Raw genomic sequence first — 57,519 nt, 5'->3', positions numbered from 1 at the left:
TACGTGTAGGCAGGATCTCCCGGGATATCCGCCGCAGCCATCACGACGCCACCCTGCTCATAGACCATTCCACGGAACACACTGGCCAGATCGGCAAGTACGCGGTACGCGTCGGCGCGCTCCTGGATGTAGACGTTGCAGGTAAAACGTGGCTCCTGCCCACCGAACCCATCGGGCACTAGCTCGTCGCAGTACTGTGCAACGGGATAGAGCGCCCATTTGAGCATCGACAGTTTGCTGGCCGGCACGAACGCACCAAGGCCGTAGCGGTCGTTGCTCACCAGGTCGTAGAAAATCCACGGCGGGCAATTGCTCCACGCCTGCTTGAATGTCCCGTCCCAGGTGCCGGTATAGACGCGCGTGGCCGGGTCATAGTTGCTCGGCACGGAGATGATCCGACCGCGAAAATGAAACGCACGCTGAGGGACGGACTGAAACTGTTTCGCGTCGATCTGAACGCCGACGAGCGCCGACATCGGCATGCGCAGCTTGGCGTCGATGATCTCGGATACGGCCTGGATGAACGTGCGATCAGCAATGGTGCTGCTGTTGGCATTGGCGGTCAGCCGCGTCACGCGCACGTTCCAGCCTGACGTTGAGGGCGGCAGGTCGATGCGATGGGACCGAGCGTAGGTCTGGGTCGTCTTCCCGTCGAAAGCGCTGCGCAGAACATCCTGCCACGCGCCGCCACCGGTCTGCACCTCGATGATGTATTCGACGCGATAGCCGTTAATGTCGGCGTTCGTGGTGTTGGTCTGAGACAGCCCACGCACCTCTAGCGTCACACGCACAGCGGACAGATTGGGGTTTGTGAACTGCCGCAAAAACGACTGGTCGCTGCGCAGCTCAATGCCGATTCCAATCGCTGACTCGGCCGCGGGAAACCCGGCGATGTAGTCCTGGTCTTGCGTCCCGGCACGAAAGTCGGCCCGCACACCCTCGAAGTTCAGCGTACCGTCATCGTTCTGGATCGGCGTGCCGTCCAGATAAATGTCGCGCAGCAGACCACCTATGCCATGCACCGGACCGACGACGGGCCCCTCGCTAACCAGGTCCAATACCTTGGCATATGAGGTGCTATGTAGCGAGTCGGGAGCCTCTATGGGCGCTCTCACGTCGCTGCCGCCGCCCTTACCGCCCTTCGCCCCGACGATGGTTATGCCGCCTCGCCGCGATATCTCGCTGTATGGGCCAGAAATGCAAAAAGCGCCCGCAGGCGCCTCTTCTCGTTCCATCACTGTTGCAATCATGCCTGATCTTCCGCGAAGATGCCGGCCGACACGACCGAGCTGCCCACGAACATCTCGCCATACAGCAGTGGCACAGCGTTACCCTGGGCCGTCGTATTCACCGGACCGTTGAAGTTGTAGGAGGCGCCATTCTCGGGGTTGTCCTGCGTAGACAGGCCCCGCTGCTGCGGTGACAGCATTTGCACGATACCGGCGAACATCATGGCCGCACCAAACTTAATGAGCGGAGTGCCAGCGCCGCCGTACGCAGAGACGACCGCGCCGACCACGATCAACGCCGCGCCGAGGATAGTCTGGAACACGCCGCCGCGCTTCGCGCCTTGCAAAATGGGCGCGATGCGTATGTCCTCACCTTTGGCTGGCTTGGCGACATCCTCTTCCCCGATATTGCGCTTCCCCAGGAAGCAGGCATAGCGCACGTCCGTCGCAAGAAATGCCCGTTCAAATCCGGGGACCGTTGCGCAGAGTGCCTGCACCGCTTCAGCGGTACTCATCACGGCCAGCCGATGCACCCGGCCGAACTGCGCCCCCAGGCGCCCATATAACCGAACCGTCTTCAGGCTCTCGCTCATGGTTCCTCCATAAAAAAACCCGCCGAAGCGGGTTCCATGTGATTTCTTATTACGTCAGACGCACGACTGAGCTGTGACAACCAAGTCACTATATCCGTACGGTAAACGAGAACGCAGATTGATATCGCCCCCCTCGCCCTGACGGTCCATCGCCCGCAGGGAAATAACGGGATATAGATCGGCTAAGTAGATCTCCTGCCATCAGGAATGGCGCTGTTGTTAGGATTTCTGACGTAATCGCGCCAACCCTGCATCACGCAGGCAGTGTAATCCGCCGATGTTTTCTGCGAAGTGCCAAACCACACAGGCGGCGAGGCTCGCAGTTCCGAAGCCGACATTGCCATGCAGCCGCTTAACATCGGTATCAATACCGCCCAAGTATTTTCTTTCATCCCCGTCCCTCCGAGTTTTCATCGCGGCCAATATACCGCAGCCTCGCCCGGGTGCATTCAAGCCAGTATCCGCCGTACACCACCCGCTCCGACAGCCGGCCGTATAGGTGATGCAGCATGCCACCGGCGAGCGGATGCAGATCCCGGCGCTCAGCCAGCGGCCTGGGCCCGAGGTAGACGCCGGCGTGGTTCGTACGCTTGCTGAGCACCTGCATCAGGATCACATCGCCAGGTTGCAACGGCTCGGCATCGCTCAGCCGCCGGAAGCCTGCCTCGGCGAAATGGTCGAGGTAGAGTTCCTGCTCGGTTTCCCACCAGCCGTCGGCACGTTCGAATTCGGGCAGCTCAATCCCTCGTTCCCTCGCATACCAGTCCTGGATGATGGTGTAGCAGTCGAGAATGCCGTGGTGAAACGCGCGGCCCAACAGGGGCGCCTGGTAGCCCTCCGGCGCCCACGAATACACCTGGCGCGCCTCCACCACGCCGCCCTCGGCGCGGACCTCCACGATGTACCAGGGCAGACCAGAGGCCTCGCACGCTACGCGGTCGGCATCGCTCGGCAGCGGATCGGCGTCCGGATGGCTGTGCACAACGGCGAGCACCTGGCCTGCGTCGTCGGCCGTGGCGTAGTCCTCCGCGGCAATCCTGAACTGGTCGCCGTCGCTGGCCGCATTACGGCACGCGATGTACCGTTCGGTCGCGCCACCGTGCGCCAGGCGGTCGGGCGCAGACACTATCAGCCCACAGCACTCGCGCGGGTACTCCGCGACCGCGTGTGCGCGGATCGCTGCCAGAATGGATTTGCGCATGGTATTTACCTCAAGCGGTCCGCAGCCGGGAACCCGCCGAAATTGATGACGGCATACTCACCGAACCGCCTCTTGCACGAGGTCACGCGACCGCCGCACTTGTCCAGCGCGGGGTCGGTGACCATGTTGTCCATGGCATCGAAGTACTTGTTGTCCGTGTACTGGCAGTACGGGCCTCGATAGCCGCCGATCCAGAGCCACGGACACATGTTCGCGACGATTTGCCGGCCGGGCAGTTGTCGCCCGTCGAAACTCAGAGAGTTGGCCAGCTCGAATTCGACCAGCTCGGCCGATTCGCTGGTCTTCTGCTCGACGATCCAAACCTCCGTCGGAAGCTCCTGCACCGGGTCCGCCGACGAATTCCCGTCGGGGAAGTTGGCAGCATCTAGGTATTGCCCCAGCGTCTCGCGCACGGTGAGTACTGCGCCCACCATGTCATCCAACGCCAGGCACAACGCCGAGATTACGCCAGGCACGGGATTTCCCTGGCCATCCTGCCCGATGTTGCCGACAGCCAGCGTTGGCGACGGCTGCTGGGCCTCCCCCGTGCGCTGGAAATCCCTCGCCTCGATCGCCCACGGGTCGTACTGCTGCCCTTGCCACCAGATTGGGCCGGATTGCGCATGTCCGTGAAACCGCAGCACGTCGCCGCCGATGCCGGTCGCGTCCAGTTCGAACAGGCGTACCAGCGCTCCAGGCTCCAGTCGCTGTACATCTGCGGTGATCGGCATTACGACGCCTCTTCCACCGCCACCTGCTCGGGCGTAGCTCTCAGCGCGTCCAGTTCGGCCTGCAGCTGGGCGATGTTGCTGTCTCGGCTGGCCACCTGCTGGCGCAGCGTGTCCGCCTCGGCCTGCGCGGCGGCCAAGTCGGACTGGGCAAATTCGAGCGACACCTTGGCCGTGGTCAAGTCGGCCTGGAGCGTGCTGTTCTCGGCCAGCGCCACCGTCGTCGCTTCGCCTAGGACCGACTGCAGCGTCGGGCTGTCGAAGATGGGCCGCGCCGGGCCCAGCACTTGGGTCTGCGTACCGGGATTAAACGGATCGGTGGCAATAGCAGCGGGGCGGACGTGCGCGCCTTGGATGCCGCCGAACGACGATACAACGATAAGGATTTCACCTGCTTTGAAGCTTTCCATGTGCATTGCTCCTATAGATGATTAGTTTTTCCAGCGGCCAACAGCGGTGAGGTAGCCTTTTCCATCAATAGCGCCGGTATTACCGTTGCTAATGTTTTTTAGGTAGCACAGACCGGTGCTAGCGGTTGACGGTCCTGAATTTCCGCAAGAAAGATCGACATACCCAGCCCACCCACCACTGAATGAAGGGTGAAGAGTGTCTATAGACGTAAAGGCTGCAGGCCAACTCATAGGAGTAGCTGCCAGGTTGACTCCTGTATCAGCGGTCAGGCCCCCGCCAAGAACGAGAATGAAACGCAAAGTGCATACCATAGTGCCGTCCGCGTACCTACGAACGAACCAGTTCCCATACTCTCCACTGACCCCAATAGGGCCGGTTTCATATGGGGCCATGCTTACCGGCAACCCGGTTTTGTGCGAAATCCAGTCCGTGCCGTCGCTGGTGCATTCGCTGGCTCCGCCCTGCGCGTTGGAGCAATAGAATGTAGCCCCGGTATTGCTTGATGCGGCGGGGAGAGTAGTGCTGGTTCGTACGGCCGCGAACAGGCCACCGTCGATCTGGGTATCGCCGTAGACTCGTAGGGTTCTCCCGGCGGAGGACGCTCCACCGATGCCAGCGCGCGCCTCTGCCCCGCTGACCGCCAACTCGTGCCGAGCAGCGGACGAACTGCCGGAGCCGTTCAGAATCTGAAACGCCTTCAGCCCATTGCCAGCGGCACCTTGAAATACGCGCAACAGCGCATCCGACGTTCCATCGCCCGCTGCGGGGTTCATGTCGATAACGCCAGCCGCGCTCCCCACCTTGGAAATGCGTGCTTGGTTGGACCCCGCCTCCAGGATCAGATTGTTCCCGACATTGACCGAGCCGGTGAAAGACGTAACCGCCGAAGCACCAACCACCAAGGCGTTGGCACCAGTGCGCGTGAGCGTCACATCCGGCGCAACCGTAATCGCTGATGAAAAGCCTAGGGGGACGGAGAGTCGCAGTGCCGAACCGAGGAAACTTGCAACGCCAGTCCCACCAGACGAAACTTGTACGCCTTGGCTGGACGAACCAGAGAACGACAAACCCGTATCGGTGCGGCCGCCCAGGCCCAGCGCAACCGCGGTAGGCAAGCCGGACGCAAGAATTAGGGGTCCGGTCAGCGCCCCGCCGGTAAGCGGCAGCGGCCCCGTGTCAGCGAGTGGAAGCGGTGCCGTCGTAAAAGAGGTCAGATCCGGAATGACCGCCGTTGACCAGGTAGACATCCACCTGAATCCGACGTCTGCTCCGACGTGACCGATACGAGCCGCCATCAAGGAAATCAAGAAGAATCCCGCAGTACCCGTTCCAGTGGTGTCGAAAACGATGCACAGCTCGCCCGTGCTATTGACGCCGGCAAGCACCGCAGGCCGCCAATCACCGCGATGATTCACCCAGCAGTTGCCCACGCTTAGCGCCGTGGTGATATAGAGCTGCACAGTGCAGTTCAAAGTAGCTACGGCGCCAAGGCGCTGGCCGGCGAACTCCAGCGACAGCATAGTGCCGCCGGTGCTCGGCCGCGCGGTCTTGAACTGCCCGAGAATCGTCGTGGCCTCGTTGGCGTTGTGCTTGAGGCTAGCGAGGTCACCCGACGTGGCGTAGCGGTAGCCCGTACTGCCGGAAGCCTGTGTGGCGACCCTATAGCTGGGTAACGCCACGCCCTCCTGGCGATACGTCAGATTGCCATTGGCGTTGAGCGCGGCCACGCCACCAGCGATGCCTTTCTGTGCCAGCGGGATAACCCCGCCGCCGATCGCCGCGTACAACTCATCGAAATTGGCGTTAGTCTTCGTGAACGACACACGTGCGTTGTCTCCGGTGCCGTCGTTCGGAGCGGTGCCGGTGTTGATTACCTGCTTGGTCATGGTTTGAATACCTGCTGAAAGGTGGCCGAGACCGTGTAGACGGCGCCGCCTACCGGCGAGGGGCTATACGAGGTGACCTCGTACCACCCCTCTTCGCCCAATGGCGGCGTCCAGCGAAACGAGCGATAGCCGGCATGGCGGTCGAAGAACGCCAGGATGGGTTCCAGGTAATCGGCCGTGCCGATGAACTGCAGCGGCCAGGACTGCACCTTGTTATTGATGCCGTCGCCGGCCGCCTGCCGATAGCCGTCTCCGAACTGTGCGACCAAGCGCCGGTACGTCACAGTGCCCTGCGGTTCGTTGACCGAAGGCCAGGTAAAGGTTTCGGTGGTTGCCATCACATGCGCCCGTTCTGTTGTTGCCAGGCCATGCCGCCCTGGCGGTACGACCGGGCCTGGAGTTGCTGGAATCGCGCATCGATCATGGTTCCGACCTCCTGGGCAAATTGCTCATAGTCCTCGGGCGCGCTGGATTGCACGTCGCCGCCGCCGTTGATGGTGACGCCGACGTTGATGACGCTGCCGCCCGTCGGCGAAATTGTCCCTGCCTGTGCTGGCGTCCCGGTCGGCAGCGAAGAGCCATCGCCCCCCATCCAATTACGGCTTCCCGAGTTCATCGCATCCAGGGTGCCGCGCCCGATGCGCGCGGTGGCATCAGCATTCAACACATACTCCTGGCCATGAACTACGCCCGCCACTTGATCGCGCGGCCGATCCCCGGTGTAACCACCGCCCCCCAGGAACATCAACCCCTCTCCCGCAGCCGCGACGTCTGCGGCGGTGGCGCTGCCAATGCCGCCGCCGGCGAACATCCCGGACAAGGCACCAAAACCTTGCGACAGCGCGCCAGCCAGGGGCTCGATCAGCGCCTTGCGTGCCGCAATACGCGCCAGGTCGATCAAGATGCTGTCGGCCAGATCCTTGAAATTCGCCTTGCCGGTGAAGACGAGCGTTTCCAACTGCTCGCCGAATCCCGTTATCCACCGCTGACCGGCTTCCTTCGCGATGTCGAAGGTATCGCCGGCAGCTGCGCCGAAATCCCGCAGAGCACGCTGGGCATCGGATGCCCAACGAATCCCGGGCTGACGGGCCCTGCGCGACTCATCGGGTTGCGGGTCCTGACCGGCTTGCGTAGCCGCAGCCGCTTCTCCCGCTTCCTGCGAAATTCCCGGAGCGATGGGCTGTGCGGCTACCTTGGTCTTGCCGCCCTCTCGTTTTTTGTCTTCTGCTGGAGCTCGACCGAAAACATCGCCCAGCAAGTCGGCAAACAGGCCTGCCCCGGGTTTGGTCACAAGCTCCCGTAGCGAAACCTTGCCAAAATCCGTCAGGAAGGTTTTCGATATATCGGAGAAGTTGGCCTTCCCGGTACGCACCAGTTGCTCGATCTGCTTGTCGAAACCCGTTAGGAATTCAGACGACGATTTCTTCAGCGTGTCGTAGGTCTTGCTCGATTCGCTGGCATAAGTCACCAGACCGCGCCGCAACCCCAGCAACCACTGGGACTGCAACTCATTGCGGCCGCGGTAGTACTCCTCTTCCTTTGCCAACGCTCCTGACAAGGAGTCAGGATCTCCGTCCTCCTTGCCGGTTCCTACTTTTCCACCCTTGTCCTTCGACTTCGCCGCCTCGGCCTCTTGGGCCCGCATCTTGCCTAGTCCGTCCGTGGACTTGGACACGCTCGCTGTCTGCTGGTCCAGCAGGCGCAGGGCCTTCTGCGTTGCCGACTCGATCTTGCTTCCAGCATCGGCGGCGGCCTGGCCGATACTGCCGAACGTCTTGCTGGCCTGTTGGCCTGCCTTTGTCAGGGAGGTGATGGCGGCCTGCATCTCCCGCGTGAAATCCTTCAGCGCGTTCTTGGCCTGGGTGCTATCGACCTTCACCTGCATCGTGGCATTGATTGTTTGAGTAGCCATATCAACCTCGGTGCATTTCCTTCAGCGCGGCGTGTTCGAGGACCTGCAGGTCTTCGAACAGCTGGCGCTGGTCCTCGCGGGGGATGCCATACAGGCGCAGGAGGAAAGGCAAAGCTTGGTAGTTCAAGCCCGTGGGGCCGCTCATCCCCATTACCCATTGCGTGCTCAATGCATCAAACACGTTGATGATTGGCACATGCTCTTCCCACACCTCGATGCCCGCCGGACGCACGTCGTCCGGCGTCAGCCCGAACCCGGCGAGCTGCCGGGCATCGGGCCGACGCCAGTACATCGCGCGGCCGACGGCGCCTAGTTTTTTCGGCGCACCACACCCAGTTCGGTGAGATAGGATTCCAGGATCGCCTCGGGCGCACCGGGGAAGTTGCCGCACAGCACCGTCATGTTCTCGGGGGTATACGGCTCTTCCACGTTGCGCCAGTCGGCCACGATCTCGTCCAGCACCGAGCCGTCCGTGTCGCCGTCCTGCGGCGGACGTGACAGATAGGCCTTGGCGGCATCGCGCGTCTTGTGCTTGAAGACGAGTTCCAGCGGCTGTACGCCGCCACCCGGCACCGGCACGTTCACCACCGCGGTGAACGTGGGCGACGCCACGATCTTGAACATCGCCGGCTTAGCTTGCATAGCGGGTCGGCTCCGAGGCCAGCGACAGGTTCACGGCCAGGACCATGATCTCGTCCTGGTTCATGGTGGGCACCTTGTTGAACGAGATGTACGCGGCGTAGTAGATGACGGCGCCGTTGGGCAGCGACAGGCGGATGACGCGCGGCAGGCGATCGCTGTCCGCCGCGTCCAGGATGGCGTAGTGCGGCTGAGCGGCGTCATCGGCCACCTGCAGCGTGATCTGGCGCGGCGTGCGCTTGGTCGGCAGTTGGCGCTGGTCGCCGGTGTCGGCCAGGAACGAGTAGGTGGCGAACTGCTGCTCGCCGCCCGATGCGCTGCTTTCGGTGATCTGCGTGATCTCGGTCCAGCTGGTGGGGGTCACCAGGCGAGCGCCGCCCGCGCCGCCGCCAGCCGGATAGCGGCGCACATTGGTGGTGTCGATGCCGTCGAGAGAGAATTTGTCCGCTTCGGACGCAGCCACGCGGGCCACGCGGCTGTCCAGCGACGTCCAGCCAGAGCGCACCAGCACGATGCCGCCGTTGACGAAGCCGTGACCGGTCGACGACGCCACGCCGGGACTGGCGTTCGTGACGGCCGTGACGATCTTCTCGGCGCCCAGGGTGCCAGCGATCGAGATGGTAGAGCCGTTGGAAAGGAAAACACTCATTGTCGAACTCCAATAGAAAAAGCCGCCCGAAGGCGGCTGTTGCGGCGCCCTCTTGGACGGCCATATGAACGTGGAACGTGCGGTTGCCGCGCTGCGCAGCGAAGGAGGCATATGCGTGCCGGCCGGCATCGCGAGGCAAAAGAAAAAGCCCGCGGCACAGGGCTCGCGGGCTTGCTGGCGGACTTTTGACGAAATCCGATGAAAAGGATTCTGACGCGCTTTTCTGTCTTGCACAACGAATTTCTTGCGGCGGCGGCGATTATTTATCGGTGCCGTGCCGCAGGCCCGTATACAGGCAGAAAAGCAAAAGCCCGCGGCGGCGGCGAGCGGGCTTCGTGGTTTTTCCGGACGGATTTATGAGGAAATCCGATGAAAGAGATTTTGATGTTTTTTCTAGTCTACGTCAATAATTTTTATGTACTGCATGCATTGCCCTGCTTTACTGCATTCGCCGTGCCACACTCGCCGTGGCTGACTGGAACCGCATCCGTTACGACAACGACCTGCTACTGGACGAAACCACCATGGCGCAGGATCTCTTCGGCATGCGCATACGCAGCTTGATCGATTCCCTGCATCGGCGCGGTGCCCTTCCTGCCATGCTTCGCGCCCTTCAGGAAAGGCGATACCAGAGAGTTGATGCGACTGACGGTCGACAGGCTGACGCCATGTTCGTGGGCCAGGGTCTCGAGCCGCGTGCCGCTGTCTTCGTAATGCCGCCGTACCAATGCCAGGCGCAGTTCCGTGTTGCCGGCATGTCCCACCGCCTCGCCCGCAGCAACGGAGATTTCACGCAGCGCGGCCAGCCAGTCCAGGCGCGGCCGTTGGCCATTGCATTCGCAGCATCGTGCTTGGCGAGGCGCGTATCGGGCGCGCAGCGCGGCCAGATGCAGACGGTTCAGTTCTTTCGACAGGATGCGTTCGGCCATGGCCTTTTCGGCGTCGAGATCAGCACCGACGAACGGCGGAGGATCCGCCAGGCGCGCATCGGCCAGCCGGGATGCGGCAGGACGCGGGCTGCCGCTGCGACGCTCGTCGTTGAGGGCATGAACGATGGCCTGCGTCACGGTCATGAACGGGTAGTCCATGGTCAAGCCTCCTGCGGATAGAACGGTTCCGCTTCGGCGCAGCCCTGCGCGATGCGCACCCAGGCCTGCAGAGTGCCGCGTGCCTTCAATCCGTGCCGCGGATTGGCAGCCCAATCGGACAGGAACCGTTCGCGTTCGTCGTCCGACATGCGCGCGAGATGCGCCCCCAGGATGCGATCCAGGGTGCGGCGATCCCCCTCGGCCACGCCGCCAGTGCCGGGAAAGCAGCGCCAGCAGCGACACCCCGAGAAGACGCGGCGCTCGGCACGGTCATCGTCGGCGATCCGATGTTGGCGGGTGGACAGCTCGGGCAGTCCGAGCAGGAGGCCCCACGCGCCTTCCAGCTCCTGCCATTGTTCATTGATGGTGTTCATAGGACTTCCTTTGGTCTGACATAGAACACCACGAAAGATATCAATAGATATCCAACACTTCAATCAAAAGATTGTGTATCATTAGATATTCATTGAGCCAACCAGGAAGACGCGATGAGCCTCTCCGTAACCGCCCACCGTAACGCCCGCGAACTTGTGCAGGAGGCGGGTTCCCTGGCGCGCTTTGCCGAAATCGTCGGCATCTCTCCCGCCCAGGCATGGCAGATTGCCGGCGACGACCCCCGCCGCGGCATCGGCGCCAAGATGGCTGACCGCATCGAGCGCGCCTTCAACAAGCCGACGGGATGGCTGTATTCCGCGGGCGGGCCGTCTGGCGAAGATCTCGGCGCGCTGGGCAATGTCCGCCGCATTCCGGTGCTGAACTACGTGCAGGCGGGCAACCTGACGGACGTGGGCGTGGGCTTTGCCGGTGAGACGCTGGAGTATCTGGTTTCCGACCTGGGATTGTCGGATCGCGCCTTTGCGCTCATCGTGCGGGGCCTGTCGATGGCGCCCATGTTCCAGCCGGGCGACAAGATCATCGTGGACCAGGACCTCAGCCCCAGCCCCGGATCGTTCGTCATCGCCATGAATGGCGGCGAAGAAGCCACCTTCAAAAAGTACCGACCACGCGGCGTCGACCCGAACGGCAACGAAATCTTCGAACTCGTGCCACTGAACGAAGACTTCGCCAGCCTGTACAGCGACCGCCAACCACTGTCCATCGTCGGCACGGTGGTCGAGCACCGGCGCTATTTGAAATAGCGGTTGCGGCTCGCAGCGACACGGCCCTGGTGCTCTTACATCGGGGACACTGGACCTTCGATGCTTGCGTTCCTGAAACGTCGAGCTTGCGCATCGCCATCATAAAATATCTTACGCTTGACCTGATAAATATCTATTGATATCTTTGTTGGCCCACCTGTCCGATAACAACAGCCCTGGTCTACGCCCCAGATCAGAGCGCAACCCTTATCGCGGCGCATGCCGTGCACCCATAACCTGGACTACGGAGGCCACCCATGTCCACCCCCTGCATGTCCCGCGCACCTGCCGCGGGGAGCCGTATGCCGCCCGATGTCGCCACGCGGCTGGACACGGGCGCGAGCACGGCAGGCAGCTATTCGCTGCCTACCACGCAAGAAGAACGCTGCGCCGTGCCGCTGCGCATCGCGTCCTCCACGCTGTCGCAACTGGGCGCGTTGTTCCGCCAGTTCGTCATCGAGCTCGAGTCGCGTGACCTCACTACCGCCGACCGGCACCGCCTGAAGCTGTTGGCCGACCTCGGCGCGCATGTTGCGGACGATGCGGCAAATCTTGCCGACTATCCGCGCGACGCGTCCACTCGCCATCGCGCGCAGGTGCCGATGACGGCTACCGGAGACGTCCGATGAACACCGCTCCATCCCTATCCTCGCGATTGCGCGTGCTGTTGGTACAGGCGCTCGAGCGGCACAGTCCCGGCTGCGGCGCATATACCAAGTTCGACCAGGCCAGCGGTGCTCCGGTCACACGCTGGCGCGAGCACCTGCCCCAAGACGTGGAACGCGAAATACGCGCCTTCAGCGCGGGTTGGGCAGCGGCCTCGGCGGCGTGGGCCTCCGAGATGAGACGCCGCGGAGCGCCTGATGAACACGACGCCCGGCCTTTGCCGCCGCGATTCGGCGGACCACGCAACGCACAAGCCAAACAACGTGCTCGAGGACAATTGGAAGCCTTGTTCCAGCGCGACGACACGCCGTGATCAGCCATACGTCCTGATCGGCCACGCCCGCTACCGCAACTCCAGCGTCGCCCCGATCACCTTGAACGTCTGCAGCAACTGCCGCCAGCCTTCCTTGGCCATGGCGGGCGGGCGCTTCAGCTCGGCCGCCGCCGGGTCTTCCAGCAGGTCCCCCTTGCAGGCGAACACCACGCTGTTGGTCATGTCGTCGTCCACCACCTCGAACATGGCGTGGCCGAAGGCCTCGCGCAGGCGATCCAGGTAGCGGTGGTAGTCGGCATGGTTGAAGTGGAAGTTGTTCACCAGCAGGCCGTCTTCCCGCAACGCACGATGGCAATCTGCATAGAACGCCGCCGTGCACAACGGCGCCGGAATGCCGCCTGCCACGTAGCCGTCCAGCAGCACCACGTCGGCCTCGCCCTGCAACCCGCGCAGGTACTGCGCCGCATCGGCCTCCACCACCTGGAAGCGCTCGCCATCGGGCGGCACCATGAACGCCTCGCGCAACGCGATCACGGCGGGATCGATCTCCACCACCGTGATGCGCGATCGCGGCAGGTAGCGATGGCAGAACTTCGGCAGCGAGCCGCCGCCCAGGCCCACCATCAGGATGTGCGCAGGCGCGGGATTGAACAGCAGGAAACCCATCATCATCCGCGTGTATTCGATCTCCAGCGCGTCCGGATTCAGCAGGGACATGCTGCTCTGGATTTCCTGCGGCGTGAAATGCAGCGAACGGCGCGTGCCGGCGTCTTGCACGAAAGGAGCGGCGGGCGGGGTGGGGCGGGACATGAACGTGGGAATGAGCCTGGAACCGGTCCGCCGCCTTGCGGCCGGCGAACCGTACGAACGCCGATAGTACCGAATCGCCCGGCCGCGCCATGCTGCGCCGCGTCTGCGGGTTTTTCCCCACATTGACTTGTCCGCATCTTGTTCCCATAATTTTCCAATATAGAAACGTGATTCCAATAATGGAACATAAGGAGCGAGACAACATGCAGGACCAGACGTATGACGTCGTCGTGGTGGGCTGCGGCGTGGCCGGACTGTCGGCGGCGGTATCGGCGGCCGAGAGCGGCGCGCGGGTCGTGGTGCTGGAGCGCGCGCCGTTCGACGAGCGCGGCGGCCAGAGCCGCTACACCGAGGCCTATCTGCGCATGAAGAGCGAGACCGAGGTCACGGACGATTTCGAGGTCCACCTGGCCGAGAACGGCTCGGGCGCCATCAGTCCGCTGCTGATCGAGGAGGCCGCGCGGCCGGTCGCGGACCGCACGCCGCTGGTCAACACGCTCAGCATCGCGGACCCCGACGTGGTCGAGACGCTGGCCGCCCATGCCGGCCCCACGGTGGCCTGGATGAAGGGCCTGGGCGTGCGCTTCGACTTCCTGCCCACGCAGTTCCTGACGAAGACGCAGCCGCGCCTCTTGCCGGTGGGCGGCGGGCAGGCGTTGATCGACGCCCTGGCGGCGCGCGCCGAGGCCTTGGGCGCGCAGTTCCTGTACGAGACTAGCGGCCTGGACCTGCTGCGCGACGAGGCCGGCACGGTGATCGGGCTGACGGCGCGCACCCGCAAGGGACCTGTGTTCCGCGTGCACGGCAAGGTGGTGCTGGCCTGCGGGGGATTCGAGGGCAACACCGAAATGCAGACGCGCTACATCGGTCCGCGCGCCGTGTACCTGCGCCCCATCTGCCGTGGCGGCTACTACAACCGCGGCGACGGCATCCGCATGGGACTGGACGCAGGCGCGGCGCCCAGCGGCGATTTCGGCAGCTACCACGCCGAGCCGGTCGATCCGCGCTCGGGCATCGCCGAGCCCTCGCTGTTCATCTTTCCGTACGGCATCCTGGTCAATCGCCAGGGCCGGCGCTTCACCGACGAGGCTCCCGGCACCGTGGACGCGTACTACGAAAGCGTCACCCGGCGCATCTACGAACAAGAGGGCGGCATGGCTTACATCGTGCTGGACGCCCGCCACCGCGACATCCCGAACTATCGGCTGGGCATACGCACCGACCAGCCCGCCGTGCAGGCGGACAGCATCGAGGCCCTGGCCCAGGCGCTGTCCCTGCCCGCGGACACCCTGGCCGCCACCGTGGCCGACTTCAACGCGGCCTGCCCCGACGGCGACTACCGCCCGCTGGAACTGGATGGGCTGGCCACGCGCGGCCTCAGTCCGCGCAAGTCGAACTGGTCCGTGCGCCTGGACCGGGCGCCCTTCTACGCGTATCCCGTGATGTCGGCCAACGTGTTCACCTTCGGCGGCCTGAAGACCGACAGCCTGGGCCGGGTCGTGGACCACGACGGCGAGCCTATCCCCAACCTGTACGCGGCCGGCGAGATGACCGGCCTGTACTACGGCACCTACACCGGCTCCACCTCGGTGCTGCGCGGCATGGTGTTCGGGCGCCTGGCCGGCGCGCACGCCGCGGGCCGGCAGCAGGCACAGGCCGCCTGAGCGGAGCGCCGCGGGCGGTCGTCCGCGGCCAGGCCGCCGCGCCGTGCGGGCGCGGACGGCCATGCAGTCCATCGAACAAAGCAGGCACAAGGAGACAAGCATGGCACGGATCGATCGACGCATCTTCATGGCAGCATGCGCCGCCCTGGCGATGGGACTGGCGGGCGGCGCCCGCGCGCAGGACACGACGGGACTCACCAAGGACACGATCAAGATCGGCGTGTTCGGCCCCATGACGGGCTCGGCCGCGCTGTTCGGCAAGGCGGTGTTCGGCGTGGAGGCCGTCTTCAAGGAGGTCAACGACAAGGGCGGCATCCACGGCCGCAAGATCCAGCTGGTGCGCGAGGACACGGCCTGCGATCCCGCCCGCGGCCTGGCCGCGTACAAGAAGCTGGTGGCGCAGGAGAAGGTGTTCGCGGTGAACGGCGGCCTGTGCAGCAACGTGATGATGGCGGTGAAGGGCGAGATCGAGAAGTCCAAGGTGCCGTTCGTGGTCATCGGCGCGGCCTCGCCGGCCATCTCCAGGCCGCTGGTGCCGAACCTGTTCCAGCCGGTGGCCACCACGGACGACATCGGCCGCACGTTGATCGACTACGCCATGTCGCGCCCCAACACCAGCAAGATCGCCTTCGTCAGCCACTCCGACGACTGGGGCAAGTCCAACCGCGACCCCGCCGTGGCGTACCTGAAAGAGAAATACAAGCTGGATCCGGTGGCGGACCTGACGATGGAGCGCGCCTCCAGCGACGCCACCCCGCAGATCCTGCGGCTGCGCAACTCGGGCGCCGAGTTCGTGGTGTTGATGATGTATCCGGCCGAGGTCGCGGTGTTCATGCGCGATGCCTACAAATACGGCCTGAAGGTTCCGGTGCTGGGGCCGCAATCGATCTCGCTGGAGGACACGCGCGACCGCGTGGGCGGCGTCGCGGCGGTGCGCAACATGGCGGTGTACTACCCCTACGCCAGGCCCCTGCACTCGCCCGAGATGCGGCAGTGGACCCAGCTGATCAACAAGTACTACCCCAACGAACGGGTGGAGAGCTTCAGCTTTTTGGGCATGAGCGGCGCGTACGCGCTGGTGAAGGCGCTGCAGGACGCGGGCCCCGACCTGACGCGCGAAAAGCTGATCACGGCGCTGGACGGCATCAGGAACTTCGACTCGGGCATTTCCTCGGCGCCCATCAACTTCTCGCCGCAGGAACACGCCGGCATCCGCGGCGGCGCCATGGCGAAGTTCAAGGACGACCAGATCGTGGTCGTCAAGCAGTGGGAGCAATGACGCCATGTTCATGCAACTGCTGCTCAGCGGCATCTCCCAGGGCAGCATCTACGCGCTGGTGGCCCTGGGGATGACGGTGGTGTTCCGCGCCAACGGCGTCGTGAACTTCGCGCATGCGGAATTCTTCATGATGGGCGCGTTCGTGGTGTACGTGCTGGTGCAGATGGCGCACCTGCCGTTCGCCGCCGCGGTGCCGCTGGCGATCCTCATCCTGTTCCTGACGGGCCGGCTGATGGACCGCGCGCTGATGCGGCCCATCGCGCTGGCGCCGCACATCATCCTGGCGATGATGACGGTGGCGGTCTCGTACCTGCTGCGCGGCATCGCGCGGGTGTTCTGGGGCCGCGAGGTGCTGCCCATGCCGCCCATCTTCGCGCTGCCGCCCATCGAGATGGGCGAGACCATCATCACGGCGCAGGACCTCATCATCGTCGGCATGACCTGCGTGCTGGTGCTGCTGTTTTTCGTGCTGTTCCACGGCACGCGCTTCGGCAAGATCGCGCAGGCGGCCTCGTCCAATCCGCGCGGGGCGGCGCTGGTGGGCATCAACATCGATGCCCTCAGCGGCAACATGTGGGGCGTGGCGGCGGCCCTGGGCGCCGTGGCCGGCATCCTGGTCGCGCCGGTGACCCTGCTGTATCCGGACATGGGTGGGCAGGTGCTGATCCGCGCCTTCGCGGCGATGACGCTGGGCGGCTTCGGCAACCTGGGCGGCGCCATCGCGGGCGGCCTCATCATGGGCGTGCTGGAGCAGCTGGCGGGCGGCTATCTGTCGACCGCGCTGATCGACATCTTCGCCTTCATCGTCATCATCGCCGTGCTGATCGTGCGGCCCCATGGCCTGTTCGGCCGAGCGGAGGTGGTCCGTGTCTGAGGCCGTGCTTTCCGTGCATCGTGGCGGCCACCGCGCCGCGAAGCTGTCGCTGGGCGTCCTGGCCGGCATCGCGCTGCTGGGCCTGCCGTTCCTGACCAACGACTACGTCCAGTACGTCATCAACATGATCCTGGTGTACGGCCTGGCCGCGCTGGGGTTCAACATCGTGCTGGGCTACCTGGGCCAGCTGGCGTTCGCCAACACGGCGTTCTTCGGCATCGGCGCCTACGCCTTCGGCATCGTCATGGAACGCTATGGCCTGCCGTTCTGGGCCGCGCTGCCGGTGTCGGCCCTGTGCGGCGCGCTGGCGGGCCTGCTGGTGGGCCTGCCGGCGCTGCGCCTGCGCGGCTATTACCTGGCCATCGTCACCCTGGCGTTCGGCGAGCTGCTGCGCTGGGGATACATCCATGGCGATACGTGGACGCACGGCTCCAGCGGCCTGGCGGTGCCCGCGCTGGACCTGCCAGGCGCGGGCCTGGGCTACGCCGCCCAGGTGTACTACCTGATCGTGGTGGTCGTGGCGGCCATGCTGTGGGCAACCGCCAACCTGCTGCGCTCGCGCGTCGGCCGGGCCTGGGTGGCCATCCGCGAGAACGAGTTCGCGGCGGCCTCGCTGGGCTTCTCGCCGCGCCACTACAAGGTGGCGGCGTTCGTGTGGAGCGGCGTGGTCACCGGCGTGGCGGGCGGGCTGTTCGCCGCGCTGATCGGCCGCATCGCGCCGGAAAGCTTCAACTTGCACCAGCTGCTGCTGCAGTTCGCCATCGTGATGGTGGGCGGCCTGGGCAGCATGACGGGTTCGCTGCTGGGCGCGCTGCTGCTGACGGCCGCACCCGAAGTGCTGCGCAATTTTCCCGGCGCGGAAGAGATCGTGTTCAGCCTGCTCTTGATCGCCGTGCTGCTGTTCATGCCGAACGGCCTGGCAGGCTGGACGGTGCAGCGCTGGCCCGCGCTGCGCGAGCGCCTGTACCGGAGAAAATCATGAGCCCGCCGGACATCTCCTTGGGCGCGCGCCACGACGGCACGCCCGCGCCCCTGCTGCAACTGGACGGCGTCTGCGTCTCCTTCGCCGGGTTGAAGGCCTTGCGCGACGTGTCCTTCAGCCTGGAGCCGGGCCGCATCGGCGCGGTCATCGGCCCCAACGGCGCGGGCAAGTCCACGCTGTTCAACACCATCACCGGCTACGTGCGGCCGGCCTCCGGCACGGTACGCTTCGACGGCCAGGCGCTGGCGGGCATGAAGCCGCACCGCATCGCGCAGCTTGGCATGCGCCGCACCTTCCAGAACGGCGGGGCCTTCGGCTCGATGACGGTGCTGGAGAACGTGCTGGCCGGCCTGCACGCGCGCACGGACAGCAGTCCGCTGGGTATCGTGCTGGGCCTGGGCGGCGCCCGCGCGCAAGAGGCGCAGGCCCTGCGGCAGGCGCGCGATCTGATCGCCTTGATGGGCCTGGACGCCCTGAGCGACCGCGTCACGCGCGACCTGTCGTCCGGCCAGCAGCGCATCGTCGAGATCACGCGCGCGCTGGCGGCCCGCACGCGCCTGCTGCTGCTGGACGAGCCCGCCGTGGGACTGTCGGGCACCGAACGCGACCACCTGATGTCGGTGCTGCGCAACCTGGCGGGCCAGGGCATTTCCATCCTGCTGGTGGAACACACCATCGACATGGTGATGGCGATCTCGGATGCCATCGTCGTCCTGAACTACGGGCAGGTGATCGCGGCCGGCACGCCGGACGAGATCCGCGCCCATCCCGCGGTGCTGGAGGCATATCTTGGCCACTGACTCCCTGTTGTCCATCGACGGCCTGTCGGTGCGCTACGGCTCGTCCACCGCGCTGCGCGACGTGTCGCTGCGGGTGCAGGGCGGAGAGGTCGTCGCGCTGCTGGGCGCCAACGGCGCGGGCAAGACCACCCTGCTGAACGCCATCAGCGGCTTCTTGAAGCCGGCCCAGGGCGACATCCGCCTGCAGGGCCAGCCCATCGCCGGCGAGAAGCCGTATCGCGTGTTCCGCCGCGGCGTGGTACAGGTCTCGCAGGCCCGCGACCTGTTCCCGGCCATGACGGTGCAGGACAACCTCGCATTGGGCGCGGTGACGCGCGACGACGACGTCTCGTCCGACCTGGCGCGCGTGCTGGAGTACTTCCCCAGGCTGCGCGAGCGCATGGCGCAGAAGGCGGGCACGCTGTCCGGCGGCGAACAGCAGATGGCCGCCATCGGCCGCGCCCTGATGGGCCGGCCCAAGGTGCTGCTGCTGGACGAGCCGTCGGGCGGCCTGGCGCCGCTGTTCGTGCAGGAGATCGGCCGGATCATGGGGCTGCTCAAGCAGACGGGCACCACCATGCTGATCGTCGAGCAGAACATCGCGCTGGCCCTGGGCGTGGCGGACCGCTACTACATGCTGCGCGACGGCGCGCTGGTGCGCGAAGGCGTGCCGGCCGAGCTCGGCGACGACTACGGCGCCGTGGCGCGCAGCTATTACCTGTGAGGAGCGAGCCATGACACTGGAAGGCAAGAGCGCGATCGTGACCGGCGCGGGCGGCAGCATCGGCTCGGCCGTGGCGCGTGCGCTGGCGGACGAAGGCGCCCGCGTGTGCGCCTGTGACCTGGGCGGGCTGGAAACGCTTGCGGATCATGACGACACCCGCATCCGCACCGAACGCGTCGACGTGACCCGCGCGGAAGACCTGGCCCGCATGGTGCGCGAGACCGAGCGCGCGTTCGGCGGCGTGGACATCCTGGTCACCGTGGCCGGCGTGACCAGCTTCGGCGCGGCGGCCACGCTGGCCGAGGCCGAGTGGGACCGCGTCATGGACATCAACCTGAAGGGCGTGTTCCGCAGCTGCCAGGCGGTGATCGAGCCGATGCGCCGGCGCGGCGGCGGCCGCATCGTCAACATCGGCTCCATCCTGGGCAAGAACGGCGGCAACGCGCGGCCCTGGGTGGACCCGGACGAACAGGCCCGGTCCGCCAACGTGGCGTACGGCGCGGCCAAGGCGGGCGTGCACGCGATGACGTTCTACCTGGCGCGCGAATTGGCCGCGTCGGGCATCACCGTCAATGCGGTGGCGCCCGGCCCCATCGCCTCGCCCATGACCACCCGCTTTCCCGAGGCGCTGCGGCAGGCCATTCCGCTGGGCCGGTTGGGCAGGGCCGAGGAAGTCGCGGCCGCGGTGGCCTTCCTGGCCAGCGAGCCGGCCGCCTTCATCACCGGCGAGATCCTCGACGTGAACGGCGGCATGTGGGCCGACTGAGATCGCGCCCAAGCCCGCCATGACGCAAGACATTCCTTTTCTCACCTGGAGCATGGACGCATGAACGCTGCCGAACAGAAGACCGCATTGCTGCTGCTGGACCTGCAGAACGAGATGGTGGATCCCAAGGGGAAGATAGGCGCGGGCGGCCTGGCCAAGGTGGTGGCCGAGCGCCGCGTGCTGGAGAACGCCGCGCACGCGCTGCAAGGCGCCCGCGCGGCCGGCATGGACGTGGCGCACGTGCGGCTGGGCTTTCGCGCCGACTATGCCGACGCCCTGAGCGTGGCGCCGCGCGTGACGAAACTGAAAGAGCACGGCGCGGCCATCGCGGGCACCTGGGGCACGGAGTTTCCAGACGTGCTGGCGCCGCGCGACGGCGAGCTGGTCGTCACCAAGCAGTGCGTCAATCCCTTCTTCAACACCGGCCTGATGAGCTGGCTGCTGCATCGCGGCGTGCGCCGCGTGCTGCTGGGCGGCGTCGTGACCAACCTGGTGGTGGAGATGTCGGCGAGGGTGGCGGACGATGCGGGTTTCGCGGTGACGGTGCTGGAAGACTGCTGCGCGGCGCCCAACCCTGCGTGGCACGCCTTCTCCACCGAGAACATCCTGCCGCTGTTCGGCACGGTGGTGCCCACGCGCACGATCTTTGCGTGAGGAGCCGGCCATGACGGCATTCGACGCGGAGGTGGACGTGCTGGTGATCGGCGCGGGCGGCGCCGGCCTGGCGGCCGCGGTGGCCGCGCACGAGGCCGGCGCCAGCGTGGCCATCGTGGAGAAGCTGGACCGCCCCGGCGGCAACACGATGCTGAGCACGGGCTCGATCCCGGGCGCCGGCACGCGCTTCCAGGCCGCGGCCGGCATCGACGACGATGCGCAACGCATGACGCGGGACCTGATGGCATTGAGTGGCCCGCACGATGCCGATGCACTGACCCGGCAGCTGTGCGCCTGCTCGGCCGAGTTGGTCGAATGGCTGGCCGACGTGATGCAGGTCAGGCTGGACGTGATCCGCGACTACCGGCACGTGGCGCATTCGGTGCCGCGCCTGCACGCGCCGGCCTCGCGCAAGGGACAGGACCTGGTCGACGACATGGTGGCGGCGGTGCAGCGGCGCGGCATTCCGCTGGCGCTGGGCAACGCGGCCATCGAACTGGACGCCGATGCCGCCGGCGCGGTGCAAGGCGCGTCGACGCGCAGCGCCACGGGCGAGGCCGCGCGCATCGGCGCGCGCAAGACCATACTGTGCGTCAATGGCTTCGGCGCGGACGCGGCGCTGGTGCGCCGCCACTGCCCCGAGATCGCCGGCGCCACGTATTCGGGCGCCAAGGGCAGCGAGGGCGAGGCCGTGCGCTGGGGCGAGCAGCTCGGGGCCGCCCTGGGCAACATGGCGAGCTACCAAGGCTACGCCAGCGTGCTGGACCCGCATGGCGAGCTGCTGTCCTGGACCACCATCGAGAAAGGTGGCGTGTTCGTCAACGCGCAGGGCCGCCGCTTCGGAGACGAGAGCGTGGGCTATTCCGGCTACGCCGCGGCGGTGCTGGACCAGCAGGGACCGGTGCACGCCCTCTTCGACCAGCGCATCCACGACATCGCCGCGCGCGAGCCCTGGTTCAAGGAGGTGCTGGACTACGGCGGCGCGCGCCATGCCGCCGACGTGCCCGCGCTGGCGCGGGCCCTGGGCGTGGACGCGGCGGCGCTGGCCGAGACCTTGTCGGTCTACGAGGCCGCCGCCGCCGGCCAGCGGCCCGATCCGCATGGCCGCAAGGACTTCGGCATCGCGCCGCTGCAACCGGGCTATTGGTACGCCCGCGTGGTTCCCGCGTTGCTCAGCACCCAGGGCGGCCTGATGATCGATGCGGACGCGCGCGTGCTGGGCGGCGGCGGCGCGCCGATTGCGAACCTGTACGCGGCGGGCGGCGCCGTGGCGGGCATCTCGGGCCGCAGCGGCGGCGTGGGCTATGCCTCGGGCAGCGGGCTGCTGCATGCGATCGGCCTGGGATGGATCGCGGGACGCGCCAGCGCCCGGCACCTGAGCGCATAGGGAGAAGACTCATGGGAGCGACGAGCCTGCTGGGCGGCTATGCCGCGCAGGCGCACCAGGCGGCCTTGACGCCCGACGTGGCCGACAAGGCCGCCGCCTGCCTGCTCGACAGCCTGGGCGTAGGCCTGCTGGCGCATCGCGAGCACACCTTCCTGGTGCTGCGCGAGCTGGTCGGCCTGGCGGCACCGGGCTCGCCGTCGGCCCGCTGCTGGGCCGACGGCATCGCGCTGGCCCTGCACGACGCCGTACAGGCCAACGCGGCGGCGGTCCATGGCCAGTTCCACGACGACACCGACTACGCGTCCTGGACGCATCCGGCATCGCTGGTGGTGCCGGTGGTGCTGGGTGTGGCCGAGGCGCGCGGCGCCACGCTGCAGGCCGCGCTGCGCGGCATCGCGGCGGGGTATGCGGCGATCTCGTGGCTGGGCGGCGGCGATGGCGTGGCGCGCGCGCTGATCGGGCGCGGCCTGCGCGCCAGCCCCGTGCTGGGCTGCGTGGCGGCCGCCGTGGCCGCGGCCGCGGCGCTGGAACTGGACGCCGCACGGGCCGCCAGCGCGGTCGGCATGGCGGCCAGCCTGTGCGGCGGCACGCTGGAGCCCGTGCGCTGCGGCTCCGACGAATGGCGCATCCAGAATGCCCGCGCGGCCGGTTGCGGCCTGATGGCCGCGCAATTGGCGCAGCGTGGCGTGCAAGGCGCCCCGGCCGGCCTGGAGGGCCCGCGTGGCCTGCTGCATGCGCTGGCGGGCCTGCCCAACGATCCGGATGCGTGGACCACACCCCCCGATCCGCGCGCCATTCTGGGCGTGGTGGCCAAGCCCTGGGCCTGCCTGGGCGACAACATGTCGGCGGTGATCGCCGCGCGCCTGGTGCACGCCGAAGGCCGCGGCACGCGCGACATCCGCGCGGTGGACATCCTGATCTGGCGCCACTTCACCGAGTATCCCGGCACGGCCTACCAGGGCCCGTACGAGCGCGTGGCGCAGGCCGTGGCCAGCATGGCCTTCTCGACCGCCGCCATGCTGGTGTACGGCGAACTGGAGTACGACAAGCCGCTGGACCATCGCGACGATCCCGAGATCCTGCGCCTGGTTCCGCTGATCCACATCCAGCCCGATGACGCGGGCGGCCCCTACGACGCCGTGCTGGAGGTGCGCTACGCCGACGGCACGCGCCGGCGCGTCGAGGCCGCCGAGGCCGGCGACGCGATGCTGCGGCACGACCGCGCCACGTCCGCGTCCCTGCTGGACGAGCGGCTGGCGCGCGCGGGGCGGGCCCGAGGCAACGGCGCCGCGCTGGCGCAGGCCTTGCACGGCGTGCTGGACGGCGAGCCCGACATTTCCGTGCGTGCGTGGTTGAATGGGCTGTACCTGGAGGAGGACAAGCGATGAACGCAGCAACGCCACCACCCAAGGCCCCGCCGCGGTTCTGGCACCAGTCCATGGTGGAACTGGAAACCGCGCAGCCGTATCGCGACTATCTCGAATCGCACGCGCGGGCGGTGCTGGGCGACACGGCCCGCGTCAGCGTGCACGGCCTGCGGCCAGGCTCGCTGCTGGGCCGGCCCAGCACGCCGGGCCTGTCCAATCCCTTCGTCTATCACCGCGTGCTGGACCAGGTGATAGACAACGCCATTGCCGCGCAACGCGACGGCTGCGACGCGTTCGTGATCGGCTCGTTCAGCGAGCCCTACCTGCGCGAGATCCGCTCCATCCTGGACATCCCCGTGCTGTCCATTCTCGAGAGCACGCTGCTGACCGGCTGCTCGCTCGGGCAGCGCATCATTCCCATCAGCAACGCGCCCGAGATCGCCGCCATGGTCGACCGCGCGATCGCCGCCCACGGCCTGGGACAGCGCGTGCTGCCCGCCGTCGCGCTGGATCCGCCGCTGGACGAACCCACGCTGGCGCATGCCATCGGACGACCCGGCCCGGTGCTCGAAGCCTTCACGGCCACGGCGCGCGCCTGGCTCGCGCGCGGCGCGGACGTGATCGTGCCCGCCGAGGGCGTGCTGTCCACGGTGCTCACGGCCAACGCCGTGGCCGAACTGGACGGCGCGCCCGTGCTGGACGTCTTCGCCATCACGTGGCGGCACGCCGTGATGATGACGGGACTGCGCCGCGACCTGCGGCTGTCGGTCAGCCGCGTGGGGCACTACGCACGCGGCGAACAGGCCCTGGTGGACGAGATCATTGCCCGCGGCCATCGCGAGCCCTAGAAAAAGCGGCTACCCATTCGAACGACTGCAAGGGAGACACGAGCATGGCGAATTCACACAAGCGGGGCGGCAGGCCCGCCGGCACCCGAGCCCGATACGCCGCGCGTGCCTGCGCGGCGGCGCTGGCCTTGTCCGCGACGGGCGCGCTGGCCCAGATATCGGGCGACGTCGTGCGCATCGGCTTCGTCACGGACCTCTCGGGGTCGCTGTCCGACACCGACGGCAAGGGCGGGGTCGAGGCCGTGCGCATGGCCATCGAGGACATGGGCGGCAAGATCGACGGCAAGCCCGTGGAGCTGCTGGTGGCCGATCACCAGAACCGGGCCGAGATCGCGGCCTCGCGCGCGCGCGAATGGATCGACCGCCAGGGGCTGGACATGCTGATCGGCGGCACGAACTCGTCGGCGGCCCTGGCCATGGCCAACCTGGCCAACGAGAAGAAGATTCCGTTCTTCGTGGTGGCGGCCGGCACGGCGCGGCTGACCAACGAGGAATGCAATCCCTATACCGTCCACTATGCCTACGACACCATCGCCGCGGCCAAGGTCATCGGCGCGCAGGTGGTCAAGCTGGGCGGCAAGTCCTGGTACTTCCTGACGGCCGACTACGCCTTCGGCAAGTCGGCCGAGGCCGACACCACCCGAATCGTGCAGGGCCTGGGCGGCAAGGTGATCGGCTCGACACGCTTTCCGATGGCCACGCCCGACTTCTCGTCGTACCTGCTGCAGGCGCAGAGCTCGGACGCCCAGATACTGGCGCTGGCCACCAGCGGCGACGACACCATCAATGCCATCAAGGCGGCCTACGAGTTCGGCGTCACCAAGACCAAGAAGCTGGCCGGCATGCTGATGTACCTGAACGAGGTGAACACGCTGACGCTGGAGCAGGCGCAGGGCATGTACGTTTCCGAGGGCTGGTACTGGGACCAGTCGGACGAATCTCGCGAGTGGTCGGCCCGCTTCCAGAAGCGCACCCACCGCATGCCGTCCAGCCTGCAGGCGGCCGACTGGTCGGTGGCCTACCAATATCTGAAAGCCGTGAAGGCGGTCGGCTCCGACGATCCGGCCAAGGTGATGGCGCACCTGCGCGGCGCCAGGATCGAGGACATGTATGCGCGCAACGGCTACCTGAGACCCGACGGCCGCATGGTGCACGACATGTACCTGTACCAGGTCAAGTCGCCGCAGGAATCGAAGAAACCGTGGGACTACTACAAGATCGTGCAGACCGTGCCGGGCGACGAGGCCTTCGCCACCCGCGCGGAATCCGCCTGCAAACTGTGGAAGGAATGAACATGGCGGCGAACGTTGCGGCGGATACCGATGTGCTGGTGGTGGGCGGCGGCCTGGCGGGACACTGCGCGGCGCTGGCGGCGGCCGAGGCCGGCGCGCGCGTCACGCTGCTGGAGAAGCAGCCCCGCACCGGCGGCAGCACCGTGCTGAGCGGCGGCTTCATGGCCTTTGCCGGCACCGACGAGCAGCGCGCCGCGGGACTGGCCGACGACGCGGCCCTGCTGCTGCGGGACCTGCAGGCCATCGGCGGCGGCGAGGCCGACGAATCCTTGCTGCAAGCCTATGCCCAGGCGCAGGAGGCCACTTATCGCTGGCTGAAGCGGCATGGCGTGGTGTTCAAGGCGCTGGAGCACAGCGCGGGCCAGTCGGTCGCGCGCAGCCACCAGACCGATACCGCAAGCATGCTGGACGGCCTGGCGCGCGCCTTCCTGGCCCTGCCCGGCACGCAGCTGTGGACGCGCGCCCGCGCCGTGGCGCTGGTGCGCGACGGCGCGCAGGGACCCGTGACCGGGGCGGAGGTCGAACGCACGCGCGAGGACGGCGCCGTCGAACGGCTGCACGTGCACTGCCGAGGCGGCGTGGTGCTGGCCACCGGCGGCTTCTCGCGCTCCGAGGAACTGCTGCGCCAGTTCGCGCCCGACCAGGCCCGCGCCGTGCGCATCGGCGGCGCCGGCAGCACCGGCGACGGGCTGCGCATGGCATGGCGCCTGGGCGCCGACCTGCGCGACATGGCGCGCGTGCGCGGCACGTTCGGCACGCATCCCGACTGCAGCGCCGAGCATCACGAGATCCTGCTGGCCTTCTACCTGGGCGCCATCGTCGTCAACCAGCAGGCCGCGCGCTTCGTGGACGAATCGCTGTCGTACAAGCTGATCGGCGATGCCTGCCTGCGCCAGCCAGGCGCGGTGGGCTACCAGGTCTTCGACCAGGCCATCATGGACCAGTCGCAGGCCGGCGTGACCATGTTCGACTTCCAGTCGGCGCTGGAGCGCGGCCTGCTGCGGCAGGCCGATACGCTGGAGGCCCTGGCCGACGCCTGCGGACTGGACCGCGCGGCGCTGGCGGCCACGGTGGCGCGCTACAACGCGGGCGTAGACGCGGGATCCGACCCGGACCACGGCCGCAACGGACTGTGCCACCACGCGGGCCGGCGCGTGCGCGTCGACCGCGCGCCCTACTACGGCTACCTGTCCACCTCGGCCGTCCTGGCCACCTATTGCGGCGTGCGCGCCGACACGGACGCTTGCGTACGCGACGTTCATGGCGAGCGCATCGACGGCCTCTACGCGGCGGGCGAAGTGGTGGGCGGCTTCCACGGCCAGGCCTACATGACGGGCTCGTCGCTGGGCAAGGCGGCGCTGTTCGGCAGGACCGCGGGCCGGACGGCCGCGCGCGGGGCCTCGGCATGAGGCCGCGCCGATGTTTGTTGTACGATTTTCAACCCGCTCTCGAACCCGACATCCCCACTCCACACCCGCCGATGAAGCCCCATGCGCAGGCCCGATAGCGATACCGAGAAACCGGCGGCCGACGCCGACAACGGCCCGCGGTCGCCGCTGCGCACGGTGCAGGTGCTGCATGCGCTGGCGGGCACGCCGGGCGGGATGCCGCTGGGCAGCCTGTCCACCTTGCTGGAATTGCCCAAGACCAGCGTGTTCCGCCTGCTGCGCGCGCTTGAGGCCGGCGGCTACGTGGTGTCCGAAGGCGGCGTGCACCAGCTGGGGCCCGAGGCGCTCAAGCTGGGCAACGCCATCGTGCAGAACCGCGAGTTTCCGGACTGTGCGCAGCCCGCCATGGCGTGGCTGTTCGAGCATTGCGCCGAGACCATCATCCTGGGCACCATCGCCGACAACGGCCACGACGTCATCTACAGCCTGGTGATCGAAGCGACCAACCCGCTGCGCTTCAGCGTCAAGCCCGGCACGCAGAAGCCCTTGTACTGTTCCGCCAGCGGCCAGGCCATCCTGGCCTACATGCCCGAGCCGCAGATCAAGGAATACCTGAAGACCGTCAAGTTCCAGCCGCTGGCGCCGCGCACCATCGCGTCAGTGGCCGAGCTCAAGCGCCGCATGGCGCAGATCCGCGCCGAAGGCATCGCCATCAGCGAGGACGGCATGTTCGAGGGCGTCTATTCCGTGGCCGCCCCCGTGGTGGACTCGTCGGGCGCGGTGCGCGCGGGCGTGTCCATCTCGGCGCCCAGTTCCCGCGCGCTGCGCCACGAGGTGGCGTTCGCCAGGCTGGTGCGCCAGGCCGGCGAGGAGATCTCGCGGGTGCTGGGGTATTCGGGCGGGTATCCGCCGGGGCAGTAGCTTTCACGCTTCGAATGCGGGGCATGCGTTCGGCGTTCGTGCCCGGCCTACGCCGCCGGCTTCGCCGCGGCAAAGTAATGCGCATGCCGCCTGATCAGCGTGGCCATATGGTCGGCGATCGGCAGCAGCGGCGTGCTGCTGCGCCTGACCAGGCTGATGCTGTAGCTGGGAAGCGAATCCACGAGCTTCAAGGCCTGCAGCGTATCGGACAGGCCAGGTTGCTCGAGCATGATGCGCGGCAGGGCGCAAAGCATGTCGCTGCGCACGAGAATGGTGTTCAGCGTCCACGTCATGTCGCACTGGAGCAAGCGCGTGGGACGAGGCAGGCCGCGCTGCCGGAACGCCTCGAGAATGGCCGACCCGGGGCCCCTGCCCACGGGCCCCGTCAGCACCCACACGCAGTCCACCAGGTCCGACAGCGCTCGCGCCTGGCTGAGCGGATGCCCGCGGCGGCACACGACGACGAGGTCGTTGTAGAACAGATGCTCCACGTCCAGCGTCGACTCCCGGTCTTCGGGCACGGCGACGATGGCCATGTCCAGGCTGCCCTGGTGCAGCGGGCCGATGTGGTCGTAGTAGGAGCCGCCGTACATGTTCACGTTGACGGCGGGGTGGCTGCGCTGGAAGTCCTTGAGGACGCCAGGCATCAGGGCGACGCCCGCCGAGGGGCCGACCCCCAGCGACAGCGAACCTTCCATCTTTCCGTGGCGCTGCGCGATGTCTTCGGCAGCCTTGCTGGCCTGCGAGTCGATCAGCCGCGCGTGCGCGAGCAGGGCTTCGCCGGCCTCCGTCAGCACGACGCCCCGCGAGCGGCGCTCGATCAGCACCACGTGCAGGCCTTCCTCTAGGGCGCGGATGTTCTTTGCCAGCGCCGGCGCGGTGACGCCGCGACTGCGGGCGGCCGCCCGCAGGCTGCCCAGATCGGCCACGGAAATGAAGTCGCGAAGTTGCTGGAGCGTCATCGGCGCACTGTTTACCCAAGGTAAACAAAGAGGCCTCTGAGTATACCAATGGCATTCTTATCGTTGGTAAATTTTCAGCCGTGGCTACGTTGCCCAAATAAAAACAGCACATCAGCTGAGAACAGGAGACACACATGAGAATTGCCAGGAAAGCCCTTGCCGCCGCGACGCTGGGCCTTGCCACCCTGTTCGCCGGCGTGTCCGCGCGGGCGGCGGACTACCCGTCCAGGACGGTCACCATCTACGTCGGTTTCGCGGCGGGCGGACCGACCGACGTGGTCGCCAGGCTGCTGGCCGACGGACTGTCGAAGAAGTTCGGCCAGTCGTTCGTCGTCGAGAACCGGCCCGGCGCCAGCGGCGAACTCGCGGCCAACCTGCTGAAGAAGGCCGCCCCCGATGGATACACGTTGATGGCGGGCGCCAACGGCACCCTGGCCATCCTGCCCGTGGTCAAGAAGAGCCTGGCCTACAAGCCCCTGGTCGACTTCACGCCGATCGCGCCCATTGCCCGCTTCCCCTATTACCTCGTCGTTTCGAAGGACTCGGCGTTCGCGTCCTACCAGGACCTGATCGAGGCCGGACGCAAGCCGGGCGATGGCCTGACCTTCGGCTCCGCCGGACCGGGATCGGCCAATCACCTGGCCGGAGAGTGGTTCTCGAAGACGGCGGAAATCAACGCCACCCACGTGCCGTACAAGGGCGATGCGGCGGTGCTGAGCGATCTGATCTCCAACCGGGTCGATTTCGCCTTCCTGGCCGGCTCGATCGTCATCCCGCAAGCCCAGTCGAAGAACCTCCGCATCCTCGGATCCTCCGCCTCGTCGCCGGACATCGGCCTGCAAGGCCATCCCATCCTGGGCCAGGGGTCCCTGCCTGGCTTCTCGGCCGAGCCCTGGAATGGCCTGCTCGGCCCCGCCGGCCTGCCGGAAGACATCGTGAGCAAGCTCAATGCGGCCGTCAATGAAGTCATGTCCAGCGACAGCGTGGGCGTGAAGCTCAAGGACATGGACCAATACCCCTTCGTCGGCTCGGCGAGCGCTTTCGCGGAGCACATCCGTACGCAGACCGAGCGCACGGCGGACATCGTGCGGAAGTCGAAGCTCACCATCGAGTGACGACGCCGCCGGCCAGGGCGGCACCCGGAAGACCGGCCGCGGGCCGAGGGTGCCGCGCCTCGCTCACTCAGCGCCGACGTGATGGGCACGTGCGCGTCAATCAGGAGAAAACACCGTGAAAGCTGGATTCATCGGCCTGGGCCGAATGGGGTTCGCATTGGCTGCGAACCTGCTGCGCAACAACGTGGACGTCGTCGTCTTCGACATCCAGCCCGACCCCGTCAAGACACTGGTCGGCCAGGGCGCCGTGGCCGGCGCGAACGTCGAGGAGGTGGTCAAGGACGCGGACGTCGTCTTCACCATGCTGCCGGGACCGCAGCAATCGCGCGACGTCGTGCTCGGCGCGGATGGCGTGCTGGCCCACATGCGCGAGGGCAAGCTGTTCATCGAGCTCAGCACGATCGACACCGACACGGTGGACGCCATCGGCCGCGCCGCGCAGCAGAAAGGCATCCGCTTCGCGGACGCGCCGGTCGGCCGGCTCGCGACCAGCGCCGACCGTGGCGAGTCGCTGTTCATGCTCGGCGCCAGGGATGCCGACTTCGAGGAATGCCAGTCCATCCTGCTGCGGATGGGAAGCACCGTCCTGCATTGCGGCGACCCGGGCTCGGGCACCCGGATGAAGCTGATCAACAACCTCATGGTGCTGTGCTACTGCCAGCTCAACTCGGAGGCGCTGGTCCTGGCGAGCTCGCTGGGCATGGACATCCGCAAGACCTTCGATGTCCTGACCGGCACGACGGCGTCCAACGGCCAGCTCAAGGAGAAGTGGCCGATCAAGGTGCTGAAGGGCGACCTCGCGCCCGGTTTCGACATCGCCCTCGGATTCAAGGACCTGACGCTGGCTTGCCAGGCCGCGCAGACCAGCGGTGTCTCGCTGCCCGTCGGCAACCTGGTCCGCGGCATGTTCCAGCTGGCGCGCAACGCCGGCTACGACGGGAAGGACACGTCTTCGATGACGGAGTTCTGGGCGAACGCGAATGGCGTCGCCGCCCCCCGGTGCTGAAGGGCCGTCGACATTCGATCCATAGAAAAGGCTGACCATGAACTACTCGCAATTCATCGCCGGCGAGTTCCGGCAAGGCGCATCCAGTAACGCGTTCCAGGTCGTCAATCCCGCGAACGGAGAGACGCTGGGCAGCTATGCCCTGGCAACCGCCGCGGACGTCGAACAGGCCGTCTCCGCCGCCGCGGATGCCTTTCCCCGGTGGCGCGACACGGCCCCGCTGGAACGCTCTGCCCTGCTGCGCCGCGTCGCGGCATTGATGCAGGATCGGTCCGAAGCGTTCGCACGGCAGATCTCCCTGGAACTGGGCAAGCCGCTCGGGGAAGCGCGCAAGGAAGTCGTCACTGCGTGGGAGATGTTCGAGTGGTCCGCGGAGGAATCGCGCAGGCTGTATGGACGCATCATTCCCTCTCGCACCGCCGGCACCACCCAGACCATGCTGCTGGAACCCATCGGCCCGGTCGCCGCGTTCGCGGGATGGAATGCGCCGGCCATCACGCCGGCACGCAAGATCAGCGGCGCGCTGGCGGCCGGATGCACGGTGGTGCTGAAGCCGTCCGAGGAAACCGCCGGCGTGGCATTGCTGATGGCCCAGGCCATCAAGGATGCCGGCATTCCCGACGGCGTCGTCAACATGGTGTTCGGCGACCCGGTGGAGATCGCCGACCTGCTGTGCGCCTCGCCCGGCATCGCCATGCTGACGTTCACCGGCGCGACGGCCGTGGGCAAGGAGCTGGGCGCCAAGGCGGCCAGGACGCTCAAGCGGGCCACGCTGGAACTGGGCGGCCACGCGCCGGTCATCGTCTGCGCGGACGTCGACGTCGACCGCGTCGTCAAGGCCGCGGTGGCCACGAAGTACAGGAACGCCGGACAGTTCTGCGTGTGTCCCACGCGCTTCCTGGTGGACGAGGCGATCCACGCCGAGTTCTCCGAGAAGTTCGTGCGCGCGGCCAGCGCATTGAAGGTCGGGGATCCTTTCGACCCGGCCACCCAGATGGGCCCGTTGAAGAACCAGCGCCGGCGCGATGCCGTCGAGCGGCTCGTCGACGATGCACGCAGCCGCGGCTTCGAGATCGCTACCGGCGGACAGCGGATCGGCGCCGCGGGCTTCTATTTCCAGCCGACCGTGATCCAGCGCCCTGGCATCGACAGCGACGCCGCGAATATCGAACCGTTCGGGCCCATCGCCTTGCTGAACGCGTTCAAGACGCTGGACGAGGCCATCGAGGAAGCCAACCGCCTTCCCTTCGGCCTGGCCGCCTATGCGTTCACGAACCACCTGGGCACGGCGGACCGCTTCGCCCATGAGATAGAGAGCGGCGCGGTGTGCATCAACGAATGGCAGGCGTCGCTGCCGGAAACGCCGTTCGGCGGCTACAAGGACAGCGGGCTCGGATCGGAAGGCGGCATCGAGGGGCTGCGCGAGTTCATGCGCGTGAAATGCGTGCGCCTGGGCGCGGCCACCTGACATCCACGAGGGCCCCGCGCGGGCCCGATTCCAAGAAGCAGGGAGACAGATCACCATGAGCGCGACACACGATGCCATCGCGGCCCCGGGCGCCGTCCCATCCGGCAAAGCCGTCCGCAAGGTCGTATGGGCCGGCGCCATCGGCACGCTGATCGAGTATTACGACTACACCGTCTATGCGTTTCTCGCCACGACGCTCGCGGTGCTCTTCTTCCCCGACATGGGAGAGCTGGCGCTGCTCTACACGTTCGCCGTGTTCGGCGTGGCCTTCGTCGTCCGACCCCTGGGCGGCATCGTGCTGGGCGCCCTGGCCGACCGCTACGGCCGCAAGCCGGCCTTGCTGGTGTCGGTCGTGATGATGGTGGCCGCGACCGCGCTCATCGGCCTGCTTCCCGGCTATGCCACGGTGGGCGTCCTCGCGCCCGTCCTGCTCTGCCTGCTGCGCTGCGTGCAGGGCTTCGCCGCGGGCGGCGAGATGGGCGGCGCGGTGGCGTACGTCGCGGAAGTGGCGCCGGCGCCGCGGCGGGCGGCGCTGACCAGCGCGACGCAGATCGGCTGCCTGGCCGGCACCATGGGCGGCGCGATCGCCGTGGCGTTCCTCAATGCCTCGCTGAGCCCCGAGGACGTGCTGTCCTGGGGCTGGCGCATCCCGTTCCTGATCTCGGCCCCCATGGGCGTGATCGCGCTGCTGGTGCGCCACAGGATGGAAGAGACGCCCGACTTCATCCGCATGGAAAACCAGAGCCGGTACGAGAAAGTGCCGACGCTGGCGCTGCTGCGCGATTATCCCAAGGGCGTGCTGGCCATCGCCTGCATCGGCTGCTGCGCGATGGCGGGCTACTACATCCCGTTCACCTATTTCGTCACCTACTTCCAGAAGCAGCAGATCATGTCCGCGCAGATGGCGGGCTGGTCCGCGACCCTGTCGATGGCCGTGGCGGCGGCCGCCATCTATCCGTTCGGCGTGCTGTCGGATCGCATCGGACGCAAGCCGGTGCTCATCGGCGCGAACCTCTGCTTCATCGTATTCAGCTATCCGCTGTTCATGGCGATGCAGACCTCGCTGGCCTGGGCGGTCTGCGCGCAGATTCTGCTGGGGCTGTTCGAGGCCGCCTACCTGTCGACCAACTACACGCTCTACAGCGAGCTGCTGCCGACGAAGGTGCGGACCAGCGGGATCAATCTGGGCATCAGCGCCGCGGCCATCGCCGCGGGCGGGTCGGCGCCCTACCTGGCCACCTGGCTGATCGCCAGCACGGGCTCGGCGACGTCGCCGGCCTGGATCCTGATCGGCGCCGCGCTCATCTCCTGCGCCGTGGTGCTGGGCGTCAAAGAGACCGCGGGCAAGGCCCTGCGCACCGAGTGAACCCGAAACACGGGCGAGCCCCGGGGGGCGCCCGTATCCTGACCGAGCGAGCGAATCCATGACCCTGACCGCGGAAATGCCTGACGCGAACGACCCTCCCGTGCTGCATCCCCCTCGCCTGGATCCGCGATGGTATGCGGCGCCGCCCGAGCGGGCCATCGAGCCCGGACGCCGCATCATCGATGCGCACTTCCATTTCTCGGACCACTGGGCCGGCTACGGCCTGGACGACCAACTGCGGGATGCCGCGACGGGCCATCGCATCGACGCCACGGTGTTCATGCAGGTGGGCTGGAAGTATCGGACCGATGGGCCGGAGCACCTGCGCCCGGTGGGCGAGACCGAGGCCGTCGTGTCCCTGGCCGAGCAGGCCGCCTCGCGCGAGGCGGGCACCCGGGTGGCGGCCGGCATCGTGGGGTATGCCGACCTGCGCCTGGGCGATGCGGCCGCGGAAGTGCTCGAGGCCCACGTCGAGGCAGGCAAGGGACGCTTCCGGGGCGTGCGCTGTTCCGCCGCGCGCCACGAGTCCTTCAGGTTCGGCGTGCTGCCGCGCCCTCCCGTGGGCCTGTATTCGGAGCCGGCGTTCCGTGCCGGCCTGCGGCGGCTGGCCGCCATGGACCTCGTCTTCGACGCGTGGATCTATCATCCCCAGCTTCAGGAAGTCATCGACCTGGCGCGCGCGGTGCCCGAGGCCACGATCGTCCTGGACCACGTCGGCGGCATACTGGGCGCCGGCGCCTACGCGGGACGCCGCGACGAGGCCTTCGCCGAATGGCTGGCATCCATCAGGACGCTGGCGTCGTGCCCCAACGTCGTCGTGAAGATCGGCGGCTATGGCATCGCGACGTTCGGCTTCCAGTCGGAACGGCTGCCCGAGCCGCCTTCGTCCGCCGTGCTCGCCGAGCATTGGCGTCCGTCCGCCGAGGTGGTCATCGAGGCCTTCGGCGCGAACCGGTGCATGTTCGAGAGCAACTTCCCCGTCGACCGCTCGTCCGGCAATTACTCGACCGTCTGGAATGCCTTCAAGCGGATCGCGGCGCACGCCACGGAAGGCGAGAAGGATGATCTCTTCGCGGGCACGGCCGCCCGGGTGTACCGCATCGTCGATCGCTGACCGATGCCCTGTCCGCCCCCAGCTCGGCCAGCCGCTAATCCGCGTTGCGCGCCCACGGCTCCTTCGTGAACCGGTCGACCAGGTATTCGATGAATGCCTGGACGCGCGCGGGCCGGTTGCGCCCTGGCGGCGTCAGGACGTGCAATGCGATGGGCTCCGCCACCCAGTCGGACATGACGGTTTCCAATGCCCCCGATTGCAAATCCGGCCAGGTCATGAACTCGGGCTGAAGCGCCACGCCGAGGCCGGCCAGCAGCGCCGGGATCAACGCCTCCGCATTGTTGACGTTCAGGTTGGTCGGCATGGCCTGCGTGTACTCGCCATGCCGCGCATGGTGAAAGCGCCAGCTCGCGCCGCTGCGCGAATACGCATATTGCAGCGCCCTGTGATCGGCCAGTTCGCTGGGATGCCGGGGCCTGCCGTGGCGCTCGAAATAGGCCGGCGAACCCACCAGCAGGAGGCGAACGCTGCAAAGGCGGCGCGCCAGGAGGCTGGAATCGACGAGGCGTGCGATGCGCAGTGCCACGTCGAAGCGCTCGGACACCACGTCGACCTGCTTGTCGTCGAACTGCACGTCCAGCCTGACGTCCGGGTGCTGCAGCATGAAGTCCGGCAGCATCGGGGCCAGATGGGCGATACCGAAGGACATCGGCGCCGTCACCCGGATCAGGCCGTGCAGGCCGTTGGACTGCTCCATGACGTCGGCCTCGACCGCTTCGCCTTCCTCGAGGATGCGGGAAGCGCGTTCCAGGGCGGCATAGCCGCTTTCCGTCAGGGTCATGTTGCGCGACGTGCGATGGAACAGCGTGGTCTTCATGCGCGTCTCCAGCCGCGTGATGGCCTTGGAGACGGTTGCCTGCGACAACGAGAGTTCGGCGGCGGCGCGCGCGAAGGATCCGCTATCCGCGACGGTGGCGAATATCGCCCAGGCTTCGAGGTCCGGCAATTTTCTCATCGCGGTCGGCGGGAGGGTCGTGTTCGATCGAAGACGAATCTTACCTTCCAAAGGGCGCCCGGGAACGTGGCAGAAATGGAAAGGCTGCAATTCGATTTGCCCGCTTCCGGGCGGCAGGCGCAGTCCCTAGAATTTGCGTCGTCGCCGACCCCTCATTCGCGCCACCCCACAAGGAACCGTCCAATGTCCAACGACTATCTCGAACTGCTGACGCCTCAGAACTGCCAGCTCATCTTCATCGACCAGCAGCCGCAGATGGCCTTCGGCGTGCAGTCGATCGACCGCCAGGCCCTGAAGAACAACGTCGTGGCGCTGGCCAAGGGCGCGAAAGTCTTCGACATCCCGACGACCATCACCACGGTCGAGACCGAAGGCTTCTCCGGCCACACCTACCCGGAACTGCTGTCGGTATTCCCCGAGAACAGGATTCTCGAGCGCACCTCGATGAACTCCTGGGACGACCAGAACGTGCGTGACGCGCTGGCGGCCAACGGCCGCAAGAAAGTCGTGGTTTCGGGCCTGTGGACGGAAGTCTGCAATACGACCTTCGCCCTGGAAGCGATCCGCGACGGCGGCTATCAGATCTACATGGTGGTGGACGCCTCCGGCGGCACGTCGGTCGATGCCCACAAGTACGCCATCGACCGCATGGTGCAGGCCGGCGTCGTGCCGGTGACCTGGCAGCAGGTCGTGCTGGAATGGCAGCGCGACTGGGCCCGCAAGGAGACCTACGCGGACGTGATGGCGCTGGTCCGGGAGCACTCCGGCGCCTACGGCATGGGCGTGGACTACGCTTACACCATGGTGCACAAGGCAGCCGAGCGCGTGCAGCACGGCCAGCGCATCGGGCCGAACCCGGCAAAATAGGCGCGTCTCGTGGCGATGGCCCCGCGGGGCCGCCATTCCCTGGGCCCCGTCGCCTCGCGAAGCGCCCCGCCCGCCTTGCCGCATTCCGTCCTCCGTCGAGGTAGATATGAAGCTCTATGTCCTGTCCCTGGGTGCCGGCCTGCTCGTGGGCATCGTCTATAGCCTGTTGAGCGTCCGCTCGCCCGCGCCGCCGCTGGTTGCGCTGGTCGGGCTGCTGGGCATCCTGGTCGGCGAGCAGATCATTCCGGTCGGCAGGCAGTTGCTCGACGGCACCGCCTTCAGCACCGCCTGCAGCCGGACCCAGGCCACGCATCACGTGCTGGGCCAGCTGCCCGGACGGCATGCTGCCGGCAAGGCCTCCGGAGCCGAATCATGACGTCCCGGCGAAGCGTGCTCGGCGCCGCGACGACGCTGGCATCCGCCCTGGCGCTGGACGGCGTCCTGGGCCGCGGCGCGGCGGCCGAAGTATCCAGAACAGGAGAGTCCTCCATGTCCGATGCGGTTCCCGACATCATCTTCCACAATGGCCGCATCACGACGCTCGATCGCGGCAAACCGCTGGCCAGCGCCGTGGCCATCAGGAACGGGCGGTTCCTGGCTGTCGGCGACGACCCGGAGATCCTGGCCCTGGCCGGCCCGGGCACCCGGCGGGTCGATCTCAAGCGCCGCGGCGTGCTTCCCGGCCTGTTCGACAACCACACCCACGTGGTGCGCGGCGGCCTGAACTACAACCTCGAACTGCGCTGGGACGGCGTGCGGTCGCTGGCCGATGCGCTGGACATGCTCAAGCGCCAGGTCGCCGTCACGCCGGCGCCGCAATGGGTCCGCGTGGTCGGCGGCTTCACCGAGCACCAGTTCGCGCAGAAGCGGCTGCCCACCCTCGACGAGATCAACGCGATCGCGCCCGATACGCCCGTCTTCCTGCTGCACCTGTACGACCGCGCGCTGCTCAACGGCGCCGCCCTGCGCGCCGTAGGCTACACGCGGGACACCGCGGCGCCCCCCGGCGGCGAGATCGTCCGCGACGGCAAGGGCAACCCCAGGGGCCTGCTGCTGGCCAAGCCCAACGCCACCATTCTCTACGCCACCCTGGCCAAGGGACCGAAGCTGCCCATCGAATACCAGGTCAACTCCACGCGCCATTTCATGCGCGAGCTGAACCGGCTGGGCGTGACCGGCGTGATCGATGCGGGCGGCGGCTTCCAGAACTATCCCGAGGACTACGAGGTCATCCAGAAGCTGGCCGACGCAGGGCAGATCACGGTTCGCCTGGCCTACAACCTGTTCACGCAGAAACCCAAGGAAGAAAAGCAGGACTTCCTGAACTGGACCCGCTCGGTCACCTACAAGCAGGGCGACGACTACTTCCGCCACAACGGCGCCGGAGAGATGCTGGTGTACTCGGCCGCGGATTTCGAGGACTTCCGCGTCGAGCGCCCGGAGATGCCGCCGGAGATGGAAGGCGAGCTGGAGGAAGTGGTGCGCATCCTGGCGCAGAACCGGTGGCCGTGGCGCCTGCACGCCACGTACGACGAGACGATCTCGCGCGCGCTGGACGTGTTCGAGAAGGTCGCCCGGGACATCCCCCTGCAGGGCATCAACTGGTTCTTCGATCACGCCGAGACGATTTCCGACAAGTCCATCGACCGCATCGCCGCGCTGGGCGGCGGCATCGCGGTGCAGCACCGCATGGCCTACCAGGGCGAGTATTTCGTCGAACGCTACGGCGCCCGGGCCGCCGAAGCCACGCCGCCCGTCAAGCGCATCCTGGAGAAGGGCGTGAAGGTCTCGGCGGGCACGGACGCCACGCGCGTGGCCTCGTATAACCCGTGGGTATCGCTGTCGTGGATGATCACCGGCAAGACGGTGGGTGGCATGCGGATGTATCCGCAGGCGAACCTGCTGGATCGCGAAACGGCGTTGCGCATGTGGACCGAGAACGTGGCCTGGTTCTCCAACGAGGAAGGCCGGCGTGGCCGCATCGCGGCGGGCCAGCTGGCGGACCTGATCGTGCCGAGCAAGGACTTCTTCGGCGTGCCCGAGGACGAGATCTCTTTCCTGACCTCGCACCTGACGGTGGTCGGCGGCAAGATCGTCTACGGCGACGGCGAGTTCGCCGCGCTGGACGACAATCCGCTGCCGCCGGCCATGCCGGACTGGTCGCCCACGCGCACGTTCAAGGGCTACGGCGCCTGGGGCGAGCCCGAAGGCGCGGGCAGGAACTCGCTGGCGCCGCGCTATCACGGCATGGCCGCCTGCGGCTGCGCCCAGGCCTGCGGCCTGCACGGCCATCAGCACGCACGGGCATGGGCATCGAACGCGCCGGCATCGGATCTGAAAGGCTTCTTCGGCGCCCTCGGCTGCTCCTGCTGGGCCGTATGAAGGACACCCGGTCCATGACGACGCCCGAGTCCTCGCCAAGCAGCCCTCCCTCTGCGCCGGGCAGCTTCGCGCCCCTGCGGCAGTCCCTGTTCGCCGTGCTGTGGATCGCCACGGTGATCGGCAACACCGGCAGCTTCATCCGTGACGTCGCCAGCGCATGGCTGATGACCGACCTGTCCACCTCGCCGGCGGCGGTGGCGATGGTGCAGGCGGCCGCCACCCTGCCGGTGTTCCTGCTGGCCATTCCCGCCGGCGTGCTGGCCGACATCCTCGACCGCCGCAAGTTCCTGATCGGCATCCAGCTGCTGATGGCCAGCGTCAGCGTGGGCCTGCTGCTGCTGTCGGCCACCGGCCTGCAATCGGTGGCGTCGCTGGTGGCGCTGACCTTCCTGGGCGGCGTGGGCGCGGCGCTGATGGGACCGACCTGGCAAGCCATCGTGCCCGAACTGGTCCAGAAGAAGGATCTCAAGAGCGCGGTGGCGCTGAACTCGCTGGGCATCAACATCGCGCGCGCCGTCGGTCCGGCGCTGGGCGGCCTGATCCTGGCCGGCCTGGGCGCCGCGGTCACCTATGGCGTGGACGTCATCAGCTACGTCTTCGTCATCGCGGCACTGCTGTGGTGGCCCCGCCCGAAAGCGAGGCAGGACGTGCTGTCCGAGCGTTTCGCGGGCGCTTTCCGCGCGGGGCTGCGCTACGCACGCGCCAGCCGCGACCTGCACGTGGTGCTGCTGCGCGCCTTCCTGTTCTTCGCGCTGGCCAGCTCGGTGTGGGCACTGTTGCCCCTGGTGGCCCGCCAGCTGCTGGGCGGCGGCGCCGGTTTCTACGGCACCCTGCTGGGCGCCGTCGGCCTGGGCGCGATCGGCGGCGCGGTCGTCATGCCGCGTCTGCGTGCCCGCCTGGACGCCGATGGCCTGCTGCTGCTCGCGGCGTTGGTGACGGCAGCGGTGATGGCCTTCCTGTCCTTCGGCCCGCCGCGATGGGCGGCGGTATCCGCGCTGCTGCTGCTGGGCATGGCATGGGTCACCGCGCTTACCACGCTGAACGGCGTGGCCCAGGCCATCCTGCCCAACTGGGTGCGCGGGCGCTCGCTGGCGGTGTACCTGACGGTGTTCAACGGCGCGATGACCGCGGGCAGCCTCGGCTGGGGCGCGGTCGCGCAATGGACGTCGGTGCCCGTCGCGCTGCTGGCCGGGGCGGCGGGCCTGGTGCTGGTCGGCCTGGCCGCGCATCGGATCAAACTGCCCGCGGGCGAGGCCGACCTGGTGCCCTCGAACCATTGGCCGGAGCCGCTGACGTCCCTGCCGGTCGAGAACGACCGCGGGCCGGTACTGATCCAGATCGAATACCGGATCGCGCAGCAAGACCGCGCCGCGTTCCTCAAGGCCCTGGCCCGCCTGTCGGCCGAGCGGCGGCGCGATGGCGCCTATGCCTGGGGCGTCTGCGAAGACACCTCCGATCCCACCCTGCTGCTCGAGTGGTTCCACGTCGAATCCTCGGCCGAACACCTGCGCCAGCACCAGCGCGTGTCCAGGGCGGACGCCGACGTCCAGGAAGGCGTACTGCGCTTTCATCGCGGGGATGAACCTCCCGTCGTGCGCCATTTCCTGGCATTCAACCATCCCCGGGAAGGCCGCGCGTAGGGGCCGCGGATGCGGTCTAGCGCACGCGCGGCCCGGCCGGCCGCTGCGCGCGGCTGAGCGTCTGCGCGGTCTCCATGGCCAGCGGCGCGCAGCGCTGCGCGAAGGCGTCCGGCGTCCAGTCGCTGGTGGAGGCCGCGATGTGCACGGCCGCGATGGGACGGCCCGTGGCGTCGGTCACGGCCGCGCCCACGGTGATCTCGCCCAGGGTGGTCTCTTCCACGGCCATGCCGTAGCCGCGTTCGGCGGCCTTGCGCACTTCGCGCATGATGAGCGTGGGGTCGACCAGCGTGCGGGGCGTGCGCGCCTGCAGGTCCGAGCGCGCGATGACCGCCCGGGCCTCCTGCTCGGGTAGCTGCGCCAGCACCGCGCGGCCTCCGGCCGTGCAGAAGACGGGAATGCGCCGGCCCACCAGCGAGCCGTCGAAGTACTCGCGGCGGCTTTGCTGGCGGATCACGTAGATGAGCGTGGTGTCGTCATACAGCGAAAGGTTGGCGCGCTCGCCGCATTTGTTGCGCAGGTCCACCAGCGCCGGCGTGGCCAGTTCGACCATCCGGCTGGCGCGCAGATAGGAAAAGCCCAGGTCCAGCACCGGTTTGCCGAGCCGGAAGCGGCGGGTGCGCTCGTCTTTTTCCAGATAGCCCAGCCGCCACAGCGTGTGGGCGAAGCGCTGCGAGGCGCTCTTGTCCAGGCCGGTCAGGTCGCTGATCTCGGACAGGCTGAGGTCGGACAGCGTGTGGCTGAAGGCCTCCAGGACGCTGAACGCCTTGGCTACGGAAGCGACGTACAGGGGATCGGGCCGTTCGGACATGGATTCACCGGATTTACCAAAAGGACCAAAGCAAATATAATTTTTGGTATTGTAATGCAATATGGAAAACTGGAATACAGTTTCCCGTCAACCACCGATAACGCAGGGGAATTGCATGAACGCCAACACCAGCAGCGTCGGACATCCCTCGTCCCCGTCAATGGCAGGCATGGCGGGCGAGCCCGCCGACGCGGAACGCTGGCGCGCCGTCAGCGCCGCCGTGGTGGGCAATATCCTCGAGTGGTACGACTTCGCCGTCTACGGCTACGTGGCCACCATCATCGCGCGCAACTTCTTTCCCAGCGGCGACGACGTCGGCGCCCTGCTGGCCACCTTCGCCACGTTCGGCCTGGGTTTCGTGGCGCGCCCGCTGGGCGGCATCCTGATCGGCCGCATGGGCGACACGCGCGGCCGCAAGACGGCCCTGCTGCTGACCATCTTCATGATGGCCATCGGCACGGTGGGCATCGGCGTCATTCCCGGCTATGCCTCGATCGGCATCCTGGCGCCCCTGCTGCTGGTGATCTGCCGGCTGATGCAGGGCTTCGCCGCCGGCGGCGAATGGGGCGGGGCCACCGCCTTCATCGTCGAATGGGCGCCGCGCGGCAAGCGCGGCTTCTTCGGCAGCTTCCAGCAGGCCAGCGTGGCCGGCGGCCTGCTGCTGGGTTCCGCCGTGGCGGCCCTGTGCAATTCGCTGCTGTCGAGCGGCCAGATGGAGGCCTGGGGCTGGCGCGTGCCGTTCCTGCTGGGCGCGGTGCTGCTGCCCGTGGGCGTCTACCTGCGCAGCCGCATCGACGAAACGCCCGCCTACCGCGCCGCCGAGCAGGCCGGGGCCGAGGCCGAGGCCGCGGCGGACGAGCCGCCAGGCTGGGTGCTGGCGGCCAAGGCCTTCGGCTTCACGATCCTGTGGACGGTGTCGTACTACGTCATCCTGTACTACATGCCCACCTTCACCGAGAAGCACGTGGGCCTGAGCCGCACGCAATCCCTGTGGTCCAACACCATCGGGCTGGTGCTGCTGGTGGTGGCCATTCCGCTGCTGGGCAAGGTGTCCGACCGCATCGGCCGCAAGCCGCTGCTGATCGGCTGCTGCCTGGCCTTCGCGCTGTTCACCTATCCCCTGTTCCGCGCCATGCTGTCGATGAAGACGCTGGCGGTGGTGGTGGTCGTGCAGCTGATGTTCGGCCTGATGATCGCGATGTTCTCGGGTCCGGGCCCCGCGGCCATCGCCGAAATTTTCCCCACCCGCAGCCGTTCCACCTGGATGTCCACCGGCTACAGCCTGGCCACCAGCATCTTCGGCGGCTTCGCGCCCTTCATCGCCACCTGGCTAATCAGCGCCACGGGATCGCCGATCTCGCCTACCTACTACCTGATCCTGGCGGCCATCGTCTCCGCCATCGTCATCGCCACCCTGCGCGAGACCGCGCACGACACGCTGCGCTGACGCGGCGCGACGCAACAAGGAGCAGCCATGCTGGATTTCTCGGGCAAGACGGTCGCGGTCAGCGGCGCGGCCATCGGCTTCGGCAAGACCATCGCCGCGCGCTTCGCGGCGCTGGGTGCGTCGGTGTATGGCTGCGACATCCTGGCGGCCGACAAGGACGCGGACCCGCGCGTCGTGCTGGACACGGTCGACCTGATGGATCGCCGCGCCGCGGCGCAATGGGTGGCCGAGGTCGAACGCTGCGGCGGCGGCGCCATCGACGTGCTGGTGTGCAATGCCGGCGGCGTGGCGGGGCAATCGCCGGCGCCGCTGGAAGAGGTGTCCGACGACGACTGGGACCGCGTGGTCGCCATCAACCTGGGCGCGGCCTTCGCGCTGTGCCGCGCGGCGGCGCCCGGCATGAAGCGCCAGGGCGGCGGCGCCATCGTCACCATCACCTCGGGGGCGGCGCTGCAGCCCTCGCTGACCGGCATCCAGGCCTATTGCGCGGCCAAGCACGCCATGCTGGGGCTGACGCGCCAGTTGGCCCACGAACTGGGGCCGCACGGCATCCGGGTCAACAGCGTGGCGCCGGGCTTCGTGCAGACCAACGCCGCCACGCGGCGCCAATGGGAGTCGTACAGCGCGGCGCGCCAGCAGGAAATCGTCCAGGGCGTGGCCATGCGCCGCCTGGGCACGGCCGACGAGATCGCCAAGGCGGTGCTGTTCTTCGCTTCGGATCTCGCCAGTTTCGTCAATGGGCAGGTGCTGGCCGTCGATGGCGGCAAGTAGGCCCGCGTACAGAGGAAGCACGTCATGAATACCGAAGCGGGCAAGCCGCAAGAGCCGTGGCAATGGGATGAGGCGCACTGGCGCAGGCTGGTCGGGCAGGTGCGCGCGGGACGGCGGCTGGCGCCGCGATCGTGGCCGGGCGGCGCGCGCTGCGCCGTGGCCCTGTCCTTCGACTCCGACCACGAGACCAACGAGCTGCGGGACGGCGGCAAGTCCATCGGCCGCATGGCCTGGGGGCAGTACGGCAGCCGCGTCGGCGTGCCCCGCATCCTCGAGGTGCTGGACCGCCATGGCGTCAAGGGCAGCTTCTACGTGCCCGCCGTGGCCGCCATGCTGTATCCCGACGAACAACGCCGCCTGGTGGCCGAGGGCCACGAGATCGGCATCCATGGCTGGATCCACGAACTGAATTCGGTGCTGCCCTACGAGGCCGAACGCGACCTGATGTTCCGCGCCACCGATGCGCTGGAACGCATCACCGGCGTGCGGCCCGTGGGCCTGCGTACGCCGTCCTGGGACCTCAGCCCCAACACCCTGCGCATCGAGCGCGAGCTGGGCCTGCTGTACGACTCATCGCTCATGGCCGACGAGGACTGCTACGAACTGGAGATGGACGGCGAGCCCACCGGCATCGTCGAAGTGCCGGTGGAATGGATCCGCGACGACGCGGTGTATTTCATGATGCACCGCTTCCAGTCGCTGCGGCCGTACACGCCGCCGGCGGACGTGCTGGACATCTTCCTGCGCGAGTTCGACGCGGCCTACGAGGCGGGCGGACTGTTCCAGCTGACCATGCACCCGCACATCATCTCGCCGCGCTCGCGCATCTGGATCCTGGAAGAAGTGATCCGCCATGCGAAGGCCAAGGGCGATGTGTGGTTCGCCACCCATGCCGACGTGGCCGCCTGCGCCAAGGCGCTGATCGCCGGCTGACCGCGCGCCGAGGCCGCCCATGACGCACCCGTACCGCATCCCCCCGTACCGCACCCAGAACTGGCAGGTGCAAAAACCCGCCGCCCACGGCCATGGCGGCCTGGTGGTCTCCCAGAGCCGCGAGGCCGCCGAGGCCGGCGCGGCCATCCTCGAGGCGGGCGGCAACGCGGCCGACGCCGCGGTGGCCGCCTGCTTCGCGCTGGCCGCCACCGAGCCATGGAACAGCGGCCTGGGCGGCGTGGGCTTCGCGCTGGTGCTGCCGGCCGACCAGGCGCGCGCCCAGGTGGTCGACTTCGGACCGGTCGCGCCACGCCGCGCCGATCCCGCCGACTATCCGCTGACGGGCGCCATGAAGCAGGAACTGTTCACCTGGCCCGAGGTGGTCGACGACCGCAACATCCACGGTCCGCTGTCGTTCTGCACGCCGTCCTCGGTGGCGGGCTATGCGCGGCTGCGCGAGACCTTCGGCAGCGGCATGCCGCTGGCGGACCTGATGGCGCCCGCCATCGCGCTGGCGCGCCGCGGCCTGGCGCAGGACTGGTACACCACCCTGAAGGTCGCCTCGTCGGCGGCGGTGCTGCGCCGCTACGACGAAAGCGCGCGCATCTACCTGCCCGACGGATTGCCGCCGGTACCGCCCTACCAGGGCGTGCCCGGCTTCCTGCCGCTGGGCCGGCTGGCCGATACCCTGGAGCACCTGTCGCGCGCCGGCCTGCAGGACTTCTATACCGGCGAGATCGCCGCGCGCCTGGTGGCCGACGTCGCGCGGCTGGGCGGCGTGCTGGACGCGCAAGACCTGGCGCATTGCCGCGCCGAGGTGCGCGACGCGCCCTGCATCGATTGGCGCGGCACGCATCGCATCCACACCGCCGGCGGCCTGACGGCCGCGCCCACGCTCGAGCAAGTGGTGCGCGGCATGGACGGACAGAGCACACCCGCGTCCGGGCCCGGGGCCGACTGGTTCGTGCACCTGTCGCGAGTGATGCGCGAGGCCTACGCCAACCGGCTCGAAGGGCTGGGCGCGTCGTCCGCGCCGGCGCCCGAGCCGGGCGACACCTGCACCACCCATCTCACCGTGGTCGACGCGCAGGGCAACCTGGTGGCGCTGACCAGCACGCTGCTCTCATCCATGGGCAGCCGCGTCGTGCTGCCTGCCACCGGCGTGCTGATGAACAACGGCATGATGTGGTTCGATCCGCGGCCCGGCAGCGCCAACGCCGTGCGGCCGGGCGCGCGCCCGCTGTGCAACATGTGCCCGGTGATCGCCACCCCCGCGGACGGCGGCTGGCCGCGCGTGGCGGCCGGCGCGTCGGGCGGCCGGCGCATCCTCGCCAGTGTCTACCAGACCCTGGCCTGGACGCTGGACTTCGGCATGGATGCCACGCAAGCCGCGCACGCCCCGCGCATCGACGTGTCGGGGCCGGCCTCGGCCAGCGTGGACGACCGGCTGCTGCCGGACGTGGCGCGGGCGCTGCGCGACGCAGGCCCGCTGCAGGCCGCCGAGCACGGCGTGCTGCCGATCAACTATGCGTGCCCGAACCTGATCGTCGCGCAGCGGGACGGCACGGCGCAGGGGTGCAGCGACCTGGCCTCGCCGTGGTCGGCGGCGGTGGCGGCGCGGCCCCGCGCCGCGCGCAAGGACGCCTGACCGCGGTCCGTGGCGCATCCGCCGGGCGGTCGCGACGCTCGAGGCCCGGCAAGCGCGTCGCTCACGTCCCGGGCGGCCTGGTCGAGCCCGACCGCACCTTCGACACCGCGCGTATCGTCGCCCATGCCATCCAGCGCGGGCTGGTCCAGCGCGCCGCGGGCAGGCGGCGCATCACTTCGACCGCGATGCCGCCGCGCCGGTACCAATCCTTCTTGCGCGACTGGCTGTCGGTCCAGCGGCCCACCAGCCATGGCGCCTCGCGCCGTCCCGGCCTGTACACCGGCGGCGTGTTGAAGATCATGATGTAGGCCAGCCGCGGCGCGGGCGAGATGTTGGGCGCCGTGTAGTGCAGCGTGCGCGCGTCGTGCACCGTGCAGTCGCCGGCCTGCAATGGCACGGGCACCGCCAGGCCCGGATCGAACTCCCCGCAGCACTGCAGGGGATGCAGCGATTTGTCGCCGCCCGGCGAGCAATGCTCCAGCACTTCGTAATGATTGGACCCCGGGATGAACTGCATGCATCCGGTTTCCTCGGTCACGGGTTGCAACGCCAGCCAGATGCTCAGTTCGCGGTATTCGAAGTCGGGCGAGCGGAACGCCTCGTCCTGATGCCACGGCGTCTCCGGGCCGGTCAGGGCAGGCTTGAGCAGCACGTGCTCGCCATACAGCGCCGCGTCCGGGCCCAGCAGCTGGCGCGCCAACTGTTGGGCCCGCTGGAAGTAAACGGTCTTCATCAGCTCGGGCGCGTAGTGCCGCGGATCGTGCAGGCTGGGAAACTTCGCCGGCGCGGACGGATCGTCGCGGCTGACGAAGTCGTACTGGGCCCCCTCCTCGTATCCCGTCCGTTCCTCGAACAGCTTCAGCAAGGTGGCGCGGATCTGCGCCACCTCCTGGCGAGGACATATCTCCTTGACGGGCAGATACCCCCGCCGGCGGTACAAGGCCGCGTCCTCGTCGGACACCACCGCAGTGTCTTCGACCATTTCGTGTTCCAGGGGCATCGCCGGTCTCCTCGAAAGTACGTCGTGCATAGGCACATCACCGATCGATGCCAACGTATCTCCATAGGCACTGCATCCGCCATCGAGCTTGCGTCCTAGGAGCGGCAGCCGATGCCGGATCGGGCGGCGACCGGTATTTGAGGATTCGGATGATCCATACGCACGAGCGTCGGGCGTGGCGCTCGTCCATAGGGATCAACGGACCGTGGCGTAAACGGAAATGGAGGATGAACGAACCACGCTGCGACAGTTGTAAATGCGCACCGCACAGCCCGATTGGTCGACGAAAAAACGCGATTCGTCGAAAAGTTCGGATGCAGGAGACCTTTGGTGCTTATCTTGCGCTTTTGCCCACGACAGCCGGGCCCGCCACGGCCTGCGCCCATGCCGCGCGAGACGCCATGGCGCTCAGGCCGCCACGGCGGCATGACAGCGCAAACAGGATCGAAGATGAAAAAGCATGCAGCCTCCCACACACTGCGCAAGCCCATGCGCAAGACCGTCATCGCCAGCGCGATCTCGGCACTGGCCGCAAGCACGGGCGCCTACGCCTGCGACGGTTCCGGCAACAATTGCGACGTGGAGCTCAGCAATGCCGTCTACACCTCCGCGCAGGGCCTGAACTACCAGCAGCCCGAAGGCAACAAGACCGGGGCCAACGGCCCCGGCATGACGTTGAACGACAACGGCAAGAAGGTGAACCTGGATCCCGCGCACGGCGGCGGCACCATCACCGCCTGGCAAGGCGCGCTGTACCTGCGCACCATAGGCGGCAACGGCAAGGACGAAGGCAATGCCGGCGCCGGCGGCGCGGTGTCCATCAACGGCAGCGGCCAGGTCGACCTGGTCCTGGGCAGCGGCCACCAGACGGCGGCCGTCCTGTTCGGCCAGAGCCTGGGCGGCAACGGCTCGACCGACAATGACAACAACAACTCGAACGGCGGCCGCGGCGGCGACGGCGGCGCGGTCGTCTACGAGATGAGCGGCAGCGGCCTCTACCGGGTCGCCGGGCAACTGACGCAAGACACCTCGGCCCTGTACGCACACAGCGGGGGCGGCACCGGCGGCCACCAGAATTCGTCCGTCTTCGGCGACCAGGTCGGCGGCGACGGCGGGAACGGCGGCATCGTCAGCATCGACAGCGCCGCGACCTATGTCCTGCGCGGCGACGCGCTGGGCGACATGCCCGCCGGCGCGCTGCAGATCGGCGGCAACAGCATGGTGTCCGTGCTGCGAGGGGAATCCCACGGCGGCGCCGGCGGCCAGTACAACGGCAACGCCGGCAGCGGCGGCAACGTATCCGCGAACCATCACGGCGGCCTGCTGCAGGTGCAGGGCAGCGCGACCGACGGGGCCGGCGCACTGGTCTATGGCATCCGGATGAGATCGAGCGGCGCCACAGGCTTCGAATCCAAGGACGATTCCGATGCCGGGGGCACGGGCGGCGGGGCCGGCTTCGCCAGCGTCGAAGTCAGCAGCGCCATCCAGATCGACGTGCCGCAGGCCCGCGGCGCGGCGATCTACGCGGTCACGGTGGGCGGCGACGGCGGCAAGGGCCCCGCCGGCAACGTGGGCGGCAAGGGCGGCACGGCCGGCCAGGCGCAGGTGCAGCTGGAGGCCAACGGCAACAGCAGCCCCTACATCATCAGCACGACCGGCCAGTACATGTACGGCGTGCAGGCGGGCTCCAAGGGCGGCTACGGCGGCGATGGCGGCAGCAGCGGCGGGATCGTGGGCCAGGCCGGCGGCGGCGGCTATGGCGGCGATGCCGGCAAGGTTTCGGTATCCAGCGTGGCCAGCGCGAACTTGATCACGTACGGCGCCTACTCATCGGCGATCAGCGCCTGGTCGCTCGGCGGCGGCGGCGGGTCGGCGGGCGATTTCTACGACATTCTGGGCGGCGGCGGCGGCAATGGCGGCCGCGGCGGGAACGCATCCGACGTCGACGTCGATGCGTACGGATTGATCCGGACCTATGGCGACTACGCGATCGGCATCGACGCGCAATCCATCTCCGGCGGCGGCGGCGCGGGCGGCGTGGCGGCGGGCCTGGGCGTTCAGGTGGGCGGTGACGGCGGCGCGGCGGGCTCGACGGGCAACGTCTCGGTCGAACACGGCGGGACCATCCAGACCGACGGCTACGGCGCCAGCGGCATCGTGGCCATGTCGGTGGGCGGCGGCGGCGGCAATGCAGGCGGCGCGGGCGGGGCGATCGCCGTGGGGGGCAAGCCCACCCAATCGGTGGTCAACAACGGCGGCACCGTCACGGTCGCGAACCTGGGCACTATCATCACGAAGGGTGACGCGGCCGTCGGGATCAACGCCCAGTCCATCGGCGGCGGGGGCGGCAACGCGGGCGGCGCGGTCGGCATCTTCGCGGTCGGCGGCCAAGGGGAGACGGGAGGATCGGGGGGCTCGGTCACCGTGTCCGCCCTGGGCACGATACGTACGTCCGGCGACTACGCGTACGGCGTCCAGGCGCAGAGCCTGGGCGGCGGAGGCGGCAACGGCGGCAGCGTGCTGGACGTCGACGTCGTGACCGGCTTCGGCATCGGCGGCAGCGGCAACGCCGCCGGCGATGGCGGCCTCGTCAAGTTCGAGGGCACAGACGCAGCGAGCATCACGACGGCGGGCATCAATGCGCACGGCATCCTGGCGCAATCGATAGGCGGTGGCGGCGGGTCGGGCGGCGCGGTGGCCAGCGGCGGCATCAACGCCCTGACGATGTCGGTGGGCGGCAACGGCGCGGCGGGCGGCAATGGCGGCGAGGTCGACTTTTCCTGGCAGAACCTGAACGTCGCGACCAACGGCAGCGCCGCGCGGGGCATCATGCTGCAGTCGATCGGCGGCGGGGGCGGCTCGGGCGGCGGCGTCGAGGCCGATGCCATCTCCGTCGGCGCGCAGATCACGGCGAACGTGGGCGGCAACGGCAGCGGCGGCGGCAATGGCCAGGGCGTCCTGCTGAACCTGGACTGGTCGACAGTGATCACAGGCTCAGAGTCGTCGCCGACGGGCGACGCATCGGCCCTGTTCGCCCAATCCATCGGGGGCGGGGGCGGTACCGGCGGCAACGTGCGGGACCAGAGCGCGATCGTGGCCTTGCCGCTGGAAGGCGCGGAAGTGTCCGTCAAGGTGGGCGTGGCCATGGGCGGCAAGGGCAGCGGCGGCGGCGACGGCGGCAACGTCGGCATCAACGCGACGAACAGCGTCCTGAAGACGTATGGCCAATCGTCCAACGGGATCTACGCCCAATCGATCGGCGGCGGCGGCGGCGATGGCGGCTCGGCATCGATCTATTCGCTGGCAATCAGCGCCGGCGAACCCGCGGTGAACCTGCAGGCCGAAGCCGCCGCGGGCGGCAGCTGCAACGGCGACCAATGCGCGGGCGGACACGGGGGCGACGTGACGGTGAACCTGGGCCGGCAGGACGCGGCGGACGCCATCATGATGACGATCGCGACGGCCGGCGACTACGGCAACGGCATCCTGGCCCAATCGGTCGGCGGCGGTGGCGGCGACGGCGGCTCGGCCGATGTCTACGCATTCGCGGTGGGCAAGAACCTGAACCTGACGGCGAAGGTGGGCGTGGGCGGCAAGGGCGGCAAGGGGGGTGACGGCGGGACCGTGCTGGCCAACGCCTATCGCGACGCCAGCATCTCCACCACCGGCTCGGGCGCGCGCGGCATCGTGGCGCAGTCCATCGGCGGCGGTGGCGGCACCGCGCAAGGCACGTCGGCCTATCTGGGGATCGGCGGCCAGATCAGCGAAACGGAATTGCCCAGCGCCAGCCTGGAAGTGGCCGTGGGCATGACCGGCGGCAGCGGTGGCAAAGGCGGCGACGCGACCATCGACAGCGCGAGCGCGATCAGGACTGCCGGACGGGACAGCGACGGCATCCTGGCCCAGTCCATCGGCGGCGGCGGCGGGGTCGGCGGCTCGATGGGCGCGGACGACGGCGATTTCCTCGACAACGTGTCCAATGCGGTGAAGTTCTTCAAGGACCGCGGCGAACAGTTCAAGCAGAAGATCGAGAGCGGCGAGTTGAATGTCCAGGTGGGCGGCAGCGGCGGCGTGGGCGGCGACGCGGGCACCGCGACCGTCGATCACACGGGCAGCATCTGGACCACCGGCGACTTCGCCGACGGCATCGTCGTCCAGTCCATCGGCGGCGGCGGCGGCACGGGCGGCGCAAGCTCCGCGGAAACCACGAACACCGGCATCGCGGGCACGCTGGCCATCGGCGGCCGCGGCGGCGTCGCCGGCGAAGGCGGTCGCGTCAACGTCACGCTGGGCGACCGATCGTGGATCCGGACCGAGGGCGATTCGGCCATGGGTGTACTGGCGCAGTCGGTAGGAGGAGGCGGCGGCCAGGGCGGCGTGAGCGACGTCTCGAACAACGCCAAGATCACGATCGGGGGCGACGTCGGCGGCAGCGGCGGCGCGGCCAGCAACGGCGGCACCGTCACCTTCACCAGCCTGGGCGCCAACGCGATCCAGACCCTGGGTTCGGAGTCGACCGGCATCGTGCTGCAGTCGATCGGCGGCGGCGGCGGCCTGGGCGGCGTCTCCCGCAATGAAGGCGGCGCCACCAAGAACCTGAGCGCGGACATCGACGTGTTGATCGGCGGCGCAGGAGGCGCGGGCGGCAACGGCGGCGCCGTGAACCTGTGCGCCGATGGCGCCTGCTCGGTGACGCAAGTCAGCACGGCGGGCGACAGGGCCATGGGCGTCCACGTCCAGTCCATCGGCGGCGGGGGCGGCATCGCCAGCGGCGGCCAGGAAAGCGAGGGCAAGATCGCGCCCAGCGTGACCCTGAGCCTGAATTCCGGCGGCCAGGGCGGCGACGGCGGCGCGGGAGGCAATGTCACCCTGGGCGGCGCCTACGACATCGACACGGCCGGCGGCCTGGCCACGGGCGTGCTGGCGCAGTCGATCGGCGGCGGCGGCGGGGTCGCGACCTCGGCCAGCGACGAATCGCTCGTCTCGTTCAGCGACCTCACCATGAATGTGTCGCTGGGCTTCTTCGGCGATGCGGCGGGCGGCAGCGCGGGCACGGTTTCGTCCTCGGCGACGGGCGCCATCACCACGGCGGGCGCCCTGTCCGCGGGCTGGATCTCGCAGTCCATCGGCGGCGGCGGCGGCGTCAACGGCGCCCTGTTCCGCAAGGGGGTCGAGACGACCCAGGCAACGGTCAATGTCGGCGGAACGTCCAGCCTGGGCAGCGGCGCCGGCAACACGGTGTCGATGACGCAATCCGCCGACATCGGCACCAGCGGCCTGCACGCCTACGGGGTCCTGGCCCAGTCGGTGGGCGGCGGCGGCGGCGTGGGCTACGCCGGCATCGCATCCGCACAGGCCGGCGGCGCCTACGGCGTGAAGGTCGGCGGCAGCGCGCCGGCGGCCAGCAACGGCGGAACCGTCGACGTCACGGCCCTGGGCACGGTGACGACGGCCGGCGCCTATTCCGACGGCCTGGTGGCGCAGTCGGTGGGCGGCGGCGGCGGCATGGGCGCGGCAATGATAAGCGCGGACGCGGCCTACACCTTGAACGCCGCCGCGGGCGGCGTCGGCGCGGCGGGCGACGGCGGCACCATCGGTTCGGCCGACGGACCCGCGCGCTATGCGTCGCACATCAAGACCTCCGGCAGCTTCGCCAATGCCGTACTGCTGCAGTCCGTCGGCGGCGGCGGCGGCACCGCGGCGGCCTTCACGCCCGCGCAGGATGCCGGCGCGGCGACGGCGACCTTGAGCGTGGGGGGCACGGGCGGCAGCAGCGGCCAGGGCGGTTCGCTGGCCGCGTTCTTCGACGGAGACGGCGCCAGCAATCGGTCCGACACCTCGGGCTACGGCGCGCATGCCGTCGTGCTGCAATCGGTGGGCGGCGGCGGCGGCGTGCTGGAGTCCTCGCTGGCCGGGGGCAGCGGCTCGCTGGCGGTGGGCGGATCGGACGCCACCGGCGCCGGCGGTGCCGTCAAGCTCACGCAGGCCAGTTGGGTGCCGGTGACGACGCAGGGCGCGAATGCAAGCGGCGTCATCCTGCAATCCATCGGCGGCGGTGGCGGCCTGGCGACGCTGGGCGCACCGTCGGCCGAAGCCGCCACGGGACAGTACGCCGTCGCGCTGGGCGGCGCGCAATACGCGTCCGGCGATGGCGGCGCGGTCACGTATGACGCAGGGGGTGTCATCCAGACCTACGGCGACCGCTCCATGGGCATCGTCGCGCAGTCCATCGGCGGCGGCGGCGGCATCGCGCTGGCCGCGGACGCCGGCATGCTGCGATCCGCCACGCTGGGAAGCACCACGGCGGGCAGCGGACGCGGCGGCGCCGTGAGCGTGAACGCGTCCAGCGGCACGGTGGCGACCACGGGCCTGGGCTCCCATGCGATCGTGGCGCAATCGATCGGCGGCGGCGGCGGCATCCTGGGCGACATCGGGCAATCGTTCCGCATGGACGACGCCAGCTGGCGCCACGCGGTCGCGGACGGCGCCGGCAACGGCGGCACCGTCGACGTGACCGTGCAGGGCACCGCCACGGCGCAGGGGGCCAACGCCCACGGCGTGGTGGCGCAATCCATCGGCGGGGGCGGCGGCCTGGGCGGCGCCGCGCAGGGCGGCTTCGCGGGCACGACGGCCAACCAGGGTTCGGCCTCGGCAGGCAACGTCAAGGTGAGCATTGCCGGGCGGGTCCAGGCGTCCGGCGCGGACAGCTCGGCCATCTTCGCGCAGAGTGATGCCTGGGGCGCCAAGGGGACGGTCGCCGTGGACGTGAGCGGCCAGGCGACGGGCGGCACCGGATCGGGCGCCGGCGTCTGGATCGCCGATGGCCACGACAGCAAGCTGACCATCGCGCAGACCGGCACGGTGTCGGCCGCATCCGGCACGGCGTTGCGATACGACGGCAACGACCGGATCACCATCGACAATGCGGGCACGCTGAAAGGCGACGTCGTGTGCGGCGGCGGCGCCTGCGCCAGCAATGTGATCAACAATGCGCAGACGGGGACGCTGGCCGATGCCACCCTCTACCAGGCCGACGTCGTGAATGGCGGGCGGGTGGACATCGGTCGGCGCGCACGCTTCGACACGCTGACCGTGGCGGGCAACTACACGCAGCTGACTGCGGGCCAGCTGCACGCGTACGTCGATTTCGCGAACCGGCAGGCGTCGAGGATGGTCGTGCAGGGCGACGCGCGATTGGATGGCCTCGTGGACGCAAGCTCCGCCAGCCTGCTGCCGAACCGCGAAGCGACTGTGTTGACCGTGCAGGGCACGAACACGGGCAGGCTGCAGGCGTACGACTCGCCCATCTTCGATTTCGACATACGCCAGGCGGGGCGCGATTACCAATACAGCGTCAAGGGCGCGGACTTCAATGCGGCCGGCCTGGGGCTGGCGCGCAACCAGAGCCGGGTGGCGGATCATCTGCAGCGCATCTGGGACGCCGGTGCGAACGACAGGCTGGCGCCGCTCTATTCCGTGCTCGACACCGCCGCGCGCGGCGGCGCGGCGCAGTACCGCGCGCGATTGTCCGACCTGTCGCCCGGCGCGACGCTGGCCCCGGCCGCCCAGGCCACCGCGGGAATGGCGCGCTTCACCAGCGCCATGATGTCATGCCCGCTGCTGGACGCGGCCACGCTGGACGGCAAGGAACAGGACTGCATCTGGGGCCAGGTGTCCTCGCGCAGCACCGATCAGGACGCGCGGCAGGGATTCTCCGGCTTCACCTACGACAGCACGACGTACCAGGTCGGCGGGCAGCGCGAGGTCTCCCCAGGCTGGTTCGTCGGAGCCTCCGCCGCCTACCAGAACAATCGCCTGCGAGCCGATGATCATCGATCCAACGGCAAGGGCGACGCGGGCTACGCGGGCGTGGTGCTCAAGCGCCAGGAAGGGCCGTGGGTCTTTGCCGGCGCGCTGGGCGGCGGCTACGGCTCGTATTCCATGGACCGCAACCTGGGCATCTCGGGCTACGAGCCCGGCGCCAGCAGCAGCCCCGACGTATATACCTTCGGCGCGCGGTTGCGGGCGGCCCGCAATTTCCAGGTTTCGGATCGCCTGTACCTGAAGCCCTACCTCGACCTGGATGCGATGTACACGCGCATGCCCGGCTACACCGAATCCGGCGATGCGCTGGCGCTGAAGGTGGACGGCAGCGACCAGTTCGTGCTGGGCATTTCGCCGATGCTGGAGATCGGCGGCCGCGTGGACTTGAAGAAGGGTGCCGTGCTGAGGCCCTTCGCGTATGCCGGGGCCTCGCTACTGAACCGGGACTCGTGGAAGGCCAAGGCCCGCCTGTCGGGCGCGCCCGACGGTACGGGGGCCTTGCATACCGAATTGCCCACGGACAGCGTGGTGGGCCGCTTCGGCGTCGGCATCGAGGTCACCAATGCGAATGGGCTGGATTTCCGGCTGCAGTACGACGCAGAGGCCGCCTCGCACGGCACCAGCCAGTCTGGCATGCTGAAGGTGATGTACCGGTACTGAGGGTCGGTGGTGCCGGGGGGCGCCGGCCCCCAGCGCCTTACCGGCCAACGTCGGCGGCGATCACTGCCTGGCGACGGCGGTACCGCTTCCGCCTTCGTCCTTGTACCCCGGCAAGGCCTTCGCCTCGGGCAAGCGCGCCATTCCGAAGGCTTCGGCAAGCATGCGCGCGAATCCGTCCACGGTCGACGGCCGCTTGGCCACCCGCTGTCTCATGAAGGCGGCCCAGGCAAATTTTGCGCTGAACTCGCCAGGATTGTCATAGATGCCCGCCATACGGAGAAAGGCCGCGACGCTCAGATAGACGTCGTCCGGCATCGTCGCGATCGACTTGGGAAGCTGTGATACGGGGTATTCATGGCCGTCGGGGTCGACGGGATGCCACCAGCTGCGCTCGGCCATTTCGCGCAGGAACGACGCTTCGTCCAGGCCGCTGAAGTCTTTCACCCGACTTATCGGCGCCTCGGGCAGCCCCAGGTCGAACCAGGTACGCGCCCAGTGGTGGTGATCGATGATATGCAGCAATCCCGACGGGCCGGACACCACCTTAATCGCCTGCTCTTCGACGAAAGCACGCCTTCTCTCGGGTTCCAGGGCGAGATAGCTCGCAGTCTTGCCCTGGACCTGGATGTAGCCGATCGCGCCCTGCGTCGGCCTGAGGTCGGTCCATTGCGCCCACGATCGCGATGGACCGCCCCCCGCCACGCGTGATCTCCGTTCCATGAGCATCTCCGTCAAATGGCGCCGCAGGCACCCGATGTAGGCCGTAGCAAATGCCGGGCCCGGCGCCGTGCCATTGCCCTGGAGTGTCCTTTGCCGCGCGTTGGGTGCTTCTCTGGCCCGAGCCTCGGAAAGCGGTGCCGCGAGGCAGGCGCCCGCGGCTTTGCTCGCGAGCAAACCCGTGTGAATCGCGAACTGGCATGACGTCGACTCGAGCCGGATGGGCGCAACGCGCACGTGTCCCTCCGCGTCCACGCGGAGTGGATCGACGGCGAGACCAACCAGTTGGAGACGGAAAAGATGGCTGCCGCGAATGTCCGCCATCGTGAGGCGGGCTAGGGCAGTGACCTCAGGAACTTTCGATGATAGGCGCGCTTTGGGCACAAAGCGGGCACACGAAAACGCAGGTCCTTGGTATTTTGGCGCGCCCGACAGGAATCGAACCTGTATCAAGAGCTTCGGAAACTCTCATTCTATCCATTGAACTACGGGCACAGCGCGGCCGCTATTGTACCGGACTTTTGGCGCCAGCCCGGCAGCCCTCGCCGCGCGGCCTTGGCGAGGCCCTCATGCTGTATATAATCGAACGCTTGAGGAGGAAGTGGAGGGAGGCCACTGCAGTCCTGGGTGTTAGCCTGCCCGACGTACAAGAGTAAAAGTTGCCGCCGCAAAGGCGCCCTAGTACC

At 68.1% G+C, this 57,519-nt stretch carries 50 protein-coding genes and 1 tRNA gene (1 of these 51 cut by a window edge); 31 read left to right on the top strand and 20 right to left on the bottom strand.

Annotated features, from left to right (window positions below; translation table 11 throughout):
- The 13 genes from FS845_RS01565 to FS845_RS01505 all read right to left on the bottom strand — a co-directional run.
- Positions 1-1,250, bottom strand: the start of a protein-coding gene (locus tag FS845_RS01565; protein ID WP_260986099.1) for a host specificity protein J. It extends 1,939 nt beyond the left edge of the window; the window shows 1,250 of its 3,189 coding nt (coding positions 1-1,250); it begins with the start codon at positions 1,248-1,250; the stop codon falls past the left edge of the window.
- On the bottom strand, positions 1,247-1,822 hold the full coding sequence (locus FS845_RS01560; protein ID WP_144630270.1) for a tail assembly protein: 576 nt from the start codon (positions 1,820-1,822) through the stop codon (positions 1,247-1,249). The genes FS845_RS01565 and FS845_RS01560 overlap by 4 nt, the downstream gene beginning before the upstream one ends.
- A 388-nt stretch (positions 1,823-2,210) precedes the next feature.
- On the bottom strand, positions 2,211-3,023 hold the full coding sequence (locus FS845_RS01555; protein WP_144630268.1) for a C40 family peptidase: 813 nt from the start codon (positions 3,021-3,023) through the stop codon (positions 2,211-2,213).
- Between the two features lie 5 nt (positions 3,024-3,028).
- Complete coding sequence (locus FS845_RS01550) at positions 3,029-3,754, bottom strand: phage minor tail protein L (RefSeq protein ID WP_144630266.1); 726 nt, start codon at positions 3,752-3,754, stop codon at positions 3,029-3,031.
- Positions 3,754-4,161: a hypothetical protein gene (locus FS845_RS01545; protein WP_144630264.1), complete on the bottom strand. Its 408-nt coding sequence runs from the start codon at positions 4,159-4,161 to the stop codon at positions 3,754-3,756. The genes FS845_RS01550 and FS845_RS01545 overlap by 1 nt, the downstream gene beginning before the upstream one ends.
- Before the next feature lie 21 nt (positions 4,162-4,182).
- A complete protein-coding gene (locus FS845_RS01540) occupies positions 4,183-6,048 on the bottom strand; it encodes a hypothetical protein (protein ID WP_144630262.1) in 1,866 nt (621 codons plus the stop codon).
- Positions 6,045-6,386, bottom strand: coding sequence for a phage tail protein (locus FS845_RS01535; RefSeq protein WP_144630260.1), 342 nt, complete (start codon positions 6,384-6,386; stop codon positions 6,045-6,047). Before FS845_RS01535 ends, FS845_RS01540 begins: the two co-directional genes overlap by 4 nt.
- The gene (locus FS845_RS01530) at positions 6,386-7,960 is read right to left on the bottom strand and encodes a phage tail tape measure C-terminal domain-containing protein (protein ID WP_144630258.1); all 1,575 of its coding nucleotides are present in this window, start codon (positions 7,958-7,960) and stop codon (positions 6,386-6,388) included. Before FS845_RS01530 ends, FS845_RS01535 begins: the two co-directional genes overlap by 1 nt.
- Position 7,961: 1 nt before the next feature.
- Positions 7,962-8,252 carry a DUF1799 domain-containing protein gene (locus FS845_RS01525; protein WP_144630256.1) on the bottom strand — a complete coding sequence of 97 codons (291 nt, stop codon included), beginning with the start codon at positions 8,250-8,252 and terminating at the stop codon, positions 7,962-7,964.
- Positions 8,253-8,269: 17 nt separating this feature from the next.
- Entirely contained in the window at positions 8,270-8,602 is a 333-nt protein-coding gene (locus FS845_RS01520) for a phage tail assembly chaperone (protein WP_144630254.1), read from the bottom strand.
- A complete protein-coding gene (locus FS845_RS01515; RefSeq protein ID WP_144630252.1) occupies positions 8,592-9,248 on the bottom strand; it encodes a phage tail protein in 657 nt (218 codons plus the stop codon). The genes FS845_RS01520 and FS845_RS01515 overlap by 11 nt, the downstream gene beginning before the upstream one ends.
- A gap of 506 nt (positions 9,249-9,754) precedes the next feature.
- A complete protein-coding gene (locus tag FS845_RS01510; RefSeq protein WP_144630250.1) occupies positions 9,755-10,336 on the bottom strand; it encodes a hypothetical protein in 582 nt (193 codons plus the stop codon).
- Positions 10,337-10,338: 2 nt separating this feature from the next.
- Entirely contained in the window at positions 10,339-10,710 is a 372-nt protein-coding gene (locus FS845_RS01505) for a hypothetical protein (protein WP_144630248.1), read from the bottom strand.
- Positions 10,711-10,824: 114 nt separating this feature from the next.
- Between FS845_RS01505 and FS845_RS01500 the strand changes: the two genes are divergently transcribed.
- The 3 genes from FS845_RS01500 to FS845_RS01490 all read left to right on the top strand — a co-directional run bounded on the left by FS845_RS01500 (position 10,825) and on the right by FS845_RS01490 (position 12,454).
- Positions 10,825-11,475, top strand: coding sequence for a LexA family protein (locus FS845_RS01500; protein ID WP_144630246.1), 651 nt, complete (start codon positions 10,825-10,827; stop codon positions 11,473-11,475).
- A gap of 257 nt (positions 11,476-11,732) precedes the next feature.
- Entirely contained in the window at positions 11,733-12,104 is a 372-nt protein-coding gene (locus tag FS845_RS01495; protein WP_144630244.1) for a hypothetical protein, read from the top strand.
- Entirely contained in the window at positions 12,101-12,454 is a 354-nt protein-coding gene (locus tag FS845_RS01490) for a hypothetical protein (protein ID WP_144630242.1), read from the top strand. The genes FS845_RS01495 and FS845_RS01490 overlap by 4 nt, the downstream gene beginning before the upstream one ends.
- A gap of 30 nt (positions 12,455-12,484) precedes the next feature.
- Here FS845_RS01490 and FS845_RS01485 read toward each other — a convergent pair whose 3' ends face one another.
- Positions 12,485-13,225 carry a fused MFS/spermidine synthase gene (locus FS845_RS01485; RefSeq protein WP_144630240.1) on the bottom strand — a complete coding sequence of 247 codons (741 nt, stop codon included), beginning with the start codon at positions 13,223-13,225 and terminating at the stop codon, positions 12,485-12,487.
- Between the two features lie 203 nt (positions 13,226-13,428).
- Between FS845_RS01485 and FS845_RS01480 the strand changes: the two genes are divergently transcribed.
- From FS845_RS01480 to FS845_RS01415, 14 genes are all read left to right on the top strand, one after another.
- Positions 13,429-14,889 (top strand): FAD-dependent oxidoreductase, encoded by a 1,461-nt coding sequence (locus FS845_RS01480; RefSeq protein ID WP_144630238.1) that lies wholly within the window; start codon positions 13,429-13,431, stop codon positions 14,887-14,889.
- A 100-nt stretch (positions 14,890-14,989) separates the two neighbouring features.
- Positions 14,990-16,168, top strand: coding sequence for an ABC transporter substrate-binding protein (locus tag FS845_RS01475; RefSeq protein ID WP_186332121.1), 1,179 nt, complete (start codon positions 14,990-14,992; stop codon positions 16,166-16,168).
- A 4-nt stretch (positions 16,169-16,172) separates the two neighbouring features.
- Complete coding sequence (locus FS845_RS01470; RefSeq protein WP_144630234.1) at positions 16,173-17,042, top strand: branched-chain amino acid ABC transporter permease; 870 nt, start codon at positions 16,173-16,175, stop codon at positions 17,040-17,042.
- A complete protein-coding gene (locus FS845_RS01465; protein WP_222129945.1) occupies positions 17,035-18,024 on the top strand; it encodes a branched-chain amino acid ABC transporter permease in 990 nt (329 codons plus the stop codon). Before FS845_RS01470 ends, FS845_RS01465 begins: the two co-directional genes overlap by 8 nt.
- Entirely contained in the window at positions 18,021-18,824 is an 804-nt protein-coding gene (locus FS845_RS01460; RefSeq protein WP_144630231.1) for an ABC transporter ATP-binding protein, read from the top strand. Before FS845_RS01465 ends, FS845_RS01460 begins: the two co-directional genes overlap by 4 nt.
- Positions 18,814-19,527 carry an ABC transporter ATP-binding protein gene (locus FS845_RS01455; protein WP_260986098.1) on the top strand — a complete coding sequence of 238 codons (714 nt, stop codon included), beginning with the start codon at positions 18,814-18,816 and terminating at the stop codon, positions 19,525-19,527. The genes FS845_RS01460 and FS845_RS01455 overlap by 11 nt, the downstream gene beginning before the upstream one ends.
- Positions 19,528-19,537: 10 nt before the next feature.
- Positions 19,538-20,293, top strand: a complete 756-nt coding sequence (locus FS845_RS01450; protein WP_144630229.1) for an SDR family NAD(P)-dependent oxidoreductase — start codon at positions 19,538-19,540, stop codon at positions 20,291-20,293.
- Positions 20,294-20,353: 60 nt separating this feature from the next.
- Positions 20,354-20,947, top strand: coding sequence for a cysteine hydrolase family protein (locus tag FS845_RS01445; protein WP_144630226.1), 594 nt, complete (start codon positions 20,354-20,356; stop codon positions 20,945-20,947).
- 10 nt (positions 20,948-20,957) lie between these two features.
- The gene (locus FS845_RS01440) at positions 20,958-22,334 is read left to right on the top strand and encodes an FAD-binding protein (protein WP_144630224.1); all 1,377 of its coding nucleotides are present in this window, start codon (positions 20,958-20,960) and stop codon (positions 22,332-22,334) included.
- 11 nt (positions 22,335-22,345) lie between these two features.
- Entirely contained in the window at positions 22,346-23,722 is a 1,377-nt protein-coding gene (locus FS845_RS01435; protein WP_186332120.1) for an MmgE/PrpD family protein, read from the top strand.
- Positions 23,719-24,549, top strand: coding sequence for an aspartate/glutamate racemase family protein (locus tag FS845_RS01430; RefSeq protein ID WP_144630220.1), 831 nt, complete (start codon positions 23,719-23,721; stop codon positions 24,547-24,549). The genes FS845_RS01435 and FS845_RS01430 overlap by 4 nt, the downstream gene beginning before the upstream one ends.
- Before the next feature lie 44 nt (positions 24,550-24,593).
- The gene (locus FS845_RS01425; RefSeq protein WP_144630218.1) at positions 24,594-25,841 is read left to right on the top strand and encodes an ABC transporter substrate-binding protein; all 1,248 of its coding nucleotides are present in this window, start codon (positions 24,594-24,596) and stop codon (positions 25,839-25,841) included.
- Between the two features lie 2 nt (positions 25,842-25,843).
- On the top strand, positions 25,844-27,250 hold the full coding sequence (locus tag FS845_RS01420) for an FAD-dependent oxidoreductase (RefSeq protein WP_144630216.1): 1,407 nt from the start codon (positions 25,844-25,846) through the stop codon (positions 27,248-27,250).
- An 81-nt stretch (positions 27,251-27,331) separates the two neighbouring features.
- The gene (locus FS845_RS01415; RefSeq protein WP_144630214.1) at positions 27,332-28,150 is read left to right on the top strand and encodes an IclR family transcriptional regulator; all 819 of its coding nucleotides are present in this window, start codon (positions 27,332-27,334) and stop codon (positions 28,148-28,150) included.
- A gap of 47 nt (positions 28,151-28,197) precedes the next feature.
- Here the strand turns inward: FS845_RS01415 and FS845_RS01410 are convergent, their stop codons facing one another.
- Entirely contained in the window at positions 28,198-29,112 is a 915-nt protein-coding gene (locus FS845_RS01410; protein WP_144630212.1) for a LysR substrate-binding domain-containing protein, read from the bottom strand.
- Between the two features lie 134 nt (positions 29,113-29,246).
- On the opposite strand from FS845_RS01410, the gene FS845_RS01405 reads away from it, so the two are divergent.
- The 5 genes from FS845_RS01405 to FS845_RS01385 all read left to right on the top strand — a co-directional run bounded on the left by FS845_RS01405 (position 29,247) and on the right by FS845_RS01385 (position 35,181).
- A complete protein-coding gene (locus tag FS845_RS01405) occupies positions 29,247-30,227 on the top strand; it encodes a Bug family tripartite tricarboxylate transporter substrate binding protein (protein ID WP_144630210.1) in 981 nt (326 codons plus the stop codon).
- 115 nt (positions 30,228-30,342) lie between these two features.
- The gene (locus FS845_RS01400) at positions 30,343-31,233 is read left to right on the top strand and encodes an NAD(P)-dependent oxidoreductase (RefSeq protein WP_144630208.1); all 891 of its coding nucleotides are present in this window, start codon (positions 30,343-30,345) and stop codon (positions 31,231-31,233) included.
- 37 nt (positions 31,234-31,270) lie between these two features.
- Entirely contained in the window at positions 31,271-32,701 is a 1,431-nt protein-coding gene (locus tag FS845_RS01395) for an NAD-dependent succinate-semialdehyde dehydrogenase (protein WP_144630206.1), read from the top strand.
- 55 nt (positions 32,702-32,756) lie between these two features.
- The gene (locus tag FS845_RS01390; RefSeq protein WP_144630204.1) at positions 32,757-34,067 is read left to right on the top strand and encodes an MFS transporter; all 1,311 of its coding nucleotides are present in this window, start codon (positions 32,757-32,759) and stop codon (positions 34,065-34,067) included.
- A gap of 100 nt (positions 34,068-34,167) precedes the next feature.
- Entirely contained in the window at positions 34,168-35,181 is a 1,014-nt protein-coding gene (locus FS845_RS01385) for an amidohydrolase family protein (RefSeq protein WP_260986097.1), read from the top strand.
- Between the two features lie 34 nt (positions 35,182-35,215).
- Here FS845_RS01385 and FS845_RS01380 read toward each other — a convergent pair whose 3' ends face one another.
- Positions 35,216-36,136, bottom strand: a complete 921-nt coding sequence (locus tag FS845_RS01380; protein ID WP_144631184.1) for a LysR family transcriptional regulator — start codon at positions 36,134-36,136, stop codon at positions 35,216-35,218.
- A gap of 183 nt (positions 36,137-36,319) precedes the next feature.
- On the opposite strand from FS845_RS01380, the gene FS845_RS01375 reads away from it, so the two are divergent.
- The 4 genes from FS845_RS01375 (at position 36,320) to FS845_RS01360 (ending at position 41,025) form a co-directional block, all read left to right on the top strand.
- Entirely contained in the window at positions 36,320-37,003 is a 684-nt protein-coding gene (locus FS845_RS01375; RefSeq protein ID WP_144630201.1) for a hydrolase, read from the top strand.
- 106 nt (positions 37,004-37,109) lie between these two features.
- The gene (locus FS845_RS01370; protein ID WP_144630199.1) at positions 37,110-37,379 is read left to right on the top strand and encodes a XapX domain-containing protein; all 270 of its coding nucleotides are present in this window, start codon (positions 37,110-37,112) and stop codon (positions 37,377-37,379) included.
- 113 nt (positions 37,380-37,492) lie between these two features.
- Positions 37,493-39,385, top strand: coding sequence for an amidohydrolase (locus tag FS845_RS01365; RefSeq protein ID WP_222129964.1), 1,893 nt, complete (start codon positions 37,493-37,495; stop codon positions 39,383-39,385).
- A gap of 14 nt (positions 39,386-39,399) precedes the next feature.
- Complete coding sequence (locus FS845_RS01360; protein WP_144630195.1) at positions 39,400-41,025, top strand: MFS transporter; 1,626 nt, start codon at positions 39,400-39,402, stop codon at positions 41,023-41,025.
- Between the two features lie 16 nt (positions 41,026-41,041).
- On the opposite strand, the gene FS845_RS01355 is transcribed toward FS845_RS01360, so the two are convergent.
- On the bottom strand, positions 41,042-41,833 hold the full coding sequence (locus tag FS845_RS01355; RefSeq protein WP_144630193.1) for an IclR family transcriptional regulator: 792 nt from the start codon (positions 41,831-41,833) through the stop codon (positions 41,042-41,044).
- A gap of 115 nt (positions 41,834-41,948) precedes the next feature.
- On the opposite strand from FS845_RS01355, the gene FS845_RS01350 reads away from it, so the two are divergent.
- From FS845_RS01350 to FS845_RS01335, 4 genes are read left to right on the top strand one after another with little or no spacing between them, the layout of a single operon-like run.
- Entirely contained in the window at positions 41,949-43,280 is a 1,332-nt protein-coding gene (locus FS845_RS01350) for an MFS transporter (RefSeq protein ID WP_144630191.1), read from the top strand.
- Between the two features lie 27 nt (positions 43,281-43,307).
- Positions 43,308-44,051, top strand: coding sequence for an SDR family NAD(P)-dependent oxidoreductase (locus FS845_RS01345; RefSeq protein WP_144630188.1), 744 nt, complete (start codon positions 43,308-43,310; stop codon positions 44,049-44,051).
- A 24-nt stretch (positions 44,052-44,075) separates the two neighbouring features.
- Positions 44,076-44,984 carry a polysaccharide deacetylase family protein gene (locus FS845_RS01340; protein WP_144630186.1) on the top strand — a complete coding sequence of 303 codons (909 nt, stop codon included), beginning with the start codon at positions 44,076-44,078 and terminating at the stop codon, positions 44,982-44,984.
- Positions 44,985-45,003: 19 nt separating this feature from the next.
- Positions 45,004-46,632: a gamma-glutamyltransferase gene (locus tag FS845_RS01335; RefSeq protein WP_144630184.1), complete on the top strand. Its 1,629-nt coding sequence runs from the start codon at positions 45,004-45,006 to the stop codon at positions 46,630-46,632.
- Positions 46,633-46,693: 61 nt separating this feature from the next.
- On the opposite strand, the gene FS845_RS01330 is transcribed toward FS845_RS01335, so the two are convergent.
- Positions 46,694-47,632 (bottom strand): phytanoyl-CoA dioxygenase family protein, encoded by a 939-nt coding sequence (locus tag FS845_RS01330; RefSeq protein ID WP_260986096.1) that lies wholly within the window; start codon positions 47,630-47,632, stop codon positions 46,694-46,696.
- 450 nt (positions 47,633-48,082) lie between these two features.
- On the opposite strand from FS845_RS01330, the gene FS845_RS01325 reads away from it, so the two are divergent.
- Positions 48,083-56,116: an autotransporter outer membrane beta-barrel domain-containing protein gene (locus FS845_RS01325; RefSeq protein WP_144630182.1), complete on the top strand. Its 8,034-nt coding sequence runs from the start codon at positions 48,083-48,085 to the stop codon at positions 56,114-56,116.
- A gap of 60 nt (positions 56,117-56,176) precedes the next feature.
- Here the strand turns inward: FS845_RS01325 and FS845_RS01320 are convergent, their stop codons facing one another.
- Both FS845_RS01320 and FS845_RS01315 read right to left on the bottom strand, forming a co-directional pair.
- Complete coding sequence (locus FS845_RS01320) at positions 56,177-56,836, bottom strand: ParB/Srx family N-terminal domain-containing protein (protein ID WP_186332119.1); 660 nt, start codon at positions 56,834-56,836, stop codon at positions 56,177-56,179.
- 417 nt (positions 56,837-57,253) lie between these two features.
- Positions 57,254-57,328: transfer RNA gene (locus tag FS845_RS01315), tRNA-Arg, on the bottom strand.
- Positions 57,329-57,519: the final 191 nt, after the last annotated feature.

The sequence above is a fragment of the Bordetella genomosp. 13 genome, from assembly GCF_007679965.1.
In the GTDB taxonomy this organism is placed as follows: Bacteria; Pseudomonadota; Gammaproteobacteria; order Burkholderiales; family Burkholderiaceae_B; genus Bordetella.
This window is presented reverse-complemented; position numbering and strand designations above follow the sequence as displayed.

Excerpts from the sequence above, each read along its gene's own strand:
- FS845_RS01485 (WP_144630240.1), bottom strand. The coding sequence starts at position 13,225 with ATGTCCCGCCCCACCCCGCCCGCCGCTCCTTTCGTGCAAGACGCCGGC.
- FS845_RS01410 (WP_144630212.1), bottom strand. The coding sequence starts at position 29,112 with ATGACGCTCCAGCAACTTCGCGACTTCATTTCCGTGGCCGATCTGGGC.
- FS845_RS01390 (WP_144630204.1), top strand. The coding sequence starts at position 32,757 with ATGAGCGCGACACACGATGCCATCGCGGCCCCGGGCGCCGTCCCATCC.
- FS845_RS01395 (WP_144630206.1), top strand. The coding sequence starts at position 31,271 with ATGAACTACTCGCAATTCATCGCCGGCGAGTTCCGGCAAGGCGCATCC.
- FS845_RS01460 (WP_144630231.1), top strand. The coding sequence starts at position 18,021 with ATGAGCCCGCCGGACATCTCCTTGGGCGCGCGCCACGACGGCACGCCC.
- FS845_RS01435 (WP_186332120.1), top strand. The coding sequence starts at position 22,346 with ATGGGAGCGACGAGCCTGCTGGGCGGCTATGCCGCGCAGGCGCACCAG.
- FS845_RS01350 (WP_144630191.1), top strand. The coding sequence starts at position 41,949 with ATGAACGCCAACACCAGCAGCGTCGGACATCCCTCGTCCCCGTCAATG.
- FS845_RS01540 (WP_144630262.1), bottom strand. The coding sequence starts at position 6,048 with ATGACCAAGCAGGTAATCAACACCGGCACCGCTCCGAACGACGGCACC.
- FS845_RS01345 (WP_144630188.1), top strand. The coding sequence starts at position 43,308 with ATGCTGGATTTCTCGGGCAAGACGGTCGCGGTCAGCGGCGCGGCCATC.
- FS845_RS01440 (WP_144630224.1), top strand. The coding sequence starts at position 20,958 with ATGACGGCATTCGACGCGGAGGTGGACGTGCTGGTGATCGGCGCGGGC.
- FS845_RS01515 (WP_144630252.1), bottom strand. The coding sequence starts at position 9,248 with ATGAGTGTTTTCCTTTCCAACGGCTCTACCATCTCGATCGCTGGCACC.
- FS845_RS01415 (WP_144630214.1), top strand. The coding sequence starts at position 27,332 with ATGCGCAGGCCCGATAGCGATACCGAGAAACCGGCGGCCGACGCCGAC.
- FS845_RS01530 (WP_144630258.1), bottom strand. The coding sequence starts at position 7,960 with ATGGCTACTCAAACAATCAATGCCACGATGCAGGTGAAGGTCGATAGC.
- FS845_RS01380 (WP_144631184.1), bottom strand. The coding sequence starts at position 36,136 with ATGAGAAAATTGCCGGACCTCGAAGCCTGGGCGATATTCGCCACCGTC.
- FS845_RS01470 (WP_144630234.1), top strand. The coding sequence starts at position 16,173 with ATGTTCATGCAACTGCTGCTCAGCGGCATCTCCCAGGGCAGCATCTAC.
- FS845_RS01405 (WP_144630210.1), top strand. The coding sequence starts at position 29,247 with ATGAGAATTGCCAGGAAAGCCCTTGCCGCCGCGACGCTGGGCCTTGCC.
- FS845_RS01520 (WP_144630254.1), bottom strand. The coding sequence starts at position 8,602 with ATGCAAGCTAAGCCGGCGATGTTCAAGATCGTGGCGTCGCCCACGTTC.
- FS845_RS01510 (WP_144630250.1), bottom strand. The coding sequence starts at position 10,336 with ATGGACTACCCGTTCATGACCGTGACGCAGGCCATCGTTCATGCCCTC.
- FS845_RS01365 (WP_222129964.1), top strand. The coding sequence starts at position 37,493 with ATGTCCGATGCGGTTCCCGACATCATCTTCCACAATGGCCGCATCACG.
- FS845_RS01370 (WP_144630199.1), top strand. The coding sequence starts at position 37,110 with ATGAAGCTCTATGTCCTGTCCCTGGGTGCCGGCCTGCTCGTGGGCATC.
- FS845_RS01430 (WP_144630220.1), top strand. The coding sequence starts at position 23,719 with ATGAACGCAGCAACGCCACCACCCAAGGCCCCGCCGCGGTTCTGGCAC.
- FS845_RS01475 (WP_186332121.1), top strand. The coding sequence starts at position 14,990 with ATGGCACGGATCGATCGACGCATCTTCATGGCAGCATGCGCCGCCCTG.
- FS845_RS01375 (WP_144630201.1), top strand. The coding sequence starts at position 36,320 with ATGTCCAACGACTATCTCGAACTGCTGACGCCTCAGAACTGCCAGCTC.
- FS845_RS01535 (WP_144630260.1), bottom strand. The coding sequence starts at position 6,386 with ATGGCAACCACCGAAACCTTTACCTGGCCTTCGGTCAACGAACCGCAG.
- FS845_RS01450 (WP_144630229.1), top strand. The coding sequence starts at position 19,538 with ATGACACTGGAAGGCAAGAGCGCGATCGTGACCGGCGCGGGCGGCAGC.
- FS845_RS01355 (WP_144630193.1), bottom strand. The coding sequence starts at position 41,833 with ATGTCCGAACGGCCCGATCCCCTGTACGTCGCTTCCGTAGCCAAGGCG.
- FS845_RS01500 (WP_144630246.1), top strand. The coding sequence starts at position 10,825 with ATGAGCCTCTCCGTAACCGCCCACCGTAACGCCCGCGAACTTGTGCAG.
- FS845_RS01325 (WP_144630182.1), top strand. The coding sequence starts at position 48,083 with ATGAAAAAGCATGCAGCCTCCCACACACTGCGCAAGCCCATGCGCAAG.
- FS845_RS01445 (WP_144630226.1), top strand. The coding sequence starts at position 20,354 with ATGAACGCTGCCGAACAGAAGACCGCATTGCTGCTGCTGGACCTGCAG.
- FS845_RS01420 (WP_144630216.1), top strand. The coding sequence starts at position 25,844 with ATGGCGGCGAACGTTGCGGCGGATACCGATGTGCTGGTGGTGGGCGGC.
- FS845_RS01320 (WP_186332119.1), bottom strand. The coding sequence starts at position 56,836 with ATGGAACGGAGATCACGCGTGGCGGGGGGCGGTCCATCGCGATCGTGG.
- FS845_RS01505 (WP_144630248.1), bottom strand. The coding sequence starts at position 10,710 with ATGAACACCATCAATGAACAATGGCAGGAGCTGGAAGGCGCGTGGGGC.
- FS845_RS01360 (WP_144630195.1), top strand. The coding sequence starts at position 39,400 with ATGACGACGCCCGAGTCCTCGCCAAGCAGCCCTCCCTCTGCGCCGGGC.
- FS845_RS01340 (WP_144630186.1), top strand. The coding sequence starts at position 44,076 with ATGAATACCGAAGCGGGCAAGCCGCAAGAGCCGTGGCAATGGGATGAG.
- FS845_RS01490 (WP_144630242.1), top strand. The coding sequence starts at position 12,101 with ATGAACACCGCTCCATCCCTATCCTCGCGATTGCGCGTGCTGTTGGTA.
- FS845_RS01525 (WP_144630256.1), bottom strand. The coding sequence starts at position 8,252 with ATGTACTGGCGTCGGCCCGATGCCCGGCAGCTCGCCGGGTTCGGGCTG.
- FS845_RS01495 (WP_144630244.1), top strand. The coding sequence starts at position 11,733 with ATGTCCACCCCCTGCATGTCCCGCGCACCTGCCGCGGGGAGCCGTATG.
- FS845_RS01555 (WP_144630268.1), bottom strand. The coding sequence starts at position 3,023 with ATGCGCAAATCCATTCTGGCAGCGATCCGCGCACACGCGGTCGCGGAG.
- FS845_RS01330 (WP_260986096.1), bottom strand. The coding sequence starts at position 47,632 with ATGCCCCTGGAACACGAAATGGTCGAAGACACTGCGGTGGTGTCCGAC.
- FS845_RS01425 (WP_144630218.1), top strand. The coding sequence starts at position 24,594 with ATGGCGAATTCACACAAGCGGGGCGGCAGGCCCGCCGGCACCCGAGCC.
- FS845_RS01335 (WP_144630184.1), top strand. The coding sequence starts at position 45,004 with ATGACGCACCCGTACCGCATCCCCCCGTACCGCACCCAGAACTGGCAG.
- FS845_RS01480 (WP_144630238.1), top strand. The coding sequence starts at position 13,429 with ATGCAGGACCAGACGTATGACGTCGTCGTGGTGGGCTGCGGCGTGGCC.
- FS845_RS01550 (WP_144630266.1), bottom strand. The coding sequence starts at position 3,754 with ATGCCGATCACCGCAGATGTACAGCGACTGGAGCCTGGAGCGCTGGTA.
- FS845_RS01560 (WP_144630270.1), bottom strand. The coding sequence starts at position 1,822 with ATGAGCGAGAGCCTGAAGACGGTTCGGTTATATGGGCGCCTGGGGGCG.
- FS845_RS01545 (WP_144630264.1), bottom strand. The coding sequence starts at position 4,161 with ATGGAAAGCTTCAAAGCAGGTGAAATCCTTATCGTTGTATCGTCGTTC.